Genomic DNA, 57,671 nt, shown 5'->3' with positions numbered 1-57,671 from the left:
AAATTTAAATATTATATCAACCTAACGGTATATTTATATATTGTTTATGACTGTTGCGTAAAAAAAGTCAGTTAAGTTTACTTTTAAATGGCGGTTATCGTTTTAAAGGCTGTAGTAATAAGGCAGTTCCGGTACCCAAAGCTATTCCTGCTGCCACATCGCTTGGGTAATGTACACCAAGGTACATGCGCGAATAGCTTGTTGCACCCGCCCATAAAAACGCGGGCGCTATTACATACCACTTTGGGTACGCGCTTGACAATGCTGTTGCCGTTGAAAAAGTGGTAGACGAATGCCCGGAAGGGAATGATGTACTCCCCGCCCGGTAAACGGGTATTATATTTATATTTTGCACAAATGGGCGCGGGCGTTTAACCAGGTGCTTTATTAATAAAGTAAGGCCGTAAGTAATAGCGGTACTGCTGGCTACATAAAGCGAATTTTCGCGCATTTGCCTGTCGTTGCGTATAATGCCCCCTACAAGCAGGGCGGCAGGTACGCCTATATCCCCATACATGTAATTACGCGATAAAAAAAGAGCCACCTCTGTTTGGGCCGGAGTACGGTTCTCGGCCAGGTTAATCATCACTCTGTCATCAAACTGTTGAATTTGAGATTGAGCTTTTACATTCTGCACATACGTAATAAACTGTATAACAGCCAAAAACAACAGTAAGTATTTATTGCAGACTAACTTCATAAGGTGCAGCTAATTATTAATTTTTATATTTATACCAAAGTAACTCAAATTTACGGTTCATAGGGTCAAGCACGGGTATAAAAAAGTGTTGGGCTTTACATTTGCTTATCTAAATACACATCATGAATTACCCCGAATTACTTCGCCATATAAGGGAATACGCATTAGCATATTATAAAACGCATGCCAATGACAAGCTAATATACCACGACAAGGGACATACCGAAGATATGGTTGCTGCTGCCATGCAAATTGGCAACCATTACCAGCTTAATGACCGCGATTTTTTTATTGTACAAGCTGCTGCGTGGTTTCATGACCTGGGTTATATGGTTGATATTGCACACCACGAAGCCCAAAGCGCTGTACTGGCTCTAAACTTTTTGCAAAAGCACAATGCAAACGATGAAGATATTGATGCAATAAAAGGCTGTATACTGGCTACCCAAATGCCGCAAAAACCAGTTACCCTGCTGGATAAGATAATTTGTGATGCAGACCTTTTTCATTTAGGCACCGATGACTTTTTTAAAAAGGACAAACAGCTTTTAAAAGAAATTAACGCCCTGTACCATAAAGACCTGAGCAAACTGGAGTGGCGCCGCAAAAGCATCCACTTTTTAGAGGAGCACCACTACCATACCGATTACTGCCAGTTGCTTTTGAACAGCGGAAAAGAAGCCAACATCCAAACATTAAAAAACAAAATAGCCGCTGCCGAAAAAAAGGCGGAAGATAAAGCGGAAGAAAAACATACCGAGACCATGCAAGAAACAGCAATAACCACCGTTGACGACGATTCTGCAAAACCGGAAAAAGACGGTAAAAAAAAGAAAGCCGACCGCCCTGATAAAGGTATCGAAACCATGTTTCGGATCAGTAGCAGCAACCACCAGCGACTGAGCGACATGGCCGATAACAAGGCTCATATTATGATAACGGTTAACTCCATTATCCTGTCGGCGGTGATCAGTTTATTGTTGCGTAAACTAACCGATTACGAATATTTAACCATTCCTACATTTATACTTTTATCAATCAGCCTGCTGGCCATGACCTTCTCTATCCTGGCTACCCGTCCCTCTATTCCAACCGGGATATTTAAGCGGGCAGATGTGGATGAACGCCGCGTTAACCTCCTGTTCTTTGGTAATTTTTACAAAATGCCACTTGAGGATTACACCTACGGCATGGTAAAAATGATGGAAGACAAAGAGTTTTTGTACGGTAGTTTAATAAAAGATGTGTACGCGCAGGGGGTTGTATTAGGTAAAAAATACCGCTTACTGCGCATTGCTTATAACATATTTATGTTTGGGCTTATTGCCGCTGTGCTGGCATTTATTATTGCTTCGGCATTGTACAGTAAAGGCCATAAATAAATTATGCTGAACGCTATATATTTTAACCGGGATATTAGCTGGCTGAGCTTTAATGGCCGTGTGCTGGAAGAAGCAGCCTCTGTATCTGTACCTTTAATAGAACGCATCAGGTTCCTGTCTATCTACTCTTCCAACCTTGATGAGTTTTACCGGGTGCGTATCCCCGTACTCAAAGCCTTGAAAAACATCGGCAAAAAAAGCGATGAGATCGATGCCGACGAGCAGGACAACATTTTGCAGCAGGCTACCAAAACCGTTTTGCAGCAACAAAAGCGTTTTGGAGAGATCCTGACCAAAGAGCTTATCCCTGAATTAAAGGCCAATAAAATAACGCTGCTTTACAACGGCGAGCTGCCCTCTGCCTTAGAAAAAGAACTCACCGATTATTTCCTGGCAGAAGTGCTTGCTTTTTTACAGCCCGTTGTTTTGAATGAGGACACTACCTTCTTCCCCGAAAACAATAAGTTGTACTTTGTTATACAGCTGCGCGATGCAGTTGAAGAAAAGATGGTCTTGTTAAACATCCCGTCGGACGAGTTACCGCGGTTTTACAGTACAAAATGCGAGGGGGAGCAGTTCATTTGTTTTTTGGATGATATTATCCGCTTTAACCTGGATAAGCTTTTTAAAACATCCACAATTGAAGGCTGTTACAGTATCAAGATAACCCGCGATGCCGAACTTGATTTGAAGGACGAATACCCCGGCGAGTTATCTGAGCAGATAGAAAAACAATTGCAAAAGCGCGATAACGGCCTGGCCACACGTTTTTTGCACCAGGCCGATCTGCCGCTACGCCTACTGCAATTGGTTATCCAACACCTTGGCCTGCAAAACGCGGGCACCGTAGAAGGCGGCAGGTACCATAATCTGAAAGATTTTTACAGCTTACCCGTAAACACCCCTGCCCTGCTATATGATAAATGGCCGGCTATAAATTTACCTGTACCTAATAATGAGCCTTTAGTTGCTACTATGGCTAAAGGCGATCTGCTGGTGAATACGCCTTATCAATCGTACCATACCATACTGCGTTTTTTTAACGAGGCTGCCAACAACCCCGATGTTGAAGAAATAAACGTTACACTTTACCGTGTGGCAAGCGATTCGAAAATTGTGAACGCCCTGATAAGCGCTGCCAAAAACGGCAAAAAGGTTAAAGTGGTGGTTGAGTTAAAGGCCCGTTTTGACGAAGCCAACAACCTTAAGTGGGCAAAAAAGATGAAGAACGCCGGTGTGCAGATCATCTACAGTGTAACCGCTTTAAAGGTACACGCCAAAATAGCGCTGGTTAAAACCCGCAACGGCGATAGAATAACTTACTCGGGTTTGTTGGCCACAGGTAACTTTAACGAGGGCACCGCCAGGTTTTATACCGACCACATATTGCTGACCACCAACCCCCATATTTTGCGCGAGGTGGAACTGTTATTTATCTTTTTGGCTAAACGCGAAAAACCATCGCCAAAAACACAAATAGATTTTAAACACCTGCTGGTAGCCGGCTTTAACCTGCAAACCGACTTTTTAAGCCTGATAGATCGCGAAATAAAACTCGCTAAACAAGGCCAATCTGCTTCCATCATCATTAAAATGAACAACCTGGAAGAGCGGGTGATGATAGATAAACTTTACGAGGCATCACAGGCGGGAGTAAATATCCAATTGATCATCCGGGGAATCTGCTGCCTGGTGCCGGGTGTGGCAGGCCTTAGCGAAAACATTATCATTAAACGCATTGTTGACCGCTACCTGGAGCATGGGCGTATATTTATCTTCAATAATAATGGCGATCCCGAAATATTTATGGGATCGGCTGATTGGATGAACCGGAACATTTACCACCGCATAGAGGTTTGCTTCCCGGTGTATGATACGGCCATCAAACAACAAATAACCGCATTAATTAATTTACAACTAAGTGATAATGCACAAGCCGTGGCAATTGACCAGCACCTTAACCAAATTAAGCCACAGATAACCGGCGAAGCCGTTCAATCGCAAAAGGCCATTTATCAATATTTAAACCTCGACAGGATAATATGAAAAATATAAAAACAGCCATCATCTTCTCCTTATTATGTATAGGCATTGTGGGCACATCATGCAGCCAGGGTAAAAAGAAAAATGCCGACGGTAAAAAAGCATCGCATGGTAAAAAAGCTACGGTTAGCAGTGCAAGCCCGGCAGGTTATGATCTTAGCAACCCGGTAAAATATGATATGCCGACAGAACTACTGGAGATCTCGGGCATTGCCTTTAACAACGGTGACGCAAGCACCATTTATGCCGAGCAGGACGAGGAAGGCAAGATCTTTTACTTCCGCCCCGGCGATAGTAAGGTTAGCCACGCCAAATTTGGCAAAGCCGGCGATTATGAGGATGTGGCCATATTAAACAACCAGGCAGTTATGCTACGCAGTGATGGCAGTTTGTTCAGTTTCCCGTTAACAGAAGTTAAGGCCGGGCAAATAAACAACGTAAAAGAATTTAAGAAAATATTACCAACAGGCGAATACGAAGGCCTGCATGCCGACGGCGGCAAACTATACGCGCTTTGCAAACAATGCGCCGGTAAAGATCATAACAAAGAGTGCAACGGCTATATATTTAATTTAGCTGCTGATGGCACCATTACCCAAAGCGGTACCTTTACTATTGATGTACAGAAAATATCTGCATTAATTGGCAAGGGCAAGCTCAGGTTCCATCCATCTGCCCTGGCTAAAAACCCGTTAACAAAGCAATGGTATATACTCTCATCAGTAAACAAATTAATTGTTGTGCTTGATGAGCAATGGAAAGTATTACAGGCCTACCCTATCAGTGGCAAAACATTTTTACAGCCCGAAGGAATGGCTTTCGACAAACAGGGCAACCTGTATATCTCAAACGAAGGCGATAAAGTAACGAATGGTAATATCCTGCTGTTTAAGTATAACCGTTAATTATTAACTCCTAAAAACCCTATCCGATGCTTAAAAAGCTACTTATTACAACTATAACGCTGCCGGTGGCAGTATTATGCACCTACGCACAGGCACCTGCCCCAAAAGCTATATTTCGCGATAGTGTGGTGGTAAAGGTACACCCCAGGTATGATAAGGTTGGCGGCGTGCACCGCTGGTTTTTTGGCAATAATTACCGTAAGGAATGGGCCACCGCTGTAAAACTGCCGATTATCCGCATCTCTGAAATTTACGGTGGTTTAACACCCGAAAAAGAAGGAGGCGGTATGCAGTCGAAGTCACTACGTCTTAAAGATAAAAGCGGCAGGGAATGGGTGATCCGCAGTGTGGAGAAAACCCCCGATAAGCTTTTGCCCGAAGCCCTGCGCGAAACCTTCGCAGTGGATTGGCTTGATGATGCCTTAAGCGGGCAGCATCCTTTTTCGGCGTTGGTTGTACCACCGCTGGCTGATGCCGCGCGTGTGCCCCATGCCAACCCGGTTATTGGTGTTGTAGCAGATGATGAAGCACTTGGTGAATATCGCAAAGTATTTGCCAACCTGGTTTGCCTGCTGGAAGAGCGCGAACCTATAGGCAATTCTGACAACTCCATAAAAATGCTGGCGAACCTGGTAAAGGACAACGACAATACCTTTGATGGCGAAGCCTTTTTACGCGCCCGCCTGCTCGATTTTTTAATTGGCGACTGGGACCGCCACGAAGACCAATGGCGCTGGGCCGAAACCAAAACAAAAAAGGGAAAAGCTTATTTAGGCGTACCCCGCGACCGCGACCAGGTATTTCACCTGGAGGAGGGACTGTTTCCGGATATAGCCGCATTACCATATATTAACCCCGTACTGGGCGATTTTACGGCTAAACCGAATTACAAATACGGCATATACAAAACCCGCTTTATAAACCCTTATGCAAATGCGCAGATGAGCCACGAGCAATGGATGCGCGTAACCCATGAATTTGTAGCTGCAGAAAACGACCAGGTTTTAGAAGCCAGCCTACGCCTATTGCCCGGCGACACATACAAAATGGGGCACGATGTTTTACTGGCTAAACTAAAGGCCCGCCGCGATGCCTTACCCGAAGCTATGGATAAATACTACCGTTTAATTTATCGCTACGCGGATATTCGCCTGAGCGACAAAAACGAAAAGGTAGTAATTACAGGCCTGCCCGATAGCAGCCTGTTGGTGCAGGTAAATAAAATAAACAAAGACGGCGAGGTGAAGGATACCATCCTATCTGTAGCCTATAGCCCCAAATACACAAAAGAAATAAGGCTATACACCTCTGCCGGGGATGACAACATTGCCATCAACAATACTACCTCTCCTGTAAATTTAAGGTTGGTAGGCAGCGGCGGTACCAAGGTTTACAATGTAACACAATCGGCCAATAAAGTGCGGGTTTACGATACTAAAGACGTGAAATTTGAAGGCATGGCCAATAGGTTAAGCAAACACCTTAGCGCCGATACAAACAACACGCGTTTTGTGCCTACCAACCCATACAATATATGGATGCCGCTTGCAACCGCAGCCATCAATGCCGATGACGGCTTTTTGCTGGGCCTTGGGTTTAAATACACAAAAAACGATGGTTTCCGCAAATTGCCGTACACCAGTTCGCAGCAATTGATGCTTACACATGCCTTTGGTACCGATGCCTTCCGTATAAAATATAACGGCGAATGGATCCAGGCTATTGGCAAAGCCGATTTCACGCTTCAGGTTTTCGCACAGGCGCCTGATAACACCGTAAACTTTTTTGGGCTGGGTAATAACACCGTTTTAAATAAACAACAACCCAATTACCGCAGGTATTACCGTACCCGCTTTGATACCTACCAGGTTGACCCTGCCCTGCGCTGGCATACCGGCAAAGGCAGCACCATCAGCGCAGGCCCATCGTTTCAGTATTACCGGTTAGACCTGGACGATAACGTAGGCAGGCTAATCAGCCATAGTTCGCTTATTGGCTCGTACGATAGCCTGACAGTTAACAAGGACAAGGCGCATTTGGGTTTGATGGTAAACTTTAACAGCAACAAGCGTATTGGCGGCATTTTGCCAACCGGCGGTTATTATATCAATATATCACTGCAAGGCTATAAAGGCTTAAATAATTTCTCGGAAGATTTTATGCAGATAAGACCTGAGTTTACCTTTTACCAAAAATTAACCCATAATGGTTCAGTTGTACTATCAGACCGTATTGGTGGTGGCGTAAGCGTTGGCAAACCCGCTTTTTACCAGTCGATGTTTTTAGGTGGGCAGGGTAATTTGCTGGGTTATCTGCAGTATCGTTTCGCAGGTAAAAACATGGTTTACAATAACCTGCAAGGCCGGGTTAAACTGTTTAATATTGCCAGTTACATTATCCCCGGCCAGTTGGGCTTAAGCGGGTTTTATGATACCGGCCGCGTTTGGGCCGATGGAGAAAAATCTGACAAATGGCACCATGGCGTTGGTGGTGGCTTGTACTTTTCGCCGGCCAGCTTAACAATTTTACAGGTATTAGCAGGCCATTCTGAAGAGGGCTGGTATCCTTATGTGTCACTAAACTTCAGGATCTAACCTACTGACCGAAGCCCCTTTCGCAGAATAAACACAAACTTTTGTGTAGCTTTTACACTATTTAATTTTCCGCTAATTTTAGCTATAAATTGGTGTGGAAAAGTATGCGTTTGTCATAACAGTATATTTAAATCTGACTTTTGTCATAAAAAAGTTAAATAGTAAATTTAGTTGACTAAAGTAGTCAACTTGGTTTACATTTGTACTGTTATTATCGCAAACAATGAAAACGCTATCACTACCTCAGCCAAACATCAGTGCTCTTTTTAAAAGAAACACTAACCATACCGCTGTTCCTCAAAAAAATATTTCTACATCAACTGCCGGTACGCCGCACAAGCATACGATGTCTGCCGGCGAATACATCATCAATGTTTTGGGCGAAGGTTTTAAGCAAAATTTTTTAGGTGCAGATATTAACATGGAGTTTTTAACGCTGAGTGTTCGCAGCTATGCAACATCAACTGTTAAGGCACTTCGCAAACTGGTAGTTAAACCTGCCGCAAAACAACAAAAAACTAACACAGCCTCTATCTAATATCACACGCTTATAATGAAACGTTTACTCACTCCCCTTTATAATAAAAGCATCTTAATGATGCTTATACTGTTTACGTCGTTTACGACGCTGCACGCGCAAACTATTGTGCGTGGTATTGTTACCGATGCTAAAACAAAAGAAGCCATGCCATACGTAACGGTATCATTTGCCGGTACAACACAAGGCATCAGCACAAACGGCCAGGGCCGCTATACTTTATCAACTACTGATAATACTGTTACGCAAATCAAGGCATCATTTGTTGGTTACCGTACCGCTGTTCGTAACATTACCCAGGGCCAGGATCAAACCATCAACATTGCCTTGGCAGAGAACAGCCAGGCGTTAAGCGAAGTGGTAATACGCTCTGGCAAGAAGAAAAAATACACCAATAAAAACAATCCTGCTGTCGAGCTTATCCGCCAGGTTATTGCCCATAAAGCACAAAACCAGGTAGAGAACTATAACTATGCCGAGTACAAACAGTACGAACGCATGAACTTCTCTTTAAGTAACCTGAGCGATAAATTCCGCAACAAAAAGATCTTTAAAAATTATCAGTTCCTGTTTCGTGAGCAGGATTCTACTGCTATAGGTGGTAAAACCTTACTACCCATGTACCAGGAAGAGAAAATGTCTGATAATTACTTCCGTAAAGACCCATACGCCAAAAAGCAGATCATCACTGCTAACAAGCAGGTAAAATATGACGAGAACTTTGTAGATAATCAGGGCCTTACCGCTTACTTTAACCGCATGTATCAGGATATTAATATCTATGATAACAATGTATCGTTATTAAGTAACCAGTTGCTAAGCCCAATTGCCAACAGCTCGCCCGAGTTTTACAAATTCTTTATTACCGATACCCTTAAAGATGTAAAACCAAACCTTATTGAGCTTAGCTTTACACCGCGTAATACAAACAACCTGTTGTTTGAAGGAAAGATCTATATCACTATGGATGGTAACTACGCCGTGCAAAACGCGATGCTTACCGTTAACAAAAACATCAACTTAAACTTTGTGCGCCAGATGCAGGCCAACCTGTCGTTCGAGAAGAACAACGATGGCCGTTACCACCTGAGCCAAAGCGACCTGAAGATAGAGTTCGGTATCAACAAAAATAAAGGTGGTGGTATATATGGCGAACGCCTGGTAAGCATCAGCAATTTTGTTATAAACAATGCGCGCACTAACGATACTTACAAAGGCCCGGCACAGGTTGTTGCTTTAAACGCCGAAGATAAAGACGACACCTACTGGCAAATGACCCGCCCTGATACACTGGACGCGGCATCGGCAAGTATTTATAAGAACATAGATAGCCTGCAAACCATCCCATCGTTCAAAAAAACAATGGATATTGCCACGCTGGTGCTGGCCGGTTACAAAAATTTTGGCGCCTTTGAATTAGGCCCGGCCAATACATTTTACAGCTTTAACCCGGTAGAAGGTTTCCGCGTACGTATTGGCGGCCGTACTACTCCTACCCTGAGCAAACGCTATTATTTTGAAACTTACGGTGCTTACGGTACCCGCGATGAAAAATTTAAATACTTTTTAAGCAGTACTTACTCACTTAACAATAAATCTATCTACTCGTTCCCGCAAAACTATATCCGCGCAAGTTTCCAGCACGATACCAAAATACCGGGCCAGGAGCTTCAGTTTGTACAGGAGAGTAACTTCCTGTTGTCATTTAAACGTGGCGCAAACGATATCTGGTTATACAATGATATCTTCAGGTTAGATTATGTTCACGAGTTTACCAATCACCTGTCGTACTCGTTAGGTTTCAAAAAATGGAACCAAACACCTGCCGGTGCCTTACTTTACCAGAATTTGTTGCCAAACGGCAGTTTAAACAATGTTAACCTGATCCAAACATCAGAGTTATCGGCACAGTTACGCTGGGCGCCACACGAGAAATTTTACCAGGGCAAACTGTACCGCACACCAATACCTGACAAGTACCCTATTTTTACCCTTAACTATACCCAGGGAGTTAAAGGGCTGTTAGGTGGCGAGTACAATTACCAGAACGTTGTAGGTAATATTAACAAACGTTTTTATCTGTCGCAGTTTGGCTTTACCGATGTAACTACCGAAGGCGGTTATCTGTTTGGCAAGGTGCCTTTCCCTTTACTGGATATACACCACGCCAACCAAACGTATGCGTTCCAGCTGCAATCGTACAACTTAATGAACTTCCAGGAGTTTGTGAGCGACCATTACGCCAGCATTGCTGTTGACCATAATTTTAACGGCTTTATATTTAACCGTATCCCGTTGTTAAAAAGATTAAAATTACGTGAGATCATCGACGTAAAAAGCCTTTGGGGCGGTGTACGTAAAGAGAACGACCCCGCTAACGACCCATCACTGTTGCGCTTTCCGGGCAGTGTAGGTGCAAACGGTGCCGGTACTTATGCCTTAGGTTCTACCCCTTATGTTGAAGGTAGCGTGGGTGTAGGTAACATATTTAAACTGTTGCGGATTGATTATGTAAGGCGTTTTACTTACCTGGATCACCCGGGTGCGCCACGCAGCGGTATCAGGTTCTTTGTGAAATTTGATTTTTAATTTATATTCGTAAACCAGGCATTAATTTACTTGTTAAATTTTGTATCATGAACAGTTGTGAATTAACAGAAGAAACAAAAAAGGTTGCCCCAAAGCTGGTGTACCTGCTTAAGCGCCTTTTAGACGAGTGGATGGGTAAAAAGCTGTGCCGTATAGATCAGCCTGGATTTAACAGCGCGCACCTGCCCTTGTTTATGAGCATTGGCAAAACCGGCATATCAAATAACGAGCTTGCCGCAAAAATGAATGTTACCAAACAGGGCGCAAGCAAAATTGTAAAAGAACTGGAAGCCATTAACATGGTTACCAGTGTAAAAAGCCCCGATGATGCCCGTGTTGTTATGCTGCACTTTACTCCTGAAGGCGAAGCCTTTTACCACAACCTTAAAAACCAGGTAATGGAACTTGAAACCCAGTATAAAAAGGTGGTAGGGACAAAAAATTACGAAATTGCTATTGAGGTAATGTTGAAGCTTGTACAGTTTCATGAAGAAAACAACTGCATCGAGTAAAATTGATAAAATAATTAAAGATTTATTGAGTAAATGACAATAGGATGAAACGGTTAGTTCAAATCCTTTATACATTTGCTTAACACTGTTAAATAATCTAATAGTAGTAAATAAAATGGCCAGTAAGGATAGGATATTACGATTGAAAGAGGAAACCCGGGTGAACATCCTGGAGGCCGCTTTACAAATTGTTAAGGAAGAAGGATGGCAGGCGTTGAGTATGCGTAAAATAGCGGATGTGATTGAATACACTGCCCCTATTATTTATGAATATTTTGCCAGCAAAGAGGCCATATTATTAGAGCTAAACCGCCAGGGTTATTTAAAATTATCAAAACAACTACAGGAAGCTAAGGATAAGCATACATCACCGGCTGATCAGCTGGAGGAAATGTGGCTTACCTACTGGAACTTCGCGTTTGCAAATAAAGAGCTTTACCAGGGTATGTTTGGCATTACAACCAGTTGTGCCTGCAAAATGGTTAATGAATTACCCGAAGCAGGATTACCATGGGATATTATTACCGGTTCAATTGGCGACCTGATGAATATACAGGACATGGAGTCGGATATTATTTGTACCAAATATTATACTTTTTGGTCGGTGGTACATGGGTTGGTATCAATCAATCTGTTAGACCGCGGCGACTCAGACAAAATAAACAGGCAGGTATTAAGGGACGCTATTACCGGTATTATAAAGTCAATAACCCCTTAATTTTTAAAGGCGTTTAAACATTGCTGATTTATTTGGCAGTATAAACAAACTCAAATTCTTAAAACTCACAGCTTATGAAAACTATCATCACTCCTTTAACCAGGCACTTAACAGTGTTAAATAATCTACCAATGTTAATAACTTTTTATTTTTGCCATTAGCTACGGTGATATGCGCAATAAAACCGAACATATCTATATCGAATAAATACTTACAATAATGTACAATACAACGAAAACAAACGACACCATATATATAAACAGCTTACGGGCCGCACTAACTCCCATTAACTCACCCTCAAAATTGATCATCATGAAAATTATCTTAGCAGCGATCATCGCCATATCATTATTCAGTTGCTCGCCAAAGCCGCAAACGGCACAGGCTCCCCCCCCACCGGCACTACCTGTGGCAGCAGTAGTAGCAGGTAACCAAACTACTTACCAGGAATACCCTGCATCTGTAGAAGGTACCGTAAACGTTGAAGTTCGCCCGCAGGTTAGCGGTAGTTTAGATAAAGTATTTGTAGACGAAGGCGCTTTTATAACCGCCGGTTCGCCAATATTTAAAATAAACGACCAACCTTACCGTGCTGCTTTAAACAATGCATTAGCAAGTTTACATGCAGCCGAGGCCGCACAAGGCAACGCTCAGATTGAAGTTGACAAATTAACCCCGCTTGTTGCCAACAAAGTAGTATCAGACTACCAGTTAAAAACAGCGAAAGCCGCCTACCAGGTTGCAAAGGCCAATATCGAATCGGCTAAAGCAAACGTGGCAACCGCCCAAATCAACTTAGGTTATACTTTAATTAAAGCACCGGTTAGCGGTTATATTGGTCGCCTGTTAAAAAAACAAGGAAGCCTGGTTACTCCGCAGGATGTTGAAGCTTTAACCCAGTTATCTGATGTGCACGATGTACATGTTTACTTTGCCCTTGGCGAAAAGGATTTTGTAAACTTTAAAGAACAATACCCGGGCGAAACTATCAAAGACAAACTTAAACGCCTGCCATCAGTATCATTACTTTTAGCCGATGGTAGCGAATATGCCAAACAGGGTAAAATTGATGTGATTGATGGTCAGTTTGATAAAAACACCGGTGCTATCACTGTAAGGGCAACCTTTGCAAACCCTAACGGCCTGTTACGTTCTGGCAACACCGGTAAAGTACGTTTAAGCCTGCAACACGATAACGCTTTAATAGTTCCACAATCAGCCACGGTTGAAATGCAGGATAAGGTATTTGTATACGCCCTTGCCGATAGCAATAAGGTTAAAAAGTTACCCATCACTATCATCGGTACAAGCGGTGCAAACTACCTGGTTAAAGACGGTGTAAAAGCCGGCGACCAGATTGTACTAAGCGGTATGGACAAATTACAGGAAGGTACTGTTATTGCCCCTCAAAAAACGGTTGATAAAGTTGCTGCTGTAGCCAAAAACTAATTCTTTATAAGATTCAAGAACTCAAGAGTCAAGAATCAAGATATAGAAGCATAACGAGGGCGACAAGTTCGGTCTTGTCTCTTGATTCTTTACTCTTGACTCTCCTAAAAAACTACTACAATGTTTAAAAAATTCATAGAAAGGCCGGTATTATCAACCGTTATCTCCATCTTACTGGTGATAGTGGGTATACTTGGCCTAACAAAACTGCCCTTAGAGCGTTTTCCAAATATTGCCCCTCCGGCAGTATTGGTATCTGCTGTATATCCGGGCGCTAATGCCGAAACTATCTTACGTTCGGTAACTCCTTCTTTAGAAGAAGCAATTAACGGTGTAGAGAACATGACCTATATGACCTCTACCGCCAGTAATGATGGTACATTAGGTATTACTGTTTACTTTAAACAAGGCACAGATCCTGACCAGGCTGCTGTGAACGTGCAAAACCGCGTTTCGCAAGCTACAAGCCAGTTACCTGCCGAAGTTGTGCAATACGGTATTACTACTACCAAACAGCAAAACAGCTTTATTGGTGCCATGGCAATTTATACAGATGATCCTAAAAAGTATGATCAGACATTTGTGGCCAACTATGCACAGATCAACATTGTGCCCGAGATAAAACGTATCCCGGGTGTTGGTTCGGCAAGTATATTTGGCGGTGTAAAAGATTACTCTATGCGTGTTTGGTTAAACCCATCACAAATGGCGGCTTACAAAGTTACACCCGCCGAAGTAATGGCTGCCATACAGGATAAAAACATTGAGGCAGCTCCTGGCCGTTTCGGCGAGCGTAGCGACCAATCGTTTGAATATGTAATTAAATATAAAGGTAAGCTTACCAAGCCCGAAGAATATCAGAATATTGCTATCCGTGCTAATGCCGATGGCTCTGTACTGCATTTAAAAGATGTAGCACGCGTTGAACTTGGCGCTTATTCTTACAACAGCTACAGCAACCTTAACGGCAAGGATGGTGTAATCATCGGTATTATACAACTATCGGGCTCAAATGCTAACGAAATACAGATAGCTATTGATAAACTGATGCTTAAAGCATCAAAAGATTTCCCTGTTGGCATCAAATACAACCAGTTCTATCGTACCAAAACAGACCTGGATGAATCAATAACACAGGTTGAACATACCTTGATAGAGGCATTTGTGCTGGTATTTATAGTAGTGTTTATATTCCTTCAGGATTTCAGGTCAACCCTTATACCGGCCATTGCAGTGCCTGTGGCTATTATCGGTACGTTCTTTTTCATGAGTTTGCTTGGATTCTCTATCAACTTATTAACCCTGTTTGCACTGGTGCTCGCCATTGGTATTGTGGTGGATGATGCGATAGTTGTGGTGGAGGCAGTGCATGCCAAAATGGAGCATGATCCAAGCCTCACCCCTAAAAAGGCTACAACCGAAGCCATGCACGAGATAACCGGTGCTATTATATCAATTACCCTGGTTATGGCTGCCGTATTCTTACCGGTAAGCTTCATGACAGGTTCTACAGGTATATTTTACAAGCAGTTTGCATTGACCATGGCAATAGCCATTATCATATCTGCTGTTAACGCCTTAACGTTAAGCCCGGCACTGGCTGCCCTGTTCTTAAAGAACAAACATACAGGTGATGGACATGATGCACCTAAAAAAGGCTTTGTAGAAAAGTTTTATGCAGGCTTTAACGGCAGCTTTAACTTTATCAGTAACAGGTATGTTGGCGGATTAAAAATGCTTATCAAAAATAAATGGGTGAGTATGGCCGGCCTTGCAATAGTAGTAGTTGTTACCGTATTTATGGTGACCAAAACAAAAACGGGCTTTATCCCTACCGAAGATCAGGGCTTTGTGGCCATAGCGGTTTCAACCCCATCCGGAACTTCATTAAGCGGAACTAACAAGATCTTTAAACAAGCCGAAGAGCAGTTGAAAACTTTACCATCAGCAAGGTTCGTTACGGCTTTATCCGGGTTTAACTTCTTAACGCAGTCAAGCAGCCCGTCTGCGGGTGTTATCTTCCTGTTGTTAAAACCTACCGAGGAACGCGGCAAGGTTAAAAACATCGATGAGATCCAAAACATCGTAAGGGGAAAACTGGGCAGCGTACCGGGTGGTACATTCTTCGTATTCAGTTTCCCAACTGTTCCGGGCTTTAGCAACGTAGAAGCGCTGGATGTGATGCTGCAGGACAGGACTAACGGCAAGCTGGATAAGTTTAGCGGCATTGCCAACAACTTTATTGCCAAGCTGATGCAGAAACCGGCAGTTGCTTATGCCTTTACATCATACAAAGCCGATTACCCTCAATTACAATTAGAAATTGACGACGAGAAAGCTAACCAGCTTGGTGTAAATGTTAAGGACATCTTATCAACCATGCAGGCTTATTTTGGTACCGCACAGGCTTCGGATTTTAACCGCTTTGGTAAATACTACCGTGTGGTTGTACAGGCTGATGTTGCCGACCGTACCGATCCAAAAACTATTGACCGCGTATTTGTGAAAAATAAAGCTGGCGAAACCGTACCTATCAACACCCTGGTTAAACTAACCCGTGTGTATGGTTCAGAAACCGCCTCACGTTATAACCTGTTCAACTCTATCGAGGTGAATGCCATTCCTAAACCGGGTTACAGCTCGGGTGATGCCATCAAAGCTATACAGGAAACGGCAAAAGAAGAGTTACCACAAGGTTTTGCTTATGAGTTCTCTGGCCAAACCCGGGAGGAGATCTCATCAGGTGGTCAGTCTACCGTTGTGTTCCTGTTATGTCTGGTGTTTGTATACTTCCTGTTATCGGCACAGTATGAGAGTTATATCCTGCCATTGGCGGTTATCCTTTCTATCCCTACAGGTATATTCGGTGTATTTGCCGTACTGGGCATAACCGGTATCGAAAACAACATCTACGTACAGGTAGCGCTCATCATGCTCATCGGTTTGCTGGCTAAGAACGCCATCCTTATTGTAGAGTTTGCAGTTCAGAAACGAAAGGCAGGTTTAACCCTGGTTGATGCAGCTATTGAGGCAGCAAGACTAAGGATTCGCCCAATTGTGATGACATCACTGGCCTTCGTATTTGGTCTGTTCCCGATGAGTATTGCTACAGGCCCTTCTGCACAGGGTAACCATTCTATTAGTATTGGTGCCGCCGGTGGTATGGTATCTGGAGTAATATTGGGCTTATTGATCATCCCTGTATTGTTTGTGATCTTCCAGCATCTGCAGGAAAAAGTTACAGGCGTACCGCTTTCAAGGCACCTTGATAAAAATTACAACCCGGATGCTAAAGCTGTTGAAACAATAGAAGCACACTAAGAATATTTAACTCACCCGGTCGGTGCTTCGCTCGACCACCCTCTCTCCGCTTTGCGGAAAGAGGGTTCAAAAAACTGGCTCTTCACCCTCTTTGCGAAGCAGAGAGGGTCGGCCAGCGAAGCGTAGCCGGGGTGAGTAGATCACCACTTAGTTAACAACATATAATAAGATACAACAAAATGAAAAAGTATATAAACACATTCGCTTTTATGCTGCTACTGGCTTTAAGCGCATGTAAAGTTTCAAAAGATATTGAAACGCCTAAACCCGCGCTGCCTGTAGCCTTCAGGGATGCAGCGCAAACCGCCGATACTACCAGTATTGCCGATATACAATGGAAAAACTTTTTTACCGAACCTACCCTGCAAAAACTGATTGACAGCGCCATAGCCAACAATTACGATATGCAGATAGCTGTTAAAAACATCGAAGCATCGGAGCTGCTGTTTAAACAGGTTAAGTGGAACTATACGCCTACCGTGAACCTTAATGTTACTGCCAGCACAAATCGCCCGTCAGACAATAGCCTTAATGGCTTAAGTTTGGGTGCATTTGGTGTAGGCACCAAACACATCGAAGATTATTCGGCCAACCTTGGTTTATCGTGGGAAGCTGATATATGGGGTAAGATCCGTAATCAAAGCAAAACCGCTTTGGCCCAGTACCTGCAAACTACCGAGGCTAAAAAAGCAATTCAAACAAACATTGTGGCCGGCGTATCGCAAGGTTATTATAACCTGCTGATGCTTGACGCGCAATTGACCATAGCCCAAAAGAACGTAAAATTAAACGATAGCACCCTGCGTATTATCCGTTTGCAATACGATGCCGGGCAGGTAACTTCATTGGCCGTACAGCAAGCCGAGGCACAACGCCTGGCTGCAGCGCAGCTGGTACCACAGTTTGAGCAGAACATCACCATACAGGAAAACGCCCTGCGTATCCTTACAGGATCATTGCCCGACAGGATAGAACGCAGCAACACTTTGGACAACATACAGGTGGCCGATAACCTGCCCGCCGGTTTACCATCGGCAATTGTAAGCCGCCGCCCCGATGTAAAAAATGCCGAACTGGCCCTGAACATCGCTAACGCGCAGGTAGGTATCGCTAAGGCAAATATGTACCCATCGTTAACCATTACCGCATCAGGCGGTGTAAACTCGTTCAAATCGAGCAACTGGTTCAATATCCCGGCATCATTATTTGGTACCGTGGCGGGTGGTATTACACAGCCGTTGTTTAACAAAAAAAGGTTAAAAACACAATACGAGGTAGCTAAGGTAGATCGGGAGAAAACCGTGCTACAGTTTCGCCAATCGGTACTAAATGCAGTGGGTGAGGTATCTGATGCTTTGGTTACTATCGAAAAACTGAAAGAACAACAGTTAGTTGCGGCTAACAGGGTTACTACTTTACAACAGGCTACCGGCAATGCCAACCTGTTGTTTAGAAACGGCCTGGCTACTTACCTGGAGGTAATTACCGCCCAGGGTAACGTACTGCAAAGCGAACTGGAACTGGCTTCCATAAAACGTGCGCAACTCAGCGCCGTATCTAACCTGTACCGCTCATTAGGCGGTGGTTGGAGATAAGAAAAAGGATGAGTGATGAGTGATAGCCGCTCCTTCGATTTATCGGAGGGCGGCTTTTTTATGATGTTAAACCATCAGTAGCTATTATCGCTATAGCCAGAAAAACTATCGTAACCGCTAATCCGATCAAGCTAATTAACACCACCCTACCCCAACCAAAAAAGCCCTCGCCAGTTGCGGCATGTGCAGTTATTTGAGCACCCTGAAAGTGTTGGGTTAGATAATAAGCTATCCAACAGTACGCTATAGGGATAACATAATTAGGGATGTGGGCAGTTTCGGGTATTAAAAAAATACCACCAAATATTACTATCGTAGCAGCAATGGCGTAGATCCATGCAGCCTTGGCTTTTCCATATTCGCCAAAAACTTTGTAATTCTCGGCTATAAAATATCCGGCAATAAGCGGGCCGCCTAAAAATGTGCCCAACCTAACGTGATTGGCATTGTATATTGGTGCAATTAAAGTTACCCGCTGAATTTGTTGCTCTTCCTGTAATTCCATTTATGCTGGTTGATTTAAGTGTTATAAATCTATAAAAAATACAACCATTTAGAGCATTATAACTATTAAGCTTTATCGCCCCCATTATTCAAATCGGCAAGCCTTTTACCACGGATAACCATTTTCATACGGCGGCGCTTCAGCGAGATCTTCACATGCAGGTTCTCATTTTTATTTATATTGGTTTGATAAGCCTTTATAATATCCTTATAGGTAAGCACCCCTACCACCTTTCCATTTGCCGATGCTGATAGTATAGGTAGTACCTCAGCATTGGTTTTCGACATACTTTGAACTGCATGATAGAGCGTATCTGTGCTCTTAATAACTGGCCCGGTTTCGTTAGCAACAATATCGCTAACGTTACCACTTTCATCAGTATTGGTGTTATACAGATCGGTAGCTTTTACCGTACCGCCGTAATTGTTAGCGTTATCAACCAATATAAAGTAGTTGTCGGTCACCTTATTTTTGCTTAACCAAGTCTTTACCTCGTTAATTGTATTGCCGGCATTCAGCACAATAGCATCGTCATTTATCACATCAGATACGTACATTTTTTGCAGTATGTCCGGCTCAAATGAATCGGGCGTTGAAATTCCACGTCGGGCAATCTTCTCGGTCATAATGGTATTCTCCATTAAAAAGAAGGAAACAATATAAGCCCCTGTACATGCGCCTAACAAAGGCAGCAAGGCGTGCGATTGCAGGGTAGCCTCCAATGCGAAAACGATGCTGGTAATAAAAGCCCTTGACGCGCCCGCAAACATGGCCGACATACCTATTAATGCCGCCATGGGCAGGGTAATACCTGCACCTGGAAAATACCTGATAATAATTGAACCGATAATTGCCCCGCTTGCACCGCCAATAGTTAGCAAAGGCGCCAGCGTACCGCCCGATGTACCGCTGCCCAAAGCAATAGCCCACGATAAAAATTTGAACAGACACAGCGTGATAATCAATTGCAGCGGCCACGAGCCTGATAAAATGCCCGTAATATTATCATACCCAACACCCAGCGAATGCGGCGCAAAGTAGCCTATAACACCAACCGCCAGCCCGCCAATGGCCGGCCACCACATCCAATGGATAGGCAGCTTTTCAAAAGCATCTTCAATGGCGTAAACTATCTTAGTGATACCTACCGATAACAATCCTAATATGATCCCCATAAAACTATAAATACCCAACGCCAGGTTTGACGGGATGGCCAGATCAGGCATGGGAAACACCGGCCCTGACTCAAATAATAGATGATGCCCCGCCGCGCCTGTGATACAGGCCAGTGCAACAGGTAGTATCGATTTTGGTGAAAACTCGAACAGCAAAAGTTCTATCGCTAAAAATATGGCCGCTATAGGTGTACCAAATATGGCCGACATGCCCGCGGTTGCCCCGGCTGCTAAGATGACCTTCCGCTCATTAGCTGTTACTTTAAACAACTGCCCCAATGTTGAACCTAAAGCACCACCGGTGGCAATAATAGGCCCCTCGGCGCCAAACGGGCCGCCTGTGCCTATGGCTATTGCCGATGATATAGGTTTTAAAAAAGTGATAGATGGTTTAATATTACTCTCGTTAACCAGTATTTGCTCCATAGCCTCGGGGATGCCATGGCCGCGGATAGCTTTTGAACCGTACAATGCCATAAACCCTACAATTACACCACCTATGGCCGGTATGGCTATAACCCATAAACCCAGGTTATTGGCAGCCGGGCTGTGGAATGTTAAACTTAAACTCCCATAAAAAGCAATATTGGTTACCAGGTTAATAAGTGACACCAATACTTTGGCTATTAAACTAATAAATACAGCAACAGCTACAGCATAGATACAAATTCGCAGTAGCCGGGCTTTAAAAAATGTTGTTTTATTTACAGGATCGGTGGCATTATCTAACTGGGTTAATAATGGAGAAATGGGGATGCCATTTTTAAGATCGTTTTTTTTCATAACAGATGTACACTTGTGTAAACCCTGGTTGCCCGTGCAAGACAAAATAACAGTAAACACTAAAAATAATTTAATTTTATATTGCATAAACAATATATTTGCAAATATATAAGTTATATTTATAATATAAAACATTGCTAATACAACATTATGAAAACTTCAGGAAAAGTACTTATCGCCATCGGCATCATTATTATCATCATCGGTTATTTTACTACTCGTAACTTAAATACCGTAAGTGCGGTGGATTCGCATTCATGGACCATCAACATTAATGGTATCAACTCAATTCAATGGGTTATGTACACCGGTTTTATTATTTTTATGGTTGGCGTGTGTTTTATTATTGGTACCTTAGAACAAAGGCATCAGCGCGTAAATTAACCGGTAACACTTATTTTGTTGCAAGATGGGTTTAATAAAAAGAGTTGAAAACTGGGGCGACAGGCACCACCCTGCCGCGCTGGACGTAATGCGTATATTATTAGGCATATTCCTTTTTTTAAAGGGCTACTCCTTTATGCATAATATGGCTTACCTAAGGTGGACCATTGAAGACCAGCGCCTGATAGACCTATCGCCTTTTATGCTACAGGTTGTAATGCACTACGTGATTTTTATACACCTTGCCGGGGGCATACTTATCACTTTAGGCCTGCTTACCCGTTTATCATCTATACTGCAATTGCCCGTTGTAATTTCGGCAATATTCTTCATCAACATATTCAAATCCGAACCTAATAACGATCTGTGGCTGTCTATTTTTGCCTGCGTGTTACTTGTTGTTTTCGCGTTTGTTGGTTCCGGACCACTATCGCTTAACAATATATTATCATCGCCCGAACAAAAGAAGGCTAAAGACTGATGCGGACTGCCTTAAACCGCGTGTACTTTGCTAATATTGCAGCTGCAACATTTCATACCAAATGAAGGAAACTAAAGACGCCTGTAATTTAAACAATTGCTTTTTGTGTACTAATAGTGTTAAAGACTGGTTACCGGCCATCAGTACACATAAAAAAAACTTTGCCGTAAAAAAAGGCGAAAGCATTTTTAAAGAAGGCGACCCCGTTAAAGGTATTTACTTTGTTTATACAGGCAAAGTTAAGGTACACAAACGTTGGAACAATGATAAAGAGCTAATTATACGTTTTGCAAAACCCGGCGATATATTGGGGCACATGGGCCTGGGTAATAACCCTGTTTACCCTGTAGCCACTACCGCCTTAGAACCAACCACCCTTTGTTATATTGATCTTGCCTTTTTTGAATCAACCCTGAACGTGAACCATAAGTTTACTTACGCATTAATGAAATTTTTTGCCGATGAGTTGCAAAAATCAGAACAGCGGATGCGTAACCTGGTACACATGCCGGTTAAGGAACGCATTGCCCTTGCCATGCTTAACCTAAAAAAAATGTTTGGTGTAGATGCCGCCGGCGCCATAAATATGGAACTTACCCGGCAGGACCTCTCCAGCTACGCGGCCGTATCATACGAAACCTGGTTTAAGGTGACACAGGATTTTATACAGGAAAAAATGATAGCGGTAACCGGTAAAAGCATCACCCTACAAAACGAAGCTGTATTACAAAAGTTAGTAGACGATGCAAACGGAGGGTTTGAATAGGTAACTTTTCATTAAAAAAAATCCCTATATATTCACGATATTAGCATCAAACATGCTACCACTATGAAAACAGACTACGGCACCCTATCGCAAACCATTAACGGCTTAAAAGCAGAGGGCTACACCCGCGATTTTAATATACAACAAGATAGCCTGGTTTGCCAGGAAACAAAAGCTGAACTATCTCCTGATGAATTTGAAATAGATGGCGTTTTCCGTTTCGAAGGAGAATCAAACCCGGATGACGAAGCTGTGCTTTACGCCATATCATCAACCAAAGACGGCTCAAAGGGAACGCTGGTAAATGGCTATGGCATCTCCGCAGATGATGTATCGGCAGAGTTGGTAAAAAAGCTGAGTACACATTCGTAACCTTTATTTTATCACCATGTCATTTCGAACGATAGTGAGAAATCCTGTTATTACATGCTTATCGCCGACATGTTATATCTAACAAGATTTCTCCTCGTGCCCCGTTCGAAATGAACAATTGATTAATAGCTTATTCTATCTCCGTATTTCATACTCATTAATTCCCAAAAAATCAATAATACCCGCAAATAATATTCAATTATTATTCGTTCTAAATTGCTAAAAATGTGCAATTTATATACTTAAACATTTGTATAGTACTTAAACTTACACTATGGATAATTTTATGGCCGCCAGGTCGCAAATGGCATTGTCCCTGGGCTTTCACATCATATTTTCGTGCATTGGTATGGTTATGCCGTTCTTTATGGCCGTGTCGCACTTTTTATGGCTGCGCACAGGTAACCCCGTCTATCAAAATGTAACCAAAGCCTGGAGCAAAGGCGTGGCAATCTTCTTTGCCACAGGCGCAGTATCGGGTACCGTATTATCCTTTGAGCTTGGGCTGCTTTGGCCAACTTTTATGAAACATGCCGGGCCTATCTTCGGGATGCCGTTTTCACTGGAGGGGACGGCTTTCTTTATCGAGGCCATAGCACTTGGCTTTTTCCTGTACGGGTGGACCAGGTTTAACCGCTGGTTCCATTGGTTTACCGGGGTTGTGGTAGGCATAAGCGGGTTAACATCGGGCATACTGGTAGTAGCTGCCAACGCATGGATGAACAGCCCCACCGGGTTTGAACTTATTGATGGCAAATACACCAACATAGACCCAATAAAAGCCATGTTTAACCCCGCCTGGTTTTCGCAGGCCTTACATATGTCTGTAGCAGCATTCGCGGCAACGGGCTTTGCGGTAGCTGGCGTACATGCCTTAATGGTAATGCGCAAACAGAATGTAAACTTCCATTTAAGGGCATTTAAAATAGCAGCCATATTTGGTGTAATAGCGGCCATTTTACAGCCTTTAAGCGGCGACATATCGGCCAAAATGGTAGCCAAAAGGCAACCGGCCAAACTTGCCGCTATGGAAGCCCACTTTGATACCAAACCTTACTCGCCGCTCATCATCGGTGGCATCCCTGATGTAAAAAATAAAAAGGTAAACTACGCTATTGAGCTGCCCGGCATGCTCAGTTTTATGGTTTATGACGACTTTAAAACGCCCGTAAAAGGCTTAGATCAGATCCCGGAGCGCGACCAACCGCCCGTTGCCGTTACGCATTATGCATTCCAACTGATGGTTGCCCTGGGTATGCTGATGATGGGCTTGGGGATACTATATCTGATAGCCCTATGGAGAAAGAAAAACTGGTTTGATAAGCGCTGGTTCCTGAAACTGTTTATATGGGCAACCCCTGTTGGCTTTATAGCCGTAGAAGCCGGGTGGACGGTAACCGAAGTTGGCCGCCAGCCCTGGATAATACAAGGCGTTATGCGCACTGCCGATGCCGTTACACCAATGCCGGGCATAGGTTACTCCTTTTACCTGTTTACAGCCGTTTATTTTACCCTCAGTTTGGCAGTTATATTTTTGCTGTACAGGCAGATAAAAATGGTACCTATAATTTATGACAACCCTAAACCTGTAAGCAAATGATATACGTAGTCATCATATTTTTATGGGTTGCCCTTTTGTTGTACCTGGTAATGGGCGGTGCTGATTTTGGCGCAGGTATCATTGAAATGTTCACCTCCAACAAAAACAAAAGCCGCACCAGGAAGATCATGTACAACGCCATAGGCCCTATCTGGGAGGCTAACCACATGTGGCTTATTATTGCTATAGTAATACTCTTTGTAGGTTTCCCGGTGATATATGCTACCATGTCAATCTACCTGCACATCCCGCTTACGGTGATGCTGATGGGTATTATTGCCCGGGGCACTGCCCTAACCTTTCGTAATTACGATGCGGTGCATGATAACATGCAGAAGATCTATAACAAGATATTTGTATACTCCAGCTTTATTACGCCGTTGTTTCTGGGCATCATTGCGGGCAGCGCGGTATCCGGCCGGGTAGACCCACAGGCAACCAACTTTATGGATGCCTATATGTACAGCTGGCTCAACTGGTTCTCGGTTGCTATTGGTTTCTTTACCGTAGCCCTGTGCGGGTTCCTGGCTGCCATTTACCTTATAGGCGAAGCTAATGACGATAGTGAACGCAAAAGCTTTATCCGCAAGGCAAGATTAATGAACATTGCGGCGGTTATTGCGGGGTCGGTAGTTTTTATTGCTTCTGTAAAAGAAAATATCCCGCTGGTTGAGTGGGTATTTGGGAATATAATCGGCATTGCTGCAGTTAGCGCGGCCACCATTTCTCTTATTTTACTCTGGTATCTCATCAGTAAAGGCAAACGTTATATCATCCGTGTACTGGCTGGTTTCCAAATGACGATGATTCTGCTTACCACTACCTACAAACACTATCCCAACATCATCATCCTAAAAAACGGCGGTCACCTCTCACTTATTGAAGACCAGGGCGCCGAAAAAGCCATCCAATCATTAGGCATAGCATTACTTGTAGGTAGTATATTTATACTCCCCGCGCTATTTTACCTGGTGTGGAGCTTTCAGCAAAAACCTGATGGTGAATCGGAAGTCGAAAGTCATTAGTCTGAAGTCGCGAACAAATGATTTCAGACTAATGGCTCCGGACTTAAGACTTATTTTACTTTCAACTCCTTACCGGCAATGTCTTCCCAACGGTAATAATGGAATGTTTTATCGGTGCTCATCACTACAAAAAGGCCGTGCTTAAAGGTATCGTTCAATGGTACATTCACCACGTCAGACCCATCACTTTCTCGGGCCTGTACATTGGCTATTTTTAACAGCTTATGTTCAAATGCATTCTGTTTTGTACCCTCGCGGCTAAAGATCTGGAAACGGTTTGCACCCTGGTCAGACACCAATATATAACCAGTGCTGTCTGTTAGCTTGTAAATAGAGATCCCTTCATGGTCGGCTGCGAAGCCTGTTGTACCAAATATGGATAACTGTTTATTGCCTTTCTCCGGGTCGGCATAATACTGGCGTACACCAACCTGCTCGTCAGAGTAATAGATATATCCCAGCTCGTTATCAACCGCTATGGCTTCTATTTCTTTTTTGCCGCTGTACTCGCCAAACTTACGTACAAGCGTTGCTTTTACATTACCCTTGCCATCATCGCCCAGTAAATACTGCCAGATGTAGCCGCCTGTTTTTGGGCCGCTTTTACGGCCAACTATGGCGTACATTTTACCATCCTTAGCAGTATAGATAGAGATACCCATCAGGTCGCGGTATTCGGGGCCGGTTTCGCCAACAAACATATCAATGCCGCCGTTATCAACCGGTTTCATATCCGGCAACGTGTAAATACGCAGCTTGTGGCTTATCCGCTCGGTAGTAATGGCAATATCTGTTGGCTTGCCATTAAGCATCAAGCCGTAAGCAAGATCGACATTGTTCGGGCGTTTTAAACCCTTAACTACCTTATCAGCTATGATCTTACCTTGCAGGTCATAAACATACAGCGCACCGTCAGCATCTTTATCAGTACCAATTACCAGGCTTTTGGCAGGATCGGCCTTATTTACCCATATGGCCGGATCATCAGTATCATACTTAACAGGTTCGGTAATTATTACGGGTTTAACTTCAATAGTATCGGTAGTTGTGCCGGGTTTGCATGACGCTAAACTCAACAAAACAAGTGGAGCAAAGCAAAATATATTCAATCTCTTCATACAGTTATTGCTTAGTACCATACGCACCAACAAATGTAGCAGGCTCAGGTGATGTATAGGTTAAACCATTGGATAGGGTTATCCCTGCTTTATGGTGACGGGTAAAGTTAGTTGTACCTTTTGTTAATGCAGGCGAATTTCCTTGCAAATGAAAATCCCAGGTGGTGTTATAATCAGGACTGGTTTCTGAGTTATTTAGGGGATAATTAACAAATTTAGGGTCATTATCACCCGCTTTGGTTCCCCTTACATCATTTGTACCGCCGGGTACTATATCGTTTTTCCCAACCTGGAATTGGTCAACCGTGGCTTGGTCAAAACCATAGTACCAGTTATAATCGTTTTTAGAACGGCTGTCTTCCAGTTTTTTAGGGTCGCGTTTTATACCGAAACGGGCGTTGGCGAACAGATTATTGTATAGATCGGCACGTACGGTAGCTTCTAACCATACCGAACCACCTTTTGCCGTAGGCCTTCTCCAGCCGGTGTTAACCATAGTATTGTTATAAGCAATTATATATGCCTGAGGGTTACGGTCGCCACTGTTTGATAGTTTTAACGCATTGGTATTACAGCTGTAAACAAAATTGTAAGCCACATCAGCCAAACAGCCTGATTTGAAGTTCATGGCCTCGCCGCCGGTTACACCTGTAGTATAGAACACGTTGTTTGAAAAAATGATCTTGCCCCCCTCAATGTAGGTACAATCTTCCTGGAAGTTACGAATAATACTATTGGTTACTACCAGTTTACCATTTACATTTGAGAACCAAAGGGCAGGAAGGTTTTCACCTGCAGTAGCTTTGTAAAGGCCCATTTTTACCGAGGTTGATGCATCAGAAGTAGTGTTGCCTCCGTACTCCAGAATAGTATTATCAAGCACCAATTCGGCACAGGTTGGCCCTGCAAGTATACCACCCCATAGTTTGCCAAACTTGTTTTCGGCAGTGCGGTAAGCATCAGCAACAGTGAATTTAACCGGGTTCTCAGCAGTACCTAATGAATATAGGTTACCTTTTATTACAACCTCGGGCTTAGCGGTAGCATCCATTAAAACGGTTACACCTTCTTCAATGGTAAGTGTTTTACCTTCGGGGATGATGATATCACCTTTAATTTCGTGCACGCTATTTTTTGCCCACACGCCTGATACCTCACCTATAGATGAGCCATTTTGCGGTGTTGTATCAACATCTTTATTAGCCTTTTGGCAGCCTGTAAAAGCCAGTGCTGCCACCGTTAATACGGCTAAGATCTGTTTAAATTTCATATCTGATTTTTTGAAAATTTATTGATTAATTGAACTTATATCGTATACCTAACAGGTAGCTTTGTCCATAGTGGTCATCGCGGATAAGGGTATGACCGTTTGATACCAGATCCTCTTTTATTTTATCGTTTGCGGGGTTAACACCTTTTATGTACAACTTATATGGTGTATTAAGCAGGTTGTTTGCTTTAACAAATAAGCTGATGTTGCTTTTAAAACGTTTCTCGGCCGAGAAATCCATCTGGATGATACCTTGCTGCCATTGATCGTTATTTACGAATTGTGATACCGCAACTATACGCGGCCCGGTGTAAGCACCTGCAACCTGTACATCCCAGCCTTTTTTAGTGTCCTTATAAAGTAATGAGATGTTGGCAATATGCGCTGACTGACCGTATAGCGGCCTTGTCTGGTCAACCTCAACAGTCTCAATATCGCCATTAGACGGGTTTATCTGACGCTTATTTTTAGTGGTAGTGATACGCGAATGTGTATAGGTATAGTTTGCCTTGATACCTATTTTATTGAAGAACTTCGTGTAATCTACCTCGGCACCATAGTTAGTAGCGTTGCCAAAATTACCCGGTATTAACAAAACATTGCTGTGTACTGTACCTGAAGTTTGAAACACATACTCAATAGGGTCTTTTATCTTTTTGTAGAATGCGCCCACTAACAATTGCTCTGAAGCACCAGGGAACAATTCATATCGCAGATCATAGTTATCAGCAAGGGCACGTTTCAGGTCGGCATTACCCTTTTCATCGTAATCATCGCCCGGCGAAATCCCCGGAACAAGCTCATAAAAGCCCGGGCGGTTAACAGCCTTGTAGTATGAAGCGTGTAACTGCGCTTTTTCTGTAATATGGTATTTTGCTGTTAAGCTTGGTAAAACGTCCGTATAGATCTGGTTGCCGGTTGGCCTTGATTCGCCTTGCGCAAACAACATATGATAGCCCTGGTTGGTATGCTCAACACGGGCACCACCAATTAACTCCAGGCTATTTGATTTGTAGGTTAGCATACCGTAACCTGCAGATGTTTTCTCAGAGGCATCATAGGTAAGCGGGTTGGCAACACCACCGGTAGGGTTACTTACAACCAATTGCAGATCGGTATAGTTCCGATAATCCTGGCCGTATATTAATCCCGCATTTGCTGCAGATGGCGCAAGCACATAATTATTGTAAAAGCTGCTGCGTTCCTTTTCACGGTATAAACCGCCAAGGCTAAAGTCAAGTTTTTTATCGCCCCTGAAAATGTTGTAGGTAAGGTCTAAATAGCCTGCCTTATCATTATCAGTATTACGCTGCCAGCGCATTTCAACCGGTGAAGTATTTACCAATGAAAGGCGTTTATTTTGGAAGTTTTGCTGTAATCCGTTTAACTCAATTTCGGCATTCTGCGGCTGTTCAGTCTGCGCGGTAGAATACACTGCAGACCACTGCACTTTAAATTTATCATCAAAGAATTTATGATCACCATGTAGTGTACTGTTGTATATCTGTTGCTCGGTTAAGCGGCTACGGGTATTGTAAACCAATTCGGCATTGCCGTTTGCCGGGTCGTAAACCCCATTATAAGTGGTAGATACCGACTCACGCACTTCCTGATTCTTCAAATTAACATATACATTATAAAGGCTAATCTTATTGTTTTTATCAAAAGCATAATCCACTTTACCGTGTAAACCCAGGCGTTGTTGCTGTGCAGAGTATTGGCGTTCTCCTTTGTTGGTGATAACGCTGTACTCATCTGTACCGGTTACTGAAGGGGTATAAATAGTACTGTTACTTCCGCGATAGGTATTTTGATAGCTACCTGCTAAAACTACACCCAGTTTACTATCAAAAAAACGCTGGCCTAATGATAAGCTACCTACAACGTTTGGCGCAGGGTGCTTTGATTTGTAATCAAATACGCCTTTTGAAAAATCAGACTGGGTAGCGTTATAATCGCGGCCATTGATCTCATAAGGAGATTTACCGCGAATGCCTGATGCATCAAAGCTGGTAAACTTACGGTCTAAAAATAGTTGGTTGTAGCCCGTGGCAATGTTTGCATTGATCTGGAAATGATCGGGGGCATTTTTCATTACCATATTTACGGCACCACCAACAGCATCCCCTTCCAGGTTTGGGGTAAGGGTTTTGTAAACTTCAAGCCGGTCTAAAAGGTCAGAGGGGAAAAGATCCAGCGGCACATAGCGGTACTTATTATCCGGGCTCGGAATTTTTACGCCGTTCACTAAAGTGTAGTTATACCGTTTATCCATACCACGCAAAATAGCATACTGGCCATCGCCGTTGCTGTTACGTTCTATGGAAACGCCCGATACACGTTGCATCACATTGGCTACAGTAAGGTCGGGAGATACCTCAATAGCTTTACCCGATACAATGTTCATTACCTGGGTAGCGTTCTGCTCAATTCGGCGGGCATCCCTTTCGTTAGAACCACTGGCGGTTGCCCTGATGGTAACCTCCCCAAGGCCTTTTGCAGCCGTTTCCATATAAAATTTCAGGTGCTCATTATCCTTACTTTGGATCTCAATTTCCTGTACAATAGTTTTATAGGTAATGTAAGTAATGCGGATAGTAGCTTTGCCAACCGGCACATCCTTTAATTCGAAAGAGCCATCAAGGCCGGTACTGGTTACCTTGCCTGTTTTTTCTAAAATAACGGTTGCACCTACCAGCGCCTCGCCCGATTGTTTATCATAAACGTGGCCTTTTATCTTTGTTGCGCTCGCTATTGTAGCACAAAAAAGTAGCGGGAGTAAGATTTGTAAAAGTTTGTTCATTGCTGTGTGATAATGTCCATTTTTATTTGACGCTGCAAAGGTGTGTATACGCCCAACTACAAATGAAATTTTGAGGGTTACAGAAAGGCAACACCGTTACAATGCTCGTATATCAAAAAGCAACACAAACAATTAAATAATTAATAATCAATATATTATAACATTAAAAAACCTCCATTATCATTTTATTACCGTTACATTAACAAAATGTTAACACCACAAAATCAGCCTAAAATATAATTTTGAACAGCCGTTTGTAACGCCATTAAAGGGTTTGGATAAAGGCCGAAAGGTTATCGCCTTGCGGGATATTGAGCTTTTTACGCAGCCTGTATCGCGAAACCCTTAGGCTATCGGTTGAGATCCCCAGCAAGGTTGCAATATCGGCCGAGTCGAGATTCATTTTTAGCAAGGCAATAAGGCGCATGTCTGTAGAGGTAAGCTCGCTGCTGTATTGTTTTAAACTATCAAAAAACTGTTGGTGCACCTGCTCAAAAGCGGCGGTAAACTCGCGCCAGTGTTGCTCATGGTTAAAACTTTCATTTATCTCCAGGATTATCTGCTGCATTTGTTTTTTTTGGTCGCGTTTATCGTCCTTCACCATGGCTTGCAATGTACTGCGTAGATGCTCTAAAAATTGATTGTTTTTAATGAGGTTGAGGGTGTGGGTAGATAGTTCGCGGCTTTTTACTTCCAGTTGCTGCTTCAGGCTATCTTCTTCCAGATGTTGGTTCTTAAGCTCCAGCTGCATCAATTCGTGCTGTACTTCTTTTTGCTTGGCAAGTGCATTCTGGTCTTTAATTTTTAAACGCTGCCTGCTAAAAACAACCATTCCCAAAACAATAAGCAGCGCTGCCACAACAACCACAGATACACCTATGATACGGTTTATTTTACGGATGTTATTAAGGCGGTTTATCTCATCGCTCTTTTTATTCATATCATACAGCACCTGTAAAAACGCGGTTTGGTTCACCCCTTCTTTTGAGTAAACATCGAGCGAATATTTGCGGCTCAGCTCGGCATAATGATAGGCACTATCCATACGGCCCATAAGTTCGTAAGCCTTGCCAAGGTCTTTACTGCAGGCTGCGAGCTGGTAAATATTACCCATTTGCCCTGCAAGCGCCATTGCCCTGCGCGATTCTACAATACTTTGTGCGTATTTACCGGTTTTGCGTAAAATATCGCCCAGGTTGTTTATTACTTCTATGGTGGCTATTTCGTTATGCTCCTGCTTATACAATTGCAGGGAGTGGTTAAAACTGGTGTATGCCGAATCGTACCGGGCAAGGTCTTCATAAATACTGCCCAGGTTCTCATAAATTTTAGCAGCCCCCTGCTGATAATTTGCGCGGGTATATTTCTCTAACGCTAAATGCTGGTAGTAAAAGGCGCTATCGTATTTATGATGTTTTTCGTACAGGTGACCGATCTTGCCATAAATATCGGCTTGCCCCTTAAGGTTACCGGTTTGTTTATAAATAGCCAGCGCCTTATTATATATAGCGCGAGATTTATCCAGCTGCTTGTTATAATAATATAAAACGCCCATTTCGCCCATGTTTGCGGCCAGCATATCCAGGTTTTTACTCGCGCTGAATAATTTATCTGCATGCAAATAAAAATCGAGCGCCTGGGCGTAATGGCCCTGGTTATAACAGATCTGCCCCATTTGCCGCAGACATTGGCCTTCGCTTAACTTGTCGTTATTGTCAACCGCTTGCGCATGTAGTTTTTTTAAGATAATAAGTGCCGAATCGGGGTGTTTTTGGCTGAGGTAACGGGTTGATAATAATTTTTCATCCTGTGCATTAACACCAACACTTATAAAAATCAGGGATAGAGTTATTAAAACAAGGGCAAAGCGCTTAAACATTCTTTAATGCCGCTGTTAATTAGGAACAGCCTGCATTAACAAATTAACCGCTTTAGTATTAAGTTAATATTAACAAATATGGCATGTTAAGCCCCAAAAAGCTTATCCACAAGCGCTTCCTTACGCGAAGCGGATACTTCCACTTCGGTACCATCGCTCATTTCAAGTGTGCCGCCATCGCCTTTGCGGTATTTAACAATGTAATCGAGGTTTACAATAACCGAACGATTTATACGCAAAAAGAAGGTATCTGTTAACACATTCTCGTACTCTTTAAGCGTTTTAGAAACCACTATCTTTTTATGATCATTCAAATAAAAGGTGCTGTAATTGCTCATGGCCTCTACCCTAATAATATTGGCTTTATCTATCAGGTAAACACCTTCAGCTGTGGGTAGCGCAAGGCGGTTACGGGATGTTTTATCGGCACCTTTACCCTCCTTGCCGTTAGCCGAAAAGCGCTTTTTTAGGCGAAATATAGCGGTGTGCAACTCCTCCTCATCTATAGGTTTCAATAAATAATCAACCGCGCTAAGGCGCAGGGCTTCCAGCGTATAAGTATCATAAGCGGTAGTAAACACTACCTGAAAATTAAATGATCCCAGCTTTTCTAAAAATTGAAACCCATTAAGCCCCGGCATCTCCACATCCAAAAACAACACATCGGGCTGGATATCCATAATTTTCGACAGCGCCTTATATGGGTCGTTAAAAACGGCGGATACCTCCAGATCGTCTTCAAAACTTTCCAGCTTACGGTTCAAAAGGCTGCTGCCCCGCTCCTCATCGTCTAATATTACTGCTTTTAACATGGGTAGATGATTTGAAAATACATTTAAATATAAGGCTATTTGTTACAATATGCATAGCCTATTACTTATGTTTGGGATGGTATATATGACATAAGTTATTGTGCCCACGTCATTAGCCGGGAAATAAAGCGCATTTCGAGATCGCAAAAAAACCAAAGTGGAAGGCGGCGGCACTGTTGCCATTTAACACTTATATGTAATAGTTATATGCCATAATTATATGGCTAAAGCAGGCTTGCTTACGGGCGCTGGCTGCCCGGCGGGGGGTATGGCAAGGCTGCGTACATCGTTAAAGTATACCTGGGCAAGAATTTCCCAGCTTAGCTTCCGGCTGCTTTGTAAGCCTTCGGCGGCAAATTGTATGCTCAGGGCTTTGTTAGCTAACAAAAGCTCTATTTTCTCTACGTAATCATCAGCATTGTAAGGGCTGCATTTAAAACCATTGATACCTTGTTCAATAAAATCGCCCGAGCCGCCACCATCAGCTATTACACAGGGCAATCCGGAGGCCATAGCCTCGATAACCACATTGCCATAAGCCTCAGATACCGACGGAAACAGAAATACATCTGCCGAAGCATATAACCCGGCAAGCTTCTGGTGCGATATTTTGCCTGTAAAAATGGCTTTAGGCATCCTCGCCTCGCAGGCAAGCCATGCTGTACCATCACCAACAATTAAAAAATTAACTTGCTTTGCCCCTGCCTGCATTTTATCATAAATGGCAAAAAGGGTTTCCAGGTTTTTCTCCCAAACCAAACGGCTTGCAAAAATAATGGTTGGGTTATTATTACCGGTTAACCGCCTTATGATGCTTTTATCCTTTTTATCCGGAGAAAATAAATAAGCATCTATCCCACGCTTCCATATCTTCATCTTAGAGGTGTACACCCCCATTTCGCGCAGTTCGGTTTTAATGGTTTCTGATGGCACGTAAACCTTATCGCAACGGTTATAAAAGCTTTTATGGCCTTTGGCAATACGTTGTTTTAACCCTTTAATAAATATAGGGGCGTACTTAAAATAATAATCTATGTACGAAATAAAATGTGTGTGATAAATACTAATAACAGGTAGCCCTGTTCGGTTGGCATAATCCAACCCAAAATTCCCTAAAAACGATGGGGTCGAAATATGAATAACATCAGCACCAAAAGCTTGTAATTTATTATGAAGGCGTTTTTTTGCCAGCATGGGTAAGGCTATAGAATAATTGGTATTGATAGGTAATGGTATGGCCGGTATTTTAAAGCTTTCAAACCCCATTAGCTTATCAGGACCGGCACCATATATAAAAAGATACTCGAACTTTGTGGTATCGATACGCTTTATCAGCTGAAATATGGTACGCACCGCGCCGTCAAAGTCTTCCACCAATATATCGGCAAAAAACGCCACCTTAATTTTTCTCAAACGTTCTCCCTTTCCCTATAAATGCCAACCAGCCTGCCCGGATCAGGATACAGAATGAGCGTGCTGATCTTTATGTTTAAGCCTTGGCCTTGCAAGCCTCTTTGGTGTATCAGTATGTTTTACCGGTACGCGCGAGGCGGCCCATATTACAAATGCCGCAATCAGAAGCATTGCCAGATCAAGCGATGTATATCCCATTTCCATTTGTTTTATGTTTAACAACATAAAAGTATGGGCTTAGTTTAACAGGAATGTTAAGCTTACATTATCAGATAAATAACTCCTAAAACTTATTGGAGTTGAGCCTGGGGTTTTGGCTGGCGTTAACCTGGTAGGTATAAATTTCATTCTGTTCATTAACCTCAACTACGCGGTAACCCCGGTAATCGGTGCCCCAGTCCCCCCCAATGTGCGAGTCGAAAAAGTGAGGTAATTTATCGGTATAACGTACGCCATCCAGCAGGTGGTCGTGCCCGTGAAAAACCGCCTTTACGTTAGGGTAAGCATGGAGCAGGTCAACCGTTTCAGGGCAATTTAAAAAACCTTCATTCTTCATCCATTTTACCGGCGGGATATGCAAGATCACAAACACTATTTTTTTATCGGCAAACTTATCAAGCGATGCTTTGATGAAACTATTATCGGGGCAAACATAACCCCCCTTTGTGTCGGCAGTGTTGGCTAATACAAAAGCTATATCGCCGTGCTCAACGGTGTAGCGGTCTTCGTAGTTAAACACGTTTTTCCAAACAACGGCATCAGCAAAATCATGGTTACCGGGTATGGTTTGATAAGGCACGTTCAGCTTATCAAGGTATTTGGTTTTTATTTCTGCGAGCAGATCTGGCCGGTTATGCACCAGGTCGCCGTTTATGATCACCATATCCAGGTGATTTTTAGCGTGGTCATCATTTAGCCACTTAACCATATTACCGGTATTCAGTTCAAAATCTGTACCCTGCTGCCCGTAGTGGATATCAGACGCCAGTGCAAACCTTAATTTAAATTTAGCGGCCTTACGTATGTACTGATTACTATCATTAGCAAAGCTATTAATAGCAGGCAACAATATTACACCGGCTAAACCTGTGGCACTTGTTGTGATAAACTTACGGCGATTAAACATGGCATTAAATATAACAGGTTGGGTAGTATTAAACAGGCACGCTTTTAAGTGCAAAGCTATATAGCGCAAAAAAAATAAAAGTTAAGCAATTGTTAACTTTATCAGCCATGCCTCGACCGGTTTGGCGCCGCAGATACCCCTTTATCCAAAATGAATAAAATGAACGCTGTATAACCCGTTAGTATATAAGCATCTGTCGCGCAATTATTATAGTTTTATCATAGCTAACACTTATTACTTTATGAAAATTAGTTTTAATGGTGACGAGATGGTGATTATGCAGGCTGTACTTGAAGCAAATGCAATTTTGCAAAACCCTGAATTTTACGAAATAGTTGCCCAACATGATCAGTTTGACATGGCGAACATTTCGCCCGTATTAATTTCAGGGTTAATGAAAGCATCTACACTTGAATTTAAGGTCAGGGTGTTTCGGCCTACAATTTTTACCTTTATCAAGTATTATAAAACTTACGCTTATACTGATGGTAATTATCCCAATACCCTTTTCCTAAATGCCAACAAGCTTAACCGCCAATCGGCAGAGATAGCCGCTACCATCATTCATGAAAGTGTACATGCCATTAATGGCACCACAACCTACGAATTTGGGCACGGCGATAACAGCCCAATTGGTAAAGAAAACACCGCACCATACTGGATAGGCAACCTGGCATATCAGCTACTTACTGGTAACAGGCCCACAGGCAGCCAATTAGGGTTTGCAGGGATTAGGGTAAATGCTTAGCAGTAAAATGCGCTGTAGAAGCGCCTTTGCTAATATGAAGGTGAATTTATTTAATACCCTTTTCGTTGATAGATTTACTGTTGGCAGGCACTACAACTACCGATGACGGACGGGGATTTTGACCGCCTTTAACTACAATCCCACCAATTGGCGAACCGGCGCTCCTGTTCTGAGAGAGTGGGTTATTAACCTCTGTACCCGAGGGGTTATACAAAGGGCTTGTAGGTTGTACATCTGCTGCTATACCGTTTTGACCGCCTTTAACTACAATCCCACCAATTGGCGAACCTGCGCTCCTGTTCTGAGAGAGTGGGTTATTAACCTCTGTACGCTGTGGTATATATAAAGGATTTGTGGCCTGTGCATTTGCGACTACACCATTATGGCTACCTTTAACTATAATACCACCAATTGGGTTACCGGCTACTCTATGTTGCGACTGCGCATTAGCTGTAAATGTAACCGCAACTAATACTAAAGCTAATGAGATGATTAACAAAATTAATGTGATGTCCTTTTTCATTGTGTTTTGATTTAAGAGGTTTGTTTTTATATCACTATATAAAACGGCTACACAAAATGTTACCCCTTATTTAAATTTTTTTTAGGATAGCTAATTATCTACTTTCGCATATCGTTATACCATACCCCGGATGCAAGCAACTATCCTCATCATCGACGACGAAAAAAAACTGAACGATCTGCTCTCGCGCATTATAGGTTTAGAAGGTTTTAAAGTAATACAGGCTTTTACAGGTAAAGAGGGCATTAAACTACTTGAGCAGGAAGACGTACTGGTGGTATTAAGCGATGTTAAGCTGCCCGACGTGAGCGGTGTAGACCTGGTAAAAACCATTAAAGCCAAAAAGGCTTATGTAGAGGTAATAAACCTTACGGCATACGGCACTATAAACGATGGCGTACAATCCATCAAAAACGGTGCATTTAATTATATTGTTAAGGGCGATGATAACGATAAGATACTCCCGCTGCTTAGTCAGGCGGTAGAGAAGGCACAGCTACAACAAAATGCTTTTAATGCCGAGAAAAGGGTAAGCAGCAAATTCAGCTTCGCGCAGATCATTGGGCAATCGCAACCTGTTACCGATGCGGTAAACCTGGCCCGCAAAGTTGCCGCTACCGATACCACCGTTTTGCTTTTAGGCGAAACAGGTACCGGCAAGGAGGTTTTTGCATCGGCTATACATTACGAGAGCCAGCGCAAACAAATGCCTTTTGTAGCCATAAATTGCAGCAGCTTTACCGGCGAATTATTGGAAAGCGAACTGTTCGGTTATAAAGCAGGTGCATTTACCGGGGCGGTTAAAGATAAGAAAGGCCTGTTGGAAGAAGCCCACCACGGCAGCATATTCCTTGATGAAATAGGCGAAATGAGCCTGGAACTACAGGCCAAATTACTCCGCGTGCTGGAAAGCAAAACCTTTATTAAACTGGGCGATACACAAACTACCAAGGTAAACATCCGCATTATGGCCGCCACCAACCGCGACCTGCAAAAAGAGGCCGAAGAAGGCAAGTTTCGTTTAGATCTGTTTTATCGTTTATCGGTGTTCACTATCTCCCTGCCATCACTTAACGAACGCAAGGGTGATATTGAACTACTGGCCAAATATTACCTGAAACAATTTGCTGATAAGGCAGGCAAATCTGTTAAAATGACGGATGAATTTTTAGCCCTGCTTAATAAACACCAATGGAAAGGCAACATCCGTGAGTTGAAGAACATCATTGAACGCGCGGTAATATTGGCTGATGACGCCCTTACGCCTGCTGCCCTGCCGCCGCAATTTAACACCAATATAGATGGCAGCTCGCTCGATCTGCAAAGCATAGAGAGGCAACATATCAGCAAGGTATTAGCCTACACCAAAGGCAACAAAACCGAAACCGCAAGGCTACTGGGTATCGGGTTAACTACACTATACCGTAAAATAGACGAATACGGTTTGTAATAACCAATTGTCATTCGAACGAGCGATAGCGAGGAGAAATCTTATACGCCAAGTTTGCAGCTTGTGTCAGTCTGAGCTTGTCGAAGACTTATCCTGCGTTCAATGGTTCGACAAGCTCACCATGACACTCTTCTTTTTCGCACGCAATAAAAACCTCTGTGCGCTTTGTGTTCAACACTCCATGCCCTCTGTGGTTAAAAAACAACATGCCCCCAAAACGAAAATCAACCCTTCCAAAATGGAAGGGTTTTTTGTTGCAGCACACTTCATATTATTACAGCAATCGTAATAAATATTTGATTATCAGATACTTTTATAAACCTCTATAAAATCGGCATCCGTATTGGCATGGGTGTGTAAACATTAATAAAATGATCACAATACTTTTCTTCGTAGCCATCCTTGTTTGCTGGTGGTTCATTTTTAAATCTATCAACTGGTTCGAAAAAATCTAACCCATCATGATCGCATTATTCATTATCTCCATCGCAGTTTTCATATACATGATATATGTGCTGTTAAAACCCGAGAACTTTTAACCCGAAAACACAATGAACACTGAACTATTTGGAATCATTGCCTCGTTTGCCTTAATGCTTGTTATTGGCATACCGCTGGGCAAGTACCTGGCAAAAATGTTTGCCGGCGAAAAGGTATGGACCGACTTTATGAAGCCCGTAGAAAACGGCATTTATAAACTATCCGGCATTAACCCTAACGAGCCTATGGACTGGAAACAGTTTTTAAAAGCAATGATGTGCATAAACCTGCTTTGGCTGGTTTACGGCTTTTTTGTACTGATGTACCAGGATAAACTCCCCCTAAACCCTGACGGTAACCCCGGCATGACAGCCGACCTGGCTTTTAACACTATCATTAGCTTTGTGGTGAACTGTAACCTGCAGCACTACAGCGGCGAAAGTGGCGTAACTTACCTTACACAGCACTTTATACTGATGTTTCTGCACTTTGTAAGCGCGGCAACCGGTATTGCATGCGCAGTAGGCTTGTTCAAAGCCTTCCGCGATAAAACCACAAATGATATTGGCAACTTCTGGAATTACTTTTTAAAAGCCATTACCCGTTTATTATTGCCTTTATCAATCGTAGTAGCATTAATATTAACTTTTAACGGCACGCCAAGCAGCTATGCCGGTAAAGATAAATTTATATCCTTACAGGGTGACACCGTAAACGTATCGCGCGGCCCGGCAGCGCAATTCATCGCCATAAAACACCTGGGCACAAATGGCGGCGGCTGGTTTGGTGCCAATTCATCGCACCCGTTGGAGAACCCCAACTATCTGACCAACATTACTGAGATAGTTTCACAAATGATCATCCCTATTGCTATGGTGCTTTGCTTCGGCTATTTCATTCGCCGCAAAAAACTGGGCTGGGTAATATTCGGGGTAATGATGATAGGTGCCCTGCTCCTGCTCATCCCATCCATCGGTAGTGAAACGGGCGGCAACCCGGCAATTGCAAAAATGGGCATAGCCCAGCCAACCGGCGCCATGGAAGGGAAGGAAGTACGTATAGGCCCAACCGCAACAGCCTTTTGGAGCACTTTCACCACCATTGTATCAACCGGGTCTGTTAACGGCATGCACGATAGCACCATGGCCCTTACCGGCTTATGGCAGCTGCTGGGTATGATGATAAACGGCTTCTTTGGTGGCTGCGGTGTGGGTGTGTTAAACTACTTTATCTATCTCATTATCGCCGTATTCATCTCAGGCCTTATGGTTGGCCGAACCCCCGAGTTTCTGGGTCACAAGGTTGAAGCCCGCGAAGTAAAAATTGCCGCGTTGATAACCTTGCTTAGTCCGTTTTTAATTATGGCGGGCACCGCAATAGCAGCTTTTGTGTTCACCAACCACGGCAGTGCCAACTGGGCTGTTAAACCATCGGCATGGTTAAACAACCCTGGCTTCCACGGTTTTAGTGAGATGCTTTATGAGATGACCTCAGCCAACGCCAACAACGGCTCGGGCTTTGAAGGCTTGGGTGATAACAACACCTTCTGGAATTTAAGCACAGGTTTATTGATGATACTGGGCAGGTTCCTGCCAATCATCGGCCCTGTAGCTATAGCAGGATTGCTTGCCAAAAAGAAATACATCCCCGAGTCGGCAGGTACCCTAAAAACCGATACCATCACCTTCGGGCTGATGACCTTCGCTGTAATACTTGTGTTAAACGCATTATCGTACTTCCCTGCTTTGGCTTTGGGCCCTATTGCAGAGTTCTTTTCAATGCCTAAGTAATCTATATCATGACAACAAGATCAAATAAATTATTCGAACCTGCTTTGGTGCAAACCGCATTGAAGGAGTCGTTTATAAAACTGAACCCCAAAGTAATGCTTCGTAACCCGGTAATGTTTACCGTTGAAGTAGGTACCGCCATTATGCTTTACATGAGCATTTACAGCTTTTTGCATGCCGGGCAAGGTTCATTCGCATATAACTTTATCATTTTCATTGTATTACTGCTAACCCTTTTGTTTGCCAACTTTGCCGAGGCAATTGCCGAAGCGCGTGGTAAAGCACAGGCCGACAGCCTTCGTAAAACCCGCGAGGAAACGCCTGCCAATTTTTTAATGCCCGATGGCAGCATCGTCATTAAATCATCAAATGAACTGCGCAAAGGCGATATGTTTGTTTGCGAGGCCGGCGATACCATCCCAACTGATGGCGAGATCACCGAGGGTTTGGCGACAATTGATGAATCGGCCATTACAGGCGAATCTGCCCCGGTTATCCGCGAGGCAGGCGGCGACAAATCGTCCGTAACAGGTGGTACAAAAGTATTATCCGACAAGATAAAGGTGGTTGTAACTACCGAACCCGGCGAAAGCTTTTTGGATAAAATGATTGCTTTGGTTGAGGGCGCATCGCGCCAGAAAACACCAAACGAGATTGCGCTGACCATCCTGTTAGCCAGCTTTACGCTCATCTTCATCATTGTTTGCGTAACGCTAAAACCCTTTGCAGATTATGCCAACACGCCTATTACCATAGCCGCGCTGATCTCTCTTTTCGTTTGTTTGATCCCTACCACTATCGGTGGCCTTTTATCGGCCATCGGTATCGCGGGGATGGACAGGGCCCTGCGTGCCAACGTGATCACCAAATCAGGTAAAGCGGTTGAAACCGCAGGCGATATCGACGTATTGCTTTTAGATAAAACAGGTACCATCACCATTGGTAACCGTAAAGCAACCCAGTTTTGGCCTGCCCCCGGCGTATTGCCCGAGGATTTGGTGAAAGCAGCCGTGTTATCATCATTAGCTGATGAAACACCCGAGGGCAAATCCATCATAGAATTGGCGCAGCAAAGCAATATGCGCATAGCGATGACCCCTCCGGCAAATGCCGAGTTCATCAAATTCACCGCCGAAACCCGTGCAAGCGGCATTAACACTGCCGATGGTTTGCGCATCCGTAAAGGGGCTTTTGATTCGATCAGGAACATGTCGGTAGCTGCCGGCAACAAGTTCCCTGCCGATGTGGAAGAACGTGTAAAGGCAATTGCCAGCAATGGTGGTACGCCACTGGTAGTATCGCAAAACGAGGTTGTTTTAGGTACGATAGAATTGCAGGATATTATAAAACCCGGCATTGCCGAGCGTTTTGAGCGCCTGCGTAAAATGGGTATTAAAACCGTAATGGTTACGGGTGATAACCCGCTCACAGCCAAATTTATTGCCGAAAAAGCCGGTGTTGACGATTTTATTGCCGAGGCCAAACCCGAAGATAAAATGAATTACATCAAGACCGAACAACAGGCAGGCCGACTGGTAGCCATGATGGGCGACGGCACCAACGATGCCCCTGCCCTTGCCCAGGCCGATGTAGGTGTTGCCATGAACAGCGGTACACAAGCCGCCAAAGAAGCAGGCAACATGGTTGACCTGGATAACGACCCAACCAAACTGATAGAGATAGTAGAGATAGGTAAGCAATTGCTTATTACCCGCGGTACATTAACTACCTTCTCTATCGCTAATGATGTGGCCAAATACTTCGCTATTGTTCCGGCATTATTCATTGCCTCAATCCCGGCATTGCAGGCCATTAATATTATGCACCTGCACAGCCCCGAGAGCGCCATCCTTTCGGCGGTAATATTCAATGCCATTATCATCCCGATGCTGATACCATTGGCTTTGAAAGGTGTAGAATACAAACCAATTGGTGCCAGCGCCTTGTTACGCCGCAACCTGCTGATCTACGGCCTGGGTGGTGTAATAGCACCATTCATCGGCATCAAATTAATCGATTTACTTATTTCCCTATTCTTCTAATTAAATAAGATCATGAAAAGTAACATTGTAAAATCAATCCGTATCACACTGGTATTAACCGTGATACTATGCGTAATATATCCGGTAGCTATATCCCTTGCCGGTAAGCTATCAAAAGGGCAAGGTAACGGCGAAACCATTACCGTAAACGGCAAAGTGGTTGGTTACGCCAACATTGGCCAAAGCTTTACAAAGCCCCAATACTTTTGGGGCAGGCCATCGGTTATTGGTTATAATGCTGCCGGTTCTGCCGGTTCTAACAAAGGCCCAGGCAACCCCGATTACCTGAAAGATGTAAGCAACCGTATAGATACACTGCTTAAATATCACCCATACTTAAAACGTGCCGATATCCCTGCCGAAATGGTAACCGCATCAGGCAGTGGTTTAGACCCCGATATTTCTCCGGCTGCCGCAAAAATTCAAATACAACGTGTGGCAAAAGCACGCGGCCTTGATGTTGAAGCGGTAACCGCATTGGTAAACCAACATACCGAAAGCCCATTGGCAGGCCTGTTTGGCCCTGCAAAAGTGAACGTGTTAAAATTGAACGTAGCCTTAGATGAATTAAAAAAATAACAATGCCATGGTGAGCTTGTCGAACCATTAGCGGCGAGGCTTTTACGCGCGTCCTTCGACAAGCTCAGGATGACCCTTTACTTAAAACCTGATTGTCATTTCGAACGAGGTACGAGGAGAAATCTTTTACAACATGCATCCTATAAAGCATGGTTTACACTTTGCATTTGTAAAAGATTTCTCTCTATCGTTCGAAATGACAGAATTAGATATATACAAAAAAATGAAAAAACTCCTTATATCATTAGCTATCCTTTTAGCTGCCATAACTGCCAAAGCGCAGGACAGTACCAAAACCGCCGGGAACCCATTAACCATTTCAGGTTCGGTAGATGCTTACTATAAATACGATTTCTCCAGGTTCCGCAATGCGGCGGGTGGTTCAAATATCCCTACCAGCTTCGCTACCGACCAAAACTCCATCTCGATAGGCATGGTAGACCTGGCCGTTAAAAAGAAGGTTAATAAAGCCTCTTTTGTGGGCGAGTTATCTTTCGGGCCACGTGGCGAGGGGCAATCTATCCCAAACAGCGGTACCAACGGGCAATCGTTCCACATCCAGAATTTATACATGGGTTATGATGTTACCGATAAGCTGAACCTTACAGCCGGTTACATGGCCACCTTTGTAGGTTATGAAGTGATCTCCCCGGCAGGGAATTTCAACTATTCTACCTCCTACCTGTTCACCAACGGGCCATTCCAGAACGCGGGTTTTAAAGCCACTTACACCTTTACCCCTAAAATTAGTTTAATGGCGGGCATCTTTAACGATACCTGGAACAACTACCAATCAACAAGGGATGTATCAACCTTTGGCGCGCAACTGTTTGTTAGCCCGGTTAAAGGATGGACAGCATACATCAACCTGTTAAGCGGTAAAACATCGGGCACTATTGTGGACTTGACCACCACTTACCAAATAACCGACGCCTTTAAACTGGGATTGAACGGTGCAAGCTTCTCTGCCCCTGATGCCGTAAAAGGCGGTTTTGAAGGTGTTGCATTATACCCGCAATTAGCAGTTTCAAAAGATGTAACTTTAGGTTTAAGGGGCGAATATTTTAAAACAAAAACAGGTGGTTTTGTAACCGCAGGCCCGCCCGCAGGCAAATCCATCACCGCGTTTACCTTAACAGCAAATATTAAAGCGGGGCCATTAACACTCATCCCCGAAGCAAGATTGGATAATGGTTCTGCAGCGCAATTTATAAACAGCAATGCAGGGCCAACTAAACAAGCTTCGCAGTTTTTAGTGGCGGCGGTTTACGCATTTTAAATAGGTGCAACATGATCACTATTTTACTCACCCCGCGGCACTTCGTGCGCGGCCCTCTCTCCGCAAGCGGAAAGAGGGTTGGAAGTTTTTCCCCTCACCCTCTTTGCGAAGCAGAGAGGGTCGGCCAGCGCAGCGTAGTCGGGGTGAGTAAAATACGACGCAAGAAATAAACAACAATGGCAGATCCTAAAGATACATCCGTAAAAAATTTCCTCGACCTGGTTAAAAAATCCCGTCGGGGTAAGCTGAAGATCTACATAGGCATGAGCGCCGGTGTGGGTAAAAGCTACCGGATGCTACAGGAAGCCCATGCTTTACAACGCAATGGCATTGGCGTTCAGATAGGTTATATAGAAACCCATAACCGCGCCGAAACCCATGCCCTGCTTGACGGCCTGCCCGTTATTGCCCGCCGTAAAACTTTTTACAAGGGTAAAGAGCTGGAAGAGATGGATCTGCAGGCCATCATTAACCGCCACCCCGAAGTAGTGATAGTTGATGAACTTGCCCACACCAATATTGAAGGCAGCAAAAACAGCAAACGCTGGCAGGATGTACTGGATATACTGGAAGCAGGCATCAGCGTAATAACCGCCGTAAACATCCAGCATCTGGAAAGCCTTAACGAGGATGTGGAGCAGATAACCGGCATTGCCATTACCGAACGTATCCCCGATAAAATATTGGACCTGGCGGATGAAGTGGTGAATATCGACTTAACTGCCGACGAACTGGTTGACCGGTTGAAAGAGGGGAAGATCTACGAGAAAGCGAAGATTGAACGTGCCCTGCAAAACTTTTTCCAAAGCGACAAGATCCTGCAGTTGCGCGAACTGGCGCTGAAAGAAGTTGCACACCATGTAGAGCGAAAGATAGATATTGAGATCCCCAAACAGATAAAACTGCGGCCCGAGAAGTTTTTGGCATGTATCTCATCAAACGCCGAAACGGCTAAGATAGTGATCCGTAAAACAGCCCGGCTGGCCTCCTACTACCGCTCGCCCTGGATAGTGCTTTACGTGCAAAGCAGCAGCGAAAGCCTTGACAGGATAAAACTGGATAAACAACGCCATCTCATCAACAATTTTAAACTTGCAACAGAGCTTGGTGCCGAACTTATCAAAATAAAAAGCGACGCCATTACCCAAACCATTATGAAAGTAGCCGAAGAAAAAGAAGTGACCACCATTTGTATTGGCAAACCGCATTTAAATTTATGGCAGGTAATACTAAGAACGGCTATATTTAACGAGTTGCTAAACAAGATCGCATTAACAGAAACTGATTTAGTAATATTATCATGAAAGTAAAAACTAAACTCCGCTTAGGCTTCGGCTTTTTATTTATAGTGGTGCTATTTTTTGGTGCTACTGCGCTGTATTACATCCGCGATATTTCAGAGAACTCGAAGGTTATCCTCAAAAACAATTATGAGTCGTTAAGCTTTGCGAGGGAGATGCGTGGCATTTTAGATAATAACGACCTGCCGCTTAATAACGCGGCTGTCAACAAGTTCAATATTTATTTATCCCGACAGGAAGGCAATATAACAGAACCCGGCGAGGCTCATTTAACACAAAAGCTTAGTATTGGGTTTAAACTTTTAACAAACGGGGGCAATCTCGATTCTCAAAAAGATGGCGTTCGTGAAGTAAGAAAATCGTTAAGTGAGATAGAGAAACTGAACATGCAGGCCATCATCCGTAAAGATAATAATGCCCGTGCATCGGTAAACAGGGCCACTTTATTTCTGGGGCTTGTAGGCACTTTTACTTTTTTGGTACTGTTTAGCTTCAGCGTAAATTTCCCTGGTTATATAGCTAACCCGCTGCGGGCCTTGATAGACGGGATCCGCGAGATTGGCGAAAAGAATTACAGTAAGCGCCTCAATTTTGAGCAGAACGATGAGTTTGCCGAAGTAGCCAACGCCTTTAACCAAATGGCATCGCGCTTAAACGAATGGGAAAACAGTAACCTGGCTACCGTAATATCCGAGAAACGGCGTATCGAAACCATTATTGAGCAAATGCAGGACGCCATCATCGGGATAAACGAAAAGCAGGAAGTACTTTTCATGAACGATGCCGCCCGTAAAACGCTAAACATCACCGGCGATAAAGTAATAGGCCAAAACACCAACGAACTGGTAAAAGGCAACGACCTGTTCCGCTCCATCCTAAAGGATGATATGGGGATAAAACCCTTTAAAATAGTGCTCGACGGGCGCGAATCATACTTCCAGATGCAAAGCAGCGATATTTTGGTGCCCAATACGCAACAAAACAAAGGCGCACTGCAACTGGCAAGTCTTTCGGCGGGTAAAGTATATATCCTGAAAAACATTACCGAATTTAAAGAGCGTGACGAAGCCAAAACCAATTTCATTGCCACCATATCGCACGAGTTGAAAACGCCTATCTCATCAATAAAAATGAGCCTGAAGCTTTTGAATGATGAGCGGGTTGGCACCATAAACCCCGAGCAGGAACAACTGGTAAACCATATAAAAGATGATAACGACCGCCTGCTAAAAATAACCAGCGAGCTGCTGGAGCTATCGCAGGTAGAAACCGGTAACATCCAGCTCAACTTTGTGCCGGTAAACCCAATGCAGATCGTTGATTACGCCATTGCTTCAGTAAAATTCCAGGCAGAGCAGAAGCAGGTGCAACTGGAGGTTGTAAAAGACGATAAGCTACCCGATATACAGGTTGATATTGAGAAAACGGCCTGGGTACTGGTTAACTTTTTATCGAACGCATTACGCTATAGTGCCGAAAAATCCAGGATCATTATACAGGTAACTCAACGAAATAATACAGTTGAGTTCTCGGTAAAAGATTTTGGCAAAGGGATTGACGAAAGTTACCAAAAACGCCTTTTCGACCGTTATTTCCAGGTACCTACCGATGGGCAGAACAAATCGGGTTCGGGGTTGGGACTGGCTATCTCCAAAGATTTTATTGAGGCCCAACAAGGCAATATATGGGTTGAAAGCGCCATGGGAGAAGGCAGCAGGTTTGCCTTTACATTACCGGCAACTATCTAAAAGAGCCAAGATATTAGAGTCAGGAATCAAGACCTTTAAAAACAAGCAGCTTTATAGATACGGCAAGAAAATCACACTTTGCTTCTGTCTTGATTCTTGTCTCTTGATTCTTAATTCTCCCGCACTGCAAATCCGCAAGAAACGGGTTTAAACGGGCGGCTTAACAGGGTAAATTTGTTCTATACTAAAAAGCAATTATCATGACAAGCCAGCAAGAATTAGATTATAACCGCATAGCACAGGCCATAAGCTATTTTAGAGAGAACTTTAAAGCTCAGCCCAAATTAGAAGAGGTAGCCGAACACGTAAACTTAAGTCCCTTCCATTTTCAGCGGATGTTTAAGGAATGGGCCGGGGTTACGCCAAAACAATTTCTGCAATACCTAAGCATCGGGTATGCCAAAGAAATGCTGAAAACCTCCGGCTCCAATTTATTTGATACCGCTTTCGAAACCGGCCTATCCGGCACTGGCAGGCTGTACGATCTTTTTATAAAGGTTGAGGGCATGACACCCGGTGAGTATAAAAATGGCGGCGCGGCGCTCAGCATCAACTATTCCTTTGCCGATACGCCTTTTGGTAAGGTCATCGTGGCCTCAACACATAAAGGCATTTGCCATATGGCGTTTGTTGATGATGGCGAAAATGAAGCGCTGCAACAATTAAAACAAAACTATCCCAACGCAGCCTATAGCCAGTTGGTTGACAGGATACAGCAGAATGCCTTGTTTATTTTTACGCAGGACTGGCGCCAGCTTGACGAGATCAAGCTCCATCTAAAAGGAACAGATTTCCAGATAAAAGTATGGGAAACATTATTGAAAGTACCTGCCGGCGGGCTCACCACCTATGCGGCACTTGCGCAAAAAACCGGTAGCCCAAACGCTTCAAGGGCAGTAGGCTCTGCTGTAGGGAGTAACCCTGTGGCATTCCTGATACCATGCCACAGGGTTATAAAATCCACCGGCGAGATAGGCCAGTATCATTGGGGGGCTACCCGTAAAAATGCCATTATTGGCTGGGAGGCTGCACTAAATGAGAAGGATTCATAAAATGTGATAAAACTATTTAGCAGGCATAGCGTTAGGTGTAATACATTACCTTATTATTAAGGTGCGATTAATCAATATAAGTAAGTTATATTAGCTTAATCGCCGTTAAAGCGCCATTTATGTTAAAAATAGTTACCTTTTTGTTATGTCTGCTCCCGCTTTCATTGTTTGCGCAAAACGCGTCAACCATCATTCCCGAAAATAATACTTCAACACAGGATACATCCAAACAAACCGATTTGATTGATATTGCCAAGTCGCTTTTTAAGATAAACCCCGATAAGCCAAGGCGCCCAAGCGATAAAAAGGTTTACTTTTCCATATTGCCCATAGGCGCTAATGTACCGGGTGGTAGCGGCAAGGCTTTAATTACCAGCACAACCGCCGGCATTTACCTGGGACCGCGCGCCACCACCAATATATCAAGCGCCACCTTTACGCCATACTGGAACCTGCACAGCCGTTTTGGTTTACCTTTGCGTACCAGCATCTGGTTCCCAAATAACGAGTGGACCATACAGGGCGATACCCGTTTTTTGGTGTACCCGCAATTTACATGGGGCCTGGGCAGCAACAACAATAATGATGATAAAACACTGGTTAATTACCGGTACATCCGTTTTTACCAAAGCGCGCTTAAACGTATAAAGCCATATCTGTACGCGGGTATTGGTTATAACCTCGACTGGCATTTTAACGTGAACAGTGATGACCCGGCGGTTGATCTGCCCACGTTCACCAAATATGCTTACGGAACAAACGGCAGTTCATTTTCATCGGGCATAAGCTTAAATATTTTGTATGATACCCGTAATAACTCTATTAACCCGTTACCGGGTGCATACGCCAATGTTGTATACCGTATAAACCCAACCTTTATGGGCAGTAGCGACAGCTGGAATTCTATTTATATAGATGTCAGGAAATACATCTCTCTAAACCCGGGCAAACCTAATCAACAAAACACACTTGCGTTTTGGTCATACCTCTGGAAAACACTTAGTGATAAAACTCCTTATCTCGACCTGCCAAGTATTGGCTGGGACCCCAATAATCGTTCGGGCCGTGGTATAGATCAAAACCGTTACCGTGGCCGTACCCTGTTTTACCTGGAAAGCGAGTACAGGCGCGATATTACCGAAAACGGTTTGTTAGGTTTTGTGGTATTCGCCAATGCAAATACCGTAAGTGGTTCGGGCACGTTATTCTCGTCATGGCACCCGGCGGCTGGTACAGGCTTGAGGATCAAGTTCAACAAGGGCTCAAACACCAACATCGGTATTGATTATGCCGGTAGTAAAGGCTACAGCTCGGTTCTGTTTAGCTTAGGCGAAGCATTTTAAAACCACGGTATTTCTCCACATTGATTGCAGCGGGTAAAGTATTTCTATACTTTCGCTACACCCGTTTATGAAAGTTATTATTGCCGAGAAGCCGTCCGTTGGGCGCGAAATTGCTAAAGTATTTGGTGCCACCACAAAAAAGGATGGTTATATAGAAGGCAAGGGTTACACTTTTACCTGGGCCTTTGGCCACTTACTGCAACTGGCAGCCCCGCAAGAGTACGGTTACTACGGCTGGAACGTGCAGAACCTGCCCATGCTTCCGCAAAAATTCAAACTATCCATCCGTAAGGTAAAATCAAAGAATGGGATGGTTGATGACCCTGGCGTAAAAAAACAGCTGGATATAATAAAAGCACTGTTTGATGAAGCTACCGAGATTATAGTAGCAACAGATGCCGGGCGCGAGGGCGAGCTCATCTTCCGGTATATTTATTATTACCTGAAGTGTAAAAAGCCTTTTAAACGTTTATGGATCTCTTCGCAAACCGACGCTGCTATTAAAGAGGGTTTCCGCAACTTAAAACCGGGCAGTGATTATGATACCCTGTTCAATTCGGCACATTGCCGCTCCCAGTCGGACTGGCTGGTGGGTATGAATGCCACGCAGGCTTTAAGCTTATCATCAGGCACACGGTCGGTATTATCATTAGGCAGGGTACAAACACCTACCCTTGCCATGATCTGCGCGCGGTACCTGGAGAACAAGAACTTTGTGCCGCAAACCTATTACCAGGTAAGCATACAGCCGGATAAGGACGGGCAGGTATTTAAAGCCATATCTGAAAAGAACTTTAAAACCCGGGAAGAAGCACAAGCTGTATTAGACATGGTAGAACCTACAGGAACCATTACAAGCGTTGAAGCCAAACCCCGTAAAGAACCGCCACCCCTACTGCACGATCTGAGCAGCTTACAGCAGGATGCCAATAAGCGCAAAGGCTTCACTGCCGACCAGACGCTCTCTTTACTGCAAACTCTTTACGAAGGCAAACTGGTTACCTATCCGCGTACCGGGAGCCGCTATATTGGCGATGATGTTTTTGCAGAAGTACCCGCATTAATAGCAAAATTTACCGGCCACGATGAATTTGGCAAGCAGGCTATCATTTTAGCAGATGCCAAACTTAACAAGCGCAGCGTAAATGCAAAAAAGGTAACAGATCACCACGCGATATTGCCTACCGGCGAGTCGCCCAGTCAACTTTCGGGCGATTTGAAGGCCGTTTACGATATGGTTGCGGGGCGTATGCTGGAAGCCTTTCACCAGGATTGTATAAAAGAAATAACCAAGATAACCATCCAATCGGGTTCAAAATTTATGGCGAGCGGTACGGTTATCCAAACTGCCGGCTGGCGTGCTGTTTTTAACGATAAGGATGAGGAAAAGAAGGACGAGGAAAATGCCTCATTGCCCAAAGTAAAACAGGATGAAATTTTACCGATAACAGATAAGGCCCTGCTGGAAAAGCAAACCAAACCCAAGCCCCTGTATAACGAAGCTACCCTGCTAAAGGCGCTGGAAACCGCAGGCAAAGAGATAGACGATGAGGAATTGCGCCAGGCCATGAAAGATAGCGGGTTGGGTACACCCGCTACCCGTGCGGCCATGATAGAAACCCTGTTAAAACGCAATTACATAGCCCGCGAAAAAAAGAACCTCGTACCTACCGATACCGGCCTGGCTGTTTACGAGGTAGTAAAAAACCAGCAGATAGCCCAGGCAGAACTAACCGGTACCTGGGAGAAGCGGCTGGAAGAGATCCGCTCGGGCGCATCGGTAAGCGCTTTCCAGGAAGAGATAAAAACCTATACCCGGGCCATTACGCAAGAGTTGTTACGGACAGGGAAAGGCATCGTGCTTAACGCACCTGCGGCTAAAGCGGAAGCTGTTAAATAAGTATTACTATAGAGATAAATCAACTAATTTTCGGCTAAAGCACTAGTTTTTGCAACGGATAAATAATGACCTAACATGGGGTTTTAGCCGAACCTGTGGGAAAATGTGCAATAGTTAAATAAGCGATACTATCATAAATTTTCGGATATTGCTAATAAATCATAAACCCAATTGAAAAAACACCTTACTACCGGCAACCTGCTAAACGCGCTGTTTTTTATAGCTTTGATGGTTCTGTTGTTCGTTCCGGCAGCTAAAGGGTTGCTATTGCGTGGATTGATGAAAACCGGGTTGTTTCAGCCGGACATCACATCCATCAGTAAACCCGTACAGGTACCTGATATTAGTTTTCGTAATGTTAAAGGTGAAAACATTACGCTATCCTCGCTTAAAGGTAAGGTGGTTTTTATCAACTTTTGGGCAACATGGTGCCCGCCATGCATAGCCGAAATGCCCTCTATCAACACGCTATATCAAAAATTAGCTACCGATAAAAACATCATATTTTTAATGGCCGATGCAGATGGCAGACCAGAACAGGCGTTGCTTTTCCTGAAAAAGAAAAATTACGATCTGCCCGTATATGCAGCAACCACAGCAGTACCTGCCAATGTTTCGGCAGGCACAATCCCTACAACTATTGTATTGAACAAAAAGGGTGCAATGGTTTACCACCACGAGGGTGTGGCCGATTACACCAACGATAAATTTGCCGCTTACCTGCAACAGCTATCTGCCGAATAAACTATGTTACAGAACAGGGTAAACCCATTGGGCGATATTATTAAAACGCCCGAGCGTGGCAAATGGCTTGGTAACCGGGGTGTGATCCATAACGAGGATAAGAAGATAGTTCGCCCTTACAAAGTTAAGGCGTGGATCATCTGCGAGTTAGCATTTAGAGGCCGGCACCGCGAGGTAATGATGCCCAACCGATGGACGGAGCTCTTCTTTTTTGATGAGGCAACCGCGTTTTCGGCAGGCCACCGCCCCTGCTTTCAGTGCCGGTATAAGGCTCATATCAATTTTAAAGAAATGTGGCTGAAAGGCAACCCGGCTTTTGGCTTCGACATGAAAACGCCCGTTGCTGATATAGACGCCATCATACACCATGAAAGGATAACCGCAGTAAAATCAAAGCAAACCTACGTGGCGAATTTAACTGCATTCCCGGATGGTACTTTCGTTATTTTAAATAATGAAGCTCACCTTGTTAAGGCCGGGAAATTGTATAAATGGAGCCCTGCCGGATATGATAAACCTATAGATTTCCATGCAATTGAAAAAATAGAAGTATTAACCCCCCGGTCTATAGTTAACACATTCAGCGCGGGTTATACGCCGCAAATGGGATAACCACTATAAACTATTTACTAAGGCGTGGCCTTTTCTTTTTTTCGGCCAAAACGGGCTTCGGCGGTTGTTGCTGCTGATTATAGCGTGGCATAGCTGCAGGCCTTCTTGACGGAGCAGGTGCCGGTTTATCTTCGGCTATACGTACTTCCAACGTCCGATCGCCAAAAGCCATACCATCCAACGCTTCAATAGCTAATTGTGCGCCTTCCATGTCCTTCATTTGTACAAAACCAAAACCTTTACTCTGCAGGGTGAACTTATCGCGGACAATAGTTAGCAATTCGATATCGCCATGCGGGCCAAACAACTGAGCCAACTGCATCTCATCCATCTCACGTGGGAAGCCAACAACAAATAATTTTATCATAACCAGAATAGTTTGCAAATATAGCATATTCAATTATTCTAAACTATAGGTATATAACAGCGATTGTATAACTAACTAATTGCACTATATAAATGAATTATACAAGTTAGCGAATATTTGTACTATCTTTAAAAGTGATCTTCGTCATTAAATTTACTGAGGCTTATCATTTAGCAAATGCCGTTAAGTTGCTGATATTTGTGACACCTATCATTTTTTGATTTTATACCATTACATGGAAAACGCCGCTTTATTAAATGCTATCATAAAAAATGCGATAGATGGTATTATTACCATTAACGAACGCGGCATAATTGAGACCATAAACCCGGCGGCATGTACCCTATTTCAACGCACGCCTGATGAGGTAATTGGCAAAAATGTTTCAGTTTTAATGCCACAGCCTTATAAAGAACAGCATGACGGATATATAAACCGTTACCAGCAAACACGCGAGCCACATATTATAGGCATAGGGCGCGAGGTAACAGGCTTAAAAAAGGATGGCTCAGTGTTCCCGTTCAGGTTGGGCGTAAGCGAGGTACAGTATTCCGGGAGAAAGATCTTTACCGGGTTTATACACGACCTAAGCCGCGAAAAAGAAGCAGAGGCAAAGTTAAAAGATTATGCCCTGCAATTGGAAGAGCTTGTAGAAGAGCGCACGCTATCGTTAAAAAAATCGTTAAATGAATTACAACAGGCCAAAGAAGAAGTAAGCCAATCGTTAGAGAAAGAAAAAGAACTTGGCCAGTTAAAAAGCAGGTTCGTGTCCATGGCATCGCATGAGTTTCGCACACCGCTCAGCTCAATCCAATTATCGGCCGTGCTTATTGAAAAATACTCGCAGCAGTTTAGCAATGCAAATATTGAAAAGCACATCAGTAAAATAAAAAACGCTGTTAATAACCTTACGTCCATTTTAAACGATTTCTTATCGTTGGAAAAATTGGAGGCCGGCAAGGTAGAGCCCGTTTATACATCGTTTGATATTGTAAAATTCGCTGAAGAAATTACAGAGGAGATGCAGCTGATAGCAAAACAAAACCAAAATATAATTTACCAGCATACAGGTACGTTCAGCACAGCAAACCTGGATCAGTCGTTACTGAGAAATTGTATCACAAACCTGGTTAGCAATGCTATAAAATACTCCGGCGAAAACACCTTTATTGAATTTAATACCGAGATGAACGATAATTCGCTGATAGTTGTTATAAAAGACAACGGTATAGGTATACCCGATGAAGATCAGAAACATTTATTTGAAGCATTTTTTAGGGCACACAATACAGGGAACATACCGGGGACCGGTTTAGGCCTCAATATTGTAACCCGCTATGCCCGGTTAATGAACGGGGTTATCAAATTCGAGAGTAAAGTAAACGAAGGCACATCTTTCACCCTAACATTCCCAAACAATCATGAGTAAATGCATCTTAATTATTGAAGACAATAACGATATACGCGAAAGTACCGCAGAGATACTGGAGCTTACCGGTTACAAAATATTACAGGCAGCAAACGGCAAACTTGGTGTTGATATGGCGTTGCAACATAAACCCGATCTGATATTATGTGATATTATGATGCCAGAATTAGATGGTTATGGTGTTTTGTACCTGCTAAGCAAAAATGCCGAAACAGATGCTATCCCCTTTATATTTTTAACAGCAAAGGCTGAGCGTGTTGACTTCAGGAAAGGCATGGAAATGGGTGCCGATGATTATTTAACCAAGCCTTTTGATGAAATTGAACTGCTAAGCGCTATTGAAAGCCGGTTTACAAAAAAGGAGAAATTGCAGGCTTATTTCAGCAGATCGTTACAAAACCTGGAACATTTGGCGGGGGGTTCTAAAAACGGCACTGCCGAACTAAAGGAACTAATTGCAAGCCGCAAAATAAGGCAGATAAAAAAGAAACAGATTTTATATTACGATGGTGATACCCCGCAAGGCGTTTATATTGTTTTAGAAGGGAGCATTAAAACACTTAAACTGGCAGAAGATGGCCGCGAGTTAATGACCGGTTTATACAAAACCGACGACTACCTGGGAGTAAACTCCTTATTGCTTAATGCCCCCTTTACAGATACCGCCGAAGCAATGGAAGATACGGCAGTTTGCCTTTTGCCAAAAGAACTGGTATTAACCATGCTTGATAAGTACCCCGACCTGGGACGCGATTTTTTAAAGCTATTAGCCCAAAATATCCACGAAAAAGAAGAACAACTAATAGAACTTGCTTACAACTCGGTAAGAAAAAGATTAGCGCAGGTATTGGTACGCTTAAGCAAACAAAACCATGATGCAGCGGAATTTAAAGTCTCGCGCGAGGAACTGGCCGCAATGGCTGGTATAGCTACTGAAACCGTGAGCCGCACCCTTACCGACTTTAAGGAAGAGGGATTAATAGAAAAAAAGGGCGCTGTTATCCACATACAGGACCTTAGCCGCCTTATTAAAATGAAAAACTGACCAATATCACATTTAGGGCTGACTAACCTCATACTTAAAAAGCTTTTGCCTGGGTAATTTTGTAGTTATAAAATACGCCAAGTAAAATGAAAGTGGTAGCATACAGCATTAAATCGTACGAGAAAGAGTACCTGGCTTTAGCCAATCAAAAAAAACACGACATAACCCTTATTTCGAACCCACTAAGTTTGGAAACTGTGGCTTATGCCGAAGGGAAAGATGCTGTTATAGTTTTCACAAATGATGATGTATCGGCACCTGTAATAAATAAACTTGCCGACTTAGGCATAAAGTATATTGCCACACGATCTGTAGGTACAGACCATATAGATAAAATTGCCGCTGCAAGCCGAAACATAAAGTTAGCAAACGTACCTTCTTATTCTCCCCAGGCAATTGCCGAACATACCGTGGCACTTGCGCTTACCTTAAGCCGGCACCTTATACAAGCCGACGAGCATAGCCATCATTTTGATTTTAAACTGGATACGTTGGTGGGCTTTAACTTTTACGGTAAAACCGTGGGCTTGTTAGGCCTGGGGCATATCGGGCAGGCGGTGGCCAAAATATTTAAAGGTTTAGGTTGCCGGGTAATAGGTTATGATGAAGTATTCCCCGAGTACAATGACATCATCGAGCCTGTTAGCTTTGATGACCTGCTTACCCAGTCGGATATTATTTCGTTACACGTACCACTTACCGATAGCACCAAGCATATTATCAATAAAACAACCCTTTCGTTTATGAAACCGGGGGTAATGCTTTTAAACACATCACGCGGCGCTTTAATAAATACAGTTGATGCATTAGATGCCCTGGAGGCTGGCCGGATAGGCTACCTGGGCCTTGATGTTTATGAAAAAGAAAAAGGATTGTTCTTTGAAGATCATGAGCATGATGCTGTGAAAGACGGGCTTTTACAAAAACTAATGACCCATAACAACGTAATTATTACCCCTCATCAGGCATTTTTAACAAAAGAAGCACTACAGCAGATAGCCGACCAAACCATCAAAAACCTTGACCTGTGGCAACTGGATAAATGCGTTGGCAACTCATGTGTTTGTGCTAAAAATTGCCGTGTGGCCGAAAGTATTATTAAACCAATAGCCAATTAATACCCCAATGCAAGCACCACAATATTTAATAGATAAGTACAATGTTGCAGCACCGCGTTATACCAGCTACCCCACCGTACCCTATTGGGATAAGGATGTATTTGATAAAAAAGCGTGGGAACAGTCTGTAAAATTCTCATTTGATGAAACCAATACCGCTAACGGCATTAGCCTGTATGTACACCTGCCCTTTTGCGAAAGCTTGTGCACCTATTGCGGCTGCAATACCCGTATAACCAAAAACCACACGGTTGAGCAGCCTT

General features: G+C 43.5%; 47 protein-coding genes and 1 pseudogene (1 of these 48 running past the window's edge). 35 read left to right on the top strand and 13 right to left on the bottom strand.

Annotation, left to right across the window (positions count from 1 at the left end; genetic code table 11):
* Nucleotides 1-94: 94 nt before the first annotated feature.
* Nucleotides 95-700: a phosphatase PAP2 family protein gene (locus tag IDJ75_RS03925; protein ID WP_191174292.1), complete on the bottom strand. Its 606-nt coding sequence runs from the start codon at nt 698-700 to the stop codon at nt 95-97.
* Nucleotides 701-822: 122 nt separating this feature from the next.
* Here IDJ75_RS03925 and IDJ75_RS03920 point away from each other — a divergent pair, with 122 nt between their 5' ends.
* From IDJ75_RS03920 to IDJ75_RS21450, 7 genes and pseudogenes are all read left to right on the top strand, one after another.
* A complete protein-coding gene (locus IDJ75_RS03920; protein WP_191174291.1) occupies nt 823-2,082 on the top strand; it encodes a Pycsar system effector family protein in 1,260 nt (419 codons plus the stop codon).
* A 3-nt stretch (nt 2,083-2,085) separates the two neighbouring features.
* Nucleotides 2,086-4,128, top strand: coding sequence for a polyphosphate kinase 1 (ppk1, locus tag IDJ75_RS03915; RefSeq protein WP_191174290.1), 2,043 nt, complete (start codon nt 2,086-2,088; stop codon nt 4,126-4,128).
* A complete protein-coding gene (locus IDJ75_RS03910) occupies nt 4,125-5,030 on the top strand; it encodes an SdiA-regulated domain-containing protein (RefSeq protein WP_224746470.1) in 906 nt (301 codons plus the stop codon). Before ppk1 ends, IDJ75_RS03910 begins: the two co-directional genes overlap by 4 nt.
* Nucleotides 5,031-5,056: 26 nt before the next feature.
* A complete protein-coding gene (locus IDJ75_RS03905) occupies nt 5,057-7,624 on the top strand; it encodes a BamA/TamA family outer membrane protein (protein WP_191174289.1) in 2,568 nt (855 codons plus the stop codon).
* A 223-nt stretch (nt 7,625-7,847) separates the two neighbouring features.
* The gene (locus IDJ75_RS03900) at nt 7,848-8,162 is read left to right on the top strand and encodes a hypothetical protein (protein WP_191174288.1); all 315 of its coding nucleotides are present in this window, start codon (nt 7,848-7,850) and stop codon (nt 8,160-8,162) included.
* 15 nt (nt 8,163-8,177) lie between these two features.
* Nucleotides 8,178-10,751 carry a DUF5686 and carboxypeptidase-like regulatory domain-containing protein gene (locus IDJ75_RS03895; RefSeq protein ID WP_191174287.1) on the top strand — a complete coding sequence of 858 codons (2,574 nt, stop codon included), beginning with the start codon at nt 8,178-8,180 and terminating at the stop codon, nt 10,749-10,751.
* Between the two features lie 47 nt (nt 10,752-10,798).
* Nucleotides 10,799-11,080, top strand: a pseudogene (locus tag IDJ75_RS21450) (MarR family transcriptional regulator); the annotation flags it as partial.
* Here the strand turns inward: IDJ75_RS21450 and IDJ75_RS21445 are convergent.
* A complete protein-coding gene (locus IDJ75_RS21445) occupies nt 10,970-11,431 on the bottom strand; it encodes a DUF6608 family protein (RefSeq protein ID WP_394368090.1) in 462 nt (153 codons plus the stop codon). The pseudogene IDJ75_RS21450 and the gene IDJ75_RS21445 overlap by 111 nt on opposite strands.
* Between IDJ75_RS21445 and IDJ75_RS03885 the strand changes: the two genes are divergently transcribed.
* The 4 genes from IDJ75_RS03885 (at nt 11,379) to IDJ75_RS03870 (ending at nt 18,346) form a co-directional block, all read left to right on the top strand.
* A complete protein-coding gene (locus IDJ75_RS03885) occupies nt 11,379-11,981 on the top strand; it encodes a TetR/AcrR family transcriptional regulator (RefSeq protein WP_191174285.1) in 603 nt (200 codons plus the stop codon). The two genes, IDJ75_RS21445 and IDJ75_RS03885, sit on opposite strands and share 53 nt — an antisense overlap.
* 312 nt (nt 11,982-12,293) lie before the next feature.
* Nucleotides 12,294-13,430 (top strand): efflux RND transporter periplasmic adaptor subunit, encoded by a 1,137-nt coding sequence (locus IDJ75_RS03880; RefSeq protein ID WP_191174284.1) that lies wholly within the window; start codon nt 12,294-12,296, stop codon nt 13,428-13,430.
* 120 nt (nt 13,431-13,550) lie between these two features.
* On the top strand, nt 13,551-16,751 hold the full coding sequence (locus tag IDJ75_RS03875; RefSeq protein WP_191174283.1) for an efflux RND transporter permease subunit: 3,201 nt from the start codon (nt 13,551-13,553) through the stop codon (nt 16,749-16,751).
* Nucleotides 16,752-16,930: 179 nt separating this feature from the next.
* Nucleotides 16,931-18,346 (top strand): TolC family protein, encoded by a 1,416-nt coding sequence (locus tag IDJ75_RS03870; protein WP_191174282.1) that lies wholly within the window; start codon nt 16,931-16,933, stop codon nt 18,344-18,346.
* 58 nt (nt 18,347-18,404) lie between these two features.
* Here the strand turns inward: IDJ75_RS03870 and IDJ75_RS03865 are convergent, their stop codons facing one another.
* Together IDJ75_RS03865 and IDJ75_RS03860 are read right to left on the bottom strand one after the other, a co-directional pair.
* Nucleotides 18,405-18,851 carry a hypothetical protein gene (locus IDJ75_RS03865; protein ID WP_191174281.1) on the bottom strand — a complete coding sequence of 149 codons (447 nt, stop codon included), beginning with the start codon at nt 18,849-18,851 and terminating at the stop codon, nt 18,405-18,407.
* Between the two features lie 65 nt (nt 18,852-18,916).
* On the bottom strand, nt 18,917-20,809 hold the full coding sequence (locus IDJ75_RS03860; protein WP_191174280.1) for a chloride channel protein: 1,893 nt from the start codon (nt 20,807-20,809) through the stop codon (nt 18,917-18,919).
* Between the two features lie 150 nt (nt 20,810-20,959).
* On the opposite strand from IDJ75_RS03860, the gene IDJ75_RS03855 reads away from it, so the two are divergent.
* The 6 genes from IDJ75_RS03855 (at nt 20,960) to IDJ75_RS03830 (ending at nt 25,437) form a co-directional block, all read left to right on the top strand.
* Entirely contained in the window at nt 20,960-21,193 is a 234-nt protein-coding gene (locus IDJ75_RS03855; RefSeq protein ID WP_191174279.1) for a hypothetical protein, read from the top strand.
* A 25-nt stretch (nt 21,194-21,218) separates the two neighbouring features.
* The gene (locus IDJ75_RS03850; RefSeq protein WP_191174278.1) at nt 21,219-21,674 is read left to right on the top strand and encodes a DoxX family protein; all 456 of its coding nucleotides are present in this window, start codon (nt 21,219-21,221) and stop codon (nt 21,672-21,674) included.
* Nucleotides 21,675-21,735: 61 nt separating this feature from the next.
* Nucleotides 21,736-22,440 (top strand): Crp/Fnr family transcriptional regulator, encoded by a 705-nt coding sequence (locus IDJ75_RS03845; protein ID WP_191174277.1) that lies wholly within the window; start codon nt 21,736-21,738, stop codon nt 22,438-22,440.
* A 63-nt stretch (nt 22,441-22,503) separates the two neighbouring features.
* On the top strand, nt 22,504-22,812 hold the full coding sequence (locus IDJ75_RS03840) for a phosphoribosylpyrophosphate synthetase (RefSeq protein ID WP_191174276.1): 309 nt from the start codon (nt 22,504-22,506) through the stop codon (nt 22,810-22,812).
* Nucleotides 22,813-23,086: 274 nt separating this feature from the next.
* A complete protein-coding gene (locus IDJ75_RS03835) occupies nt 23,087-24,412 on the top strand; it encodes a cytochrome ubiquinol oxidase subunit I (RefSeq protein WP_191174275.1) in 1,326 nt (441 codons plus the stop codon).
* Complete coding sequence (locus IDJ75_RS03830; RefSeq protein WP_191174274.1) at nt 24,409-25,437, top strand: cytochrome d ubiquinol oxidase subunit II; 1,029 nt, start codon at nt 24,409-24,411, stop codon at nt 25,435-25,437. The genes IDJ75_RS03835 and IDJ75_RS03830 overlap by 4 nt, the downstream gene beginning before the upstream one ends.
* A gap of 50 nt (nt 25,438-25,487) precedes the next feature.
* On the opposite strand, the gene IDJ75_RS03825 is transcribed toward IDJ75_RS03830, so the two are convergent.
* The 7 genes from IDJ75_RS03825 to IDJ75_RS03795 all read right to left on the bottom strand — a co-directional run bounded on the left by IDJ75_RS03825 (nt 25,488) and on the right by IDJ75_RS03795 (nt 35,858).
* Nucleotides 25,488-26,555, bottom strand: coding sequence for a phytase (locus IDJ75_RS03825; protein WP_191174273.1), 1,068 nt, complete (start codon nt 26,553-26,555; stop codon nt 25,488-25,490).
* A gap of 4 nt (nt 26,556-26,559) precedes the next feature.
* On the bottom strand, nt 26,560-27,825 hold the full coding sequence (locus IDJ75_RS03820) for a right-handed parallel beta-helix repeat-containing protein (protein ID WP_191174272.1): 1,266 nt from the start codon (nt 27,823-27,825) through the stop codon (nt 26,560-26,562).
* A gap of 25 nt (nt 27,826-27,850) precedes the next feature.
* Nucleotides 27,851-30,628 (bottom strand): TonB-dependent receptor, encoded by a 2,778-nt coding sequence (locus IDJ75_RS03815; protein ID WP_191174271.1) that lies wholly within the window; start codon nt 30,626-30,628, stop codon nt 27,851-27,853.
* Between the two features lie 265 nt (nt 30,629-30,893).
* Nucleotides 30,894-32,507, bottom strand: coding sequence for a tetratricopeptide repeat protein (locus IDJ75_RS03810; RefSeq protein ID WP_191174270.1), 1,614 nt, complete (start codon nt 32,505-32,507; stop codon nt 30,894-30,896).
* 86 nt (nt 32,508-32,593) lie between these two features.
* Complete coding sequence (locus IDJ75_RS03805; RefSeq protein WP_191174269.1) at nt 32,594-33,319, bottom strand: LytR/AlgR family response regulator transcription factor; 726 nt, start codon at nt 33,317-33,319, stop codon at nt 32,594-32,596.
* 216 nt (nt 33,320-33,535) lie between these two features.
* Nucleotides 33,536-34,732, bottom strand: a complete 1,197-nt coding sequence (locus tag IDJ75_RS03800) for a glycosyltransferase family 4 protein (RefSeq protein WP_191174268.1) — start codon at nt 34,730-34,732, stop codon at nt 33,536-33,538.
* A 283-nt stretch (nt 34,733-35,015) separates the two neighbouring features.
* A complete protein-coding gene (locus tag IDJ75_RS03795; RefSeq protein WP_191174267.1) occupies nt 35,016-35,858 on the bottom strand; it encodes a metallophosphoesterase family protein in 843 nt (280 codons plus the stop codon).
* A gap of 241 nt (nt 35,859-36,099) precedes the next feature.
* Here IDJ75_RS03795 and IDJ75_RS03790 point away from each other — a divergent pair, with 241 nt between their 5' ends.
* Nucleotides 36,100-36,606: a hypothetical protein gene (locus IDJ75_RS03790; protein WP_191174266.1), complete on the top strand. Its 507-nt coding sequence runs from the start codon at nt 36,100-36,102 to the stop codon at nt 36,604-36,606.
* Between the two features lie 46 nt (nt 36,607-36,652).
* Here the strand turns inward: IDJ75_RS03790 and IDJ75_RS03785 are convergent, their stop codons facing one another.
* Nucleotides 36,653-37,129, bottom strand: coding sequence for a hypothetical protein (locus IDJ75_RS03785; RefSeq protein WP_191174265.1), 477 nt, complete (start codon nt 37,127-37,129; stop codon nt 36,653-36,655).
* Between the two features lie 130 nt (nt 37,130-37,259).
* Here IDJ75_RS03785 and IDJ75_RS03780 point away from each other — a divergent pair, with 130 nt between their 5' ends.
* The 13 genes from IDJ75_RS03780 to IDJ75_RS03720 all read left to right on the top strand — a co-directional run bounded on the left by IDJ75_RS03780 (nt 37,260) and on the right by IDJ75_RS03720 (nt 53,449).
* Complete coding sequence (locus tag IDJ75_RS03780; protein ID WP_191174264.1) at nt 37,260-38,579, top strand: sigma-54-dependent transcriptional regulator; 1,320 nt, start codon at nt 37,260-37,262, stop codon at nt 38,577-38,579.
* Nucleotides 38,580-39,040: 461 nt separating this feature from the next.
* Nucleotides 39,041-39,118, top strand: coding sequence for a potassium-transporting ATPase subunit F (locus IDJ75_RS21440; protein WP_082855788.1), 78 nt, complete (start codon nt 39,041-39,043; stop codon nt 39,116-39,118).
* Nucleotides 39,119-39,130: 12 nt separating this feature from the next.
* Nucleotides 39,131-40,849 (top strand): potassium-transporting ATPase subunit KdpA, encoded by a 1,719-nt coding sequence (gene kdpA, locus IDJ75_RS03770; protein ID WP_191174263.1) that lies wholly within the window; start codon nt 39,131-39,133, stop codon nt 40,847-40,849.
* Nucleotides 40,850-40,857: 8 nt separating this feature from the next.
* Complete coding sequence (kdpB, locus tag IDJ75_RS03765; protein ID WP_191174262.1) at nt 40,858-42,891, top strand: potassium-transporting ATPase subunit KdpB; 2,034 nt, start codon at nt 40,858-40,860, stop codon at nt 42,889-42,891.
* A 12-nt stretch (nt 42,892-42,903) separates the two neighbouring features.
* A complete protein-coding gene (locus tag IDJ75_RS03760; protein WP_191174261.1) occupies nt 42,904-43,470 on the top strand; it encodes a K(+)-transporting ATPase subunit C in 567 nt (188 codons plus the stop codon).
* A 223-nt stretch (nt 43,471-43,693) separates the two neighbouring features.
* Nucleotides 43,694-44,749: a porin gene (locus IDJ75_RS03755; protein WP_191174886.1), complete on the top strand. Its 1,056-nt coding sequence runs from the start codon at nt 43,694-43,696 to the stop codon at nt 44,747-44,749.
* 176 nt (nt 44,750-44,925) lie between these two features.
* A complete protein-coding gene (locus IDJ75_RS03750) occupies nt 44,926-46,053 on the top strand; it encodes a sensor protein KdpD (RefSeq protein WP_191174260.1) in 1,128 nt (375 codons plus the stop codon).
* Nucleotides 46,050-47,798, top strand: a complete 1,749-nt coding sequence (locus IDJ75_RS03745; RefSeq protein ID WP_191174259.1) for an ATP-binding protein — start codon at nt 46,050-46,052, stop codon at nt 47,796-47,798. Before IDJ75_RS03750 ends, IDJ75_RS03745 begins: the two co-directional genes overlap by 4 nt.
* 200 nt (nt 47,799-47,998) lie before the next feature.
* Complete coding sequence (locus tag IDJ75_RS03740) at nt 47,999-48,850, top strand: methylated-DNA--[protein]-cysteine S-methyltransferase (protein WP_191174258.1); 852 nt, start codon at nt 47,999-48,001, stop codon at nt 48,848-48,850.
* A gap of 119 nt (nt 48,851-48,969) precedes the next feature.
* On the top strand, nt 48,970-50,193 hold the full coding sequence (locus IDJ75_RS03735) for a BamA/TamA family outer membrane protein (protein ID WP_191174257.1): 1,224 nt from the start codon (nt 48,970-48,972) through the stop codon (nt 50,191-50,193).
* A 67-nt stretch (nt 50,194-50,260) separates the two neighbouring features.
* Nucleotides 50,261-52,093 carry a DNA topoisomerase 3 gene (locus tag IDJ75_RS03730; RefSeq protein WP_191174256.1) on the top strand — a complete coding sequence of 611 codons (1,833 nt, stop codon included), beginning with the start codon at nt 50,261-50,263 and terminating at the stop codon, nt 52,091-52,093.
* Between the two features lie 171 nt (nt 52,094-52,264).
* The gene (locus IDJ75_RS03725; RefSeq protein WP_224746469.1) at nt 52,265-52,837 is read left to right on the top strand and encodes a TlpA family protein disulfide reductase; all 573 of its coding nucleotides are present in this window, start codon (nt 52,265-52,267) and stop codon (nt 52,835-52,837) included.
* A gap of 3 nt (nt 52,838-52,840) precedes the next feature.
* Nucleotides 52,841-53,449 (top strand): hypothetical protein, encoded by a 609-nt coding sequence (locus tag IDJ75_RS03720; protein ID WP_191174255.1) that lies wholly within the window; start codon nt 52,841-52,843, stop codon nt 53,447-53,449.
* Nucleotides 53,450-53,459: 10 nt separating this feature from the next.
* On the opposite strand, the gene IDJ75_RS03715 is transcribed toward IDJ75_RS03720, so the two are convergent.
* A complete protein-coding gene (locus IDJ75_RS03715; protein WP_191174254.1) occupies nt 53,460-53,816 on the bottom strand; it encodes an RNA recognition motif domain-containing protein in 357 nt (118 codons plus the stop codon).
* A gap of 235 nt (nt 53,817-54,051) precedes the next feature.
* Here IDJ75_RS03715 and IDJ75_RS03710 point away from each other — a divergent pair, with 235 nt between their 5' ends.
* From IDJ75_RS03710 to hemN, 4 genes are all read left to right on the top strand, one after another.
* On the top strand, nt 54,052-55,245 hold the full coding sequence (locus IDJ75_RS03710; protein ID WP_191174253.1) for a PAS domain-containing sensor histidine kinase: 1,194 nt from the start codon (nt 54,052-54,054) through the stop codon (nt 55,243-55,245).
* Nucleotides 55,238-56,290 carry a response regulator gene (locus IDJ75_RS03705; protein WP_191174252.1) on the top strand — a complete coding sequence of 351 codons (1,053 nt, stop codon included), beginning with the start codon at nt 55,238-55,240 and terminating at the stop codon, nt 56,288-56,290. Before IDJ75_RS03710 ends, IDJ75_RS03705 begins: the two co-directional genes overlap by 8 nt.
* Before the next feature lie 86 nt (nt 56,291-56,376).
* Nucleotides 56,377-57,408 (top strand): 2-hydroxyacid dehydrogenase, encoded by a 1,032-nt coding sequence (locus IDJ75_RS03700; RefSeq protein ID WP_191174251.1) that lies wholly within the window; start codon nt 56,377-56,379, stop codon nt 57,406-57,408.
* 7 nt (nt 57,409-57,415) lie between these two features.
* Nucleotides 57,416-57,671, top strand: partial view of an oxygen-independent coproporphyrinogen III oxidase gene (hemN, locus tag IDJ75_RS03695; protein ID WP_191174250.1) — the start only. The gene runs 1,112 nt beyond the window's last position; only the first 256 of its 1,368 coding nucleotides appear in the window; the start codon lies at nt 57,416-57,418; its stop codon lies beyond the right edge, outside the window.

It is taken from the genome of Mucilaginibacter rigui (assembly GCF_014773275.1).
GTDB classification, from domain to species: Bacteria; Bacteroidota; Bacteroidia; order Sphingobacteriales; family Sphingobacteriaceae; genus Mucilaginibacter; species Mucilaginibacter rigui_A.
This window is presented reverse-complemented; position numbering and strand designations above follow the sequence as displayed.

Bases quoted from the DNA above. Each gene is read 5' to 3' on its own strand.
- IDJ75_RS03925 (WP_191174292.1), bottom strand. From the start codon at position 700: ATGAAGTTAGTCTGCAATAAATACTTACTGTTGTTTTTGGCTGTTATA.
- IDJ75_RS03920 (WP_191174291.1), top strand. From the start codon at position 823: ATGAATTACCCCGAATTACTTCGCCATATAAGGGAATACGCATTAGCA.
- ppk1 (WP_191174290.1), top strand. From the start codon at position 2,086: ATGCTGAACGCTATATATTTTAACCGGGATATTAGCTGGCTGAGCTTT.
- IDJ75_RS03910 (WP_224746470.1), top strand. From the start codon at position 4,125: ATGAAAAATATAAAAACAGCCATCATCTTCTCCTTATTATGTATAGGC.
- IDJ75_RS03905 (WP_191174289.1), top strand. From the start codon at position 5,057: ATGCTTAAAAAGCTACTTATTACAACTATAACGCTGCCGGTGGCAGTA.
- IDJ75_RS03900 (WP_191174288.1), top strand. From the start codon at position 7,848: ATGAAAACGCTATCACTACCTCAGCCAAACATCAGTGCTCTTTTTAAA.
- IDJ75_RS03895 (WP_191174287.1), top strand. From the start codon at position 8,178: ATGAAACGTTTACTCACTCCCCTTTATAATAAAAGCATCTTAATGATG.
- IDJ75_RS03885 (WP_191174285.1), top strand. From the start codon at position 11,379: ATGGCCAGTAAGGATAGGATATTACGATTGAAAGAGGAAACCCGGGTG.
- IDJ75_RS21445 (WP_394368090.1), bottom strand. From the start codon at position 11,431: ATGTTCACCCGGGTTTCCTCTTTCAATCGTAATATCCTATCCTTACTG.
- IDJ75_RS03880 (WP_191174284.1), top strand. From the start codon at position 12,294: ATGAAAATTATCTTAGCAGCGATCATCGCCATATCATTATTCAGTTGC.
- IDJ75_RS03875 (WP_191174283.1), top strand. From the start codon at position 13,551: ATGTTTAAAAAATTCATAGAAAGGCCGGTATTATCAACCGTTATCTCC.
- IDJ75_RS03870 (WP_191174282.1), top strand. From the start codon at position 16,931: ATGAAAAAGTATATAAACACATTCGCTTTTATGCTGCTACTGGCTTTA.
- IDJ75_RS03865 (WP_191174281.1), bottom strand. From the start codon at position 18,851: ATGGAATTACAGGAAGAGCAACAAATTCAGCGGGTAACTTTAATTGCA.
- IDJ75_RS03860 (WP_191174280.1), bottom strand. From the start codon at position 20,809: ATGAAAAAAAACGATCTTAAAAATGGCATCCCCATTTCTCCATTATTA.
- IDJ75_RS03855 (WP_191174279.1), top strand. From the start codon at position 20,960: ATGAAAACTTCAGGAAAAGTACTTATCGCCATCGGCATCATTATTATC.
- IDJ75_RS03850 (WP_191174278.1), top strand. From the start codon at position 21,219: ATGGGTTTAATAAAAAGAGTTGAAAACTGGGGCGACAGGCACCACCCT.
- IDJ75_RS03845 (WP_191174277.1), top strand. From the start codon at position 21,736: ATGAAGGAAACTAAAGACGCCTGTAATTTAAACAATTGCTTTTTGTGT.
- IDJ75_RS03840 (WP_191174276.1), top strand. From the start codon at position 22,504: ATGAAAACAGACTACGGCACCCTATCGCAAACCATTAACGGCTTAAAA.
- IDJ75_RS03835 (WP_191174275.1), top strand. From the start codon at position 23,087: ATGGATAATTTTATGGCCGCCAGGTCGCAAATGGCATTGTCCCTGGGC.
- IDJ75_RS03830 (WP_191174274.1), top strand. From the start codon at position 24,409: ATGATATACGTAGTCATCATATTTTTATGGGTTGCCCTTTTGTTGTAC.
- IDJ75_RS03825 (WP_191174273.1), bottom strand. From the start codon at position 26,555: ATGAAGAGATTGAATATATTTTGCTTTGCTCCACTTGTTTTGTTGAGT.
- IDJ75_RS03820 (WP_191174272.1), bottom strand. From the start codon at position 27,825: ATGAAATTTAAACAGATCTTAGCCGTATTAACGGTGGCAGCACTGGCT.
- IDJ75_RS03815 (WP_191174271.1), bottom strand. From the start codon at position 30,628: ATGAACAAACTTTTACAAATCTTACTCCCGCTACTTTTTTGTGCTACA.
- IDJ75_RS03810 (WP_191174270.1), bottom strand. From the start codon at position 32,507: ATGTTTAAGCGCTTTGCCCTTGTTTTAATAACTCTATCCCTGATTTTT.
- IDJ75_RS03805 (WP_191174269.1), bottom strand. From the start codon at position 33,319: ATGTTAAAAGCAGTAATATTAGACGATGAGGAGCGGGGCAGCAGCCTT.
- IDJ75_RS03795 (WP_191174267.1), bottom strand. From the start codon at position 35,858: ATGTTTAATCGCCGTAAGTTTATCACAACAAGTGCCACAGGTTTAGCC.
- IDJ75_RS03790 (WP_191174266.1), top strand. From the start codon at position 36,100: ATGAAAATTAGTTTTAATGGTGACGAGATGGTGATTATGCAGGCTGTA.
- IDJ75_RS03785 (WP_191174265.1), bottom strand. From the start codon at position 37,129: ATGAAAAAGGACATCACATTAATTTTGTTAATCATCTCATTAGCTTTA.
- IDJ75_RS03780 (WP_191174264.1), top strand. From the start codon at position 37,260: ATGCAAGCAACTATCCTCATCATCGACGACGAAAAAAAACTGAACGAT.
- IDJ75_RS21440 (WP_082855788.1), top strand. From the start codon at position 39,041: ATGATCGCATTATTCATTATCTCCATCGCAGTTTTCATATACATGATA.
- kdpA (WP_191174263.1), top strand. From the start codon at position 39,131: ATGAACACTGAACTATTTGGAATCATTGCCTCGTTTGCCTTAATGCTT.
- kdpB (WP_191174262.1), top strand. From the start codon at position 40,858: ATGACAACAAGATCAAATAAATTATTCGAACCTGCTTTGGTGCAAACC.
- IDJ75_RS03760 (WP_191174261.1), top strand. From the start codon at position 42,904: ATGAAAAGTAACATTGTAAAATCAATCCGTATCACACTGGTATTAACC.
- IDJ75_RS03755 (WP_191174886.1), top strand. From the start codon at position 43,694: ATGAAAAAACTCCTTATATCATTAGCTATCCTTTTAGCTGCCATAACT.
- IDJ75_RS03750 (WP_191174260.1), top strand. From the start codon at position 44,926: ATGGCAGATCCTAAAGATACATCCGTAAAAAATTTCCTCGACCTGGTT.
- IDJ75_RS03745 (WP_191174259.1), top strand. From the start codon at position 46,050: ATGAAAGTAAAAACTAAACTCCGCTTAGGCTTCGGCTTTTTATTTATA.
- IDJ75_RS03740 (WP_191174258.1), top strand. From the start codon at position 47,999: ATGACAAGCCAGCAAGAATTAGATTATAACCGCATAGCACAGGCCATA.
- IDJ75_RS03735 (WP_191174257.1), top strand. From the start codon at position 48,970: ATGTTAAAAATAGTTACCTTTTTGTTATGTCTGCTCCCGCTTTCATTG.
- IDJ75_RS03730 (WP_191174256.1), top strand. From the start codon at position 50,261: ATGAAAGTTATTATTGCCGAGAAGCCGTCCGTTGGGCGCGAAATTGCT.
- IDJ75_RS03720 (WP_191174255.1), top strand. From the start codon at position 52,841: ATGTTACAGAACAGGGTAAACCCATTGGGCGATATTATTAAAACGCCC.
- IDJ75_RS03715 (WP_191174254.1), bottom strand. From the start codon at position 53,816: ATGATAAAATTATTTGTTGTTGGCTTCCCACGTGAGATGGATGAGATG.
- IDJ75_RS03710 (WP_191174253.1), top strand. From the start codon at position 54,052: ATGGAAAACGCCGCTTTATTAAATGCTATCATAAAAAATGCGATAGAT.
- IDJ75_RS03705 (WP_191174252.1), top strand. From the start codon at position 55,238: ATGAGTAAATGCATCTTAATTATTGAAGACAATAACGATATACGCGAA.
- IDJ75_RS03700 (WP_191174251.1), top strand. From the start codon at position 56,377: ATGAAAGTGGTAGCATACAGCATTAAATCGTACGAGAAAGAGTACCTG.